At 54.4% G+C, this 57,671-nt stretch carries 51 protein-coding genes, 2 tRNA genes, 1 pseudogene and 1 other annotated feature (1 of these 55 running past the window's edge); of the genes and pseudogenes, 27 read left to right on the top strand and 27 right to left on the bottom strand.

The window, feature by feature from the left end:
• The first annotated feature begins 841 nt into the window (after nucleotides 1-841).
• The 3 genes and pseudogenes from D5066_RS09590 to wcaA all read left to right on the top strand — a co-directional run bounded on the left by D5066_RS09590 (nucleotide 842) and on the right by wcaA (nucleotide 2,826).
• The gene (locus D5066_RS09590) at nucleotides 842-1,420 is read left to right on the top strand and encodes a tyrosine-type recombinase/integrase (protein WP_119915810.1); all 579 of its coding nucleotides are present in this window, start codon (nucleotides 842-844) and stop codon (nucleotides 1,418-1,420) included.
• Between the two features lie 200 nt (nucleotides 1,421-1,620).
• Nucleotides 1,621-1,923 (top strand): annotated as a pseudogene (locus D5066_RS23225) (pentapeptide repeat-containing protein); the annotation flags it as partial.
• A gap of 33 nt (nucleotides 1,924-1,956) precedes the next feature.
• Nucleotides 1,957-2,826, top strand: coding sequence for a colanic acid biosynthesis glycosyltransferase WcaA (wcaA, locus tag D5066_RS09595; RefSeq protein WP_072201505.1), 870 nt, complete (start codon nucleotides 1,957-1,959; stop codon nucleotides 2,824-2,826).
• 389 nt (nucleotides 2,827-3,215) lie between these two features.
• Here wcaA and D5066_RS09600 read toward each other — a convergent pair whose 3' ends face one another.
• Both D5066_RS09600 and rnm read right to left on the bottom strand, forming a co-directional pair.
• Complete coding sequence (locus tag D5066_RS09600) at nucleotides 3,216-3,836, bottom strand: L-threonylcarbamoyladenylate synthase (protein WP_003856793.1); 621 nt, start codon at nucleotides 3,834-3,836, stop codon at nucleotides 3,216-3,218.
• Nucleotides 3,833-4,714: an RNase RNM gene (rnm, locus tag D5066_RS09605; protein ID WP_080329318.1), complete on the bottom strand. Its 882-nt coding sequence runs from the start codon at nucleotides 4,712-4,714 to the stop codon at nucleotides 3,833-3,835. The genes D5066_RS09600 and rnm overlap by 4 nt, the downstream gene beginning before the upstream one ends.
• A gap of 139 nt (nucleotides 4,715-4,853) precedes the next feature.
• On the opposite strand from rnm, the gene trpL reads away from it, so the two are divergent.
• The 8 genes from trpL to yedF all read left to right on the top strand — a co-directional run bounded on the left by trpL (nucleotide 4,854) and on the right by yedF (nucleotide 13,147).
• The gene (gene trpL, locus D5066_RS23325) at nucleotides 4,854-4,898 is read left to right on the top strand and encodes a trp operon leader peptide (RefSeq protein WP_106993556.1); all 45 of its coding nucleotides are present in this window, start codon (nucleotides 4,854-4,856) and stop codon (nucleotides 4,896-4,898) included.
• Nucleotides 4,875-4,968: a sequence feature (Trp leader region), on the top strand. (Overlaps the previous gene by 24 nt.)
• A 25-nt stretch (nucleotides 4,969-4,993) precedes the next feature.
• A complete protein-coding gene (locus D5066_RS09615) occupies nucleotides 4,994-6,556 on the top strand; it encodes an anthranilate synthase component 1 (protein ID WP_119915811.1) in 1,563 nt (520 codons plus the stop codon).
• A complete protein-coding gene (gene trpD, locus D5066_RS09620) occupies nucleotides 6,556-8,151 on the top strand; it encodes a bifunctional anthranilate synthase glutamate amidotransferase component TrpG/anthranilate phosphoribosyltransferase TrpD (protein ID WP_119915812.1) in 1,596 nt (531 codons plus the stop codon). Before D5066_RS09615 ends, trpD begins: the two co-directional genes overlap by 1 nt.
• Nucleotides 8,152-8,154: 3 nt before the next feature.
• Nucleotides 8,155-9,513, top strand: coding sequence for a bifunctional indole-3-glycerol-phosphate synthase TrpC/phosphoribosylanthranilate isomerase TrpF (gene trpCF / locus D5066_RS09625; RefSeq protein ID WP_119915813.1), 1,359 nt, complete (start codon nucleotides 8,155-8,157; stop codon nucleotides 9,511-9,513).
• Nucleotides 9,514-9,523: 10 nt separating this feature from the next.
• Nucleotides 9,524-10,717 (top strand): tryptophan synthase subunit beta, encoded by a 1,194-nt coding sequence (gene trpB, locus D5066_RS09630; protein ID WP_119915814.1) that lies wholly within the window; start codon nucleotides 9,524-9,526, stop codon nucleotides 10,715-10,717.
• Nucleotides 10,717-11,526: a tryptophan synthase subunit alpha gene (trpA, locus tag D5066_RS09635; protein WP_119915815.1), complete on the top strand. Its 810-nt coding sequence runs from the start codon at nucleotides 10,717-10,719 to the stop codon at nucleotides 11,524-11,526. The genes trpB and trpA overlap by 1 nt, the downstream gene beginning before the upstream one ends.
• A 179-nt stretch (nucleotides 11,527-11,705) precedes the next feature.
• Nucleotides 11,706-12,917, top strand: coding sequence for a selenium metabolism membrane protein YedE/FdhT (gene yedE, locus D5066_RS09640; RefSeq protein WP_119915816.1), 1,212 nt, complete (start codon nucleotides 11,706-11,708; stop codon nucleotides 12,915-12,917).
• Nucleotides 12,914-13,147, top strand: coding sequence for a sulfurtransferase-like selenium metabolism protein YedF (gene yedF / locus D5066_RS09645; RefSeq protein WP_003856774.1), 234 nt, complete (start codon nucleotides 12,914-12,916; stop codon nucleotides 13,145-13,147). The genes yedE and yedF overlap by 4 nt, the downstream gene beginning before the upstream one ends.
• A gap of 43 nt (nucleotides 13,148-13,190) precedes the next feature.
• Here yedF and ompW read toward each other — a convergent pair whose 3' ends face one another.
• Nucleotides 13,191-13,823: an outer membrane protein OmpW gene (gene ompW / locus D5066_RS09650; RefSeq protein ID WP_080329325.1), complete on the bottom strand. Its 633-nt coding sequence runs from the start codon at nucleotides 13,821-13,823 to the stop codon at nucleotides 13,191-13,193.
• 283 nt (nucleotides 13,824-14,106) lie between these two features.
• Between ompW and D5066_RS09655 the strand changes: the two genes are divergently transcribed.
• The 4 genes from D5066_RS09655 to yciA all read left to right on the top strand — a co-directional run bounded on the left by D5066_RS09655 (nucleotide 14,107) and on the right by yciA (nucleotide 16,376).
• Nucleotides 14,107-14,511, top strand: coding sequence for a YkgJ family cysteine cluster protein (locus D5066_RS09655; RefSeq protein WP_080329326.1), 405 nt, complete (start codon nucleotides 14,107-14,109; stop codon nucleotides 14,509-14,511).
• Between the two features lie 25 nt (nucleotides 14,512-14,536).
• Nucleotides 14,537-15,280, top strand: a complete 744-nt coding sequence (locus D5066_RS09660; RefSeq protein ID WP_023292236.1) for a YciC family protein — start codon at nucleotides 14,537-14,539, stop codon at nucleotides 15,278-15,280.
• 56 nt (nucleotides 15,281-15,336) lie between these two features.
• Nucleotides 15,337-15,876, top strand: a complete 540-nt coding sequence (locus tag D5066_RS09665) for a septation protein A (protein WP_061097985.1) — start codon at nucleotides 15,337-15,339, stop codon at nucleotides 15,874-15,876.
• A gap of 104 nt (nucleotides 15,877-15,980) precedes the next feature.
• Nucleotides 15,981-16,376 (top strand): acyl-CoA thioester hydrolase YciA, encoded by a 396-nt coding sequence (gene yciA / locus D5066_RS09670; protein WP_080329327.1) that lies wholly within the window; start codon nucleotides 15,981-15,983, stop codon nucleotides 16,374-16,376.
• Nucleotides 16,377-16,413: 37 nt separating this feature from the next.
• On the opposite strand, the gene tonB is transcribed toward yciA, so the two are convergent.
• A complete protein-coding gene (gene tonB / locus D5066_RS09675) occupies nucleotides 16,414-17,136 on the bottom strand; it encodes a TonB system transport protein TonB (RefSeq protein WP_080329328.1) in 723 nt (240 codons plus the stop codon).
• 221 nt (nucleotides 17,137-17,357) lie between these two features.
• Here tonB and D5066_RS09680 point away from each other — a divergent pair, with 221 nt between their 5' ends.
• Nucleotides 17,358-17,654 carry a YciI family protein gene (locus D5066_RS09680; protein ID WP_080329329.1) on the top strand — a complete coding sequence of 99 codons (297 nt, stop codon included), beginning with the start codon at nucleotides 17,358-17,360 and terminating at the stop codon, nucleotides 17,652-17,654.
• Nucleotides 17,655-17,699: 45 nt separating this feature from the next.
• Here the strand turns inward: D5066_RS09680 and D5066_RS09685 are convergent, their stop codons facing one another.
• The 3 genes from D5066_RS09685 to D5066_RS22825 form a co-directional block, all read right to left on the bottom strand.
• A complete protein-coding gene (locus D5066_RS09685) occupies nucleotides 17,700-18,653 on the bottom strand; it encodes a bifunctional helix-turn-helix transcriptional regulator/GNAT family N-acetyltransferase (RefSeq protein ID WP_119915817.1) in 954 nt (317 codons plus the stop codon).
• A gap of 92 nt (nucleotides 18,654-18,745) precedes the next feature.
• Entirely contained in the window at nucleotides 18,746-19,381 is a 636-nt protein-coding gene (gene leuE, locus D5066_RS09690; RefSeq protein ID WP_119915818.1) for a leucine efflux protein LeuE, read from the bottom strand.
• A gap of 107 nt (nucleotides 19,382-19,488) precedes the next feature.
• Complete coding sequence (locus D5066_RS22825) at nucleotides 19,489-19,662, bottom strand: YciY family protein (protein ID WP_086379783.1); 174 nt, start codon at nucleotides 19,660-19,662, stop codon at nucleotides 19,489-19,491.
• Between the two features lie 143 nt (nucleotides 19,663-19,805).
• Between D5066_RS22825 and cls the strand changes: the two genes are divergently transcribed.
• Nucleotides 19,806-21,266, top strand: a complete 1,461-nt coding sequence (gene cls / locus D5066_RS09695; protein ID WP_119915819.1) for a cardiolipin synthase — start codon at nucleotides 19,806-19,808, stop codon at nucleotides 21,264-21,266.
• A gap of 33 nt (nucleotides 21,267-21,299) precedes the next feature.
• A complete protein-coding gene (locus D5066_RS09700) occupies nucleotides 21,300-21,629 on the top strand; it encodes an HI1450 family dsDNA-mimic protein (protein WP_006810881.1) in 330 nt (109 codons plus the stop codon).
• Between the two features lie 31 nt (nucleotides 21,630-21,660).
• Here the strand turns inward: D5066_RS09700 and D5066_RS09705 are convergent, their stop codons facing one another.
• The 7 genes from D5066_RS09705 to D5066_RS09735 all read right to left on the bottom strand — a co-directional run bounded on the left by D5066_RS09705 (nucleotide 21,661) and on the right by D5066_RS09735 (nucleotide 29,548).
• On the bottom strand, nucleotides 21,661-22,530 hold the full coding sequence (locus D5066_RS09705) for an ion transporter (RefSeq protein WP_208861680.1): 870 nt from the start codon (nucleotides 22,528-22,530) through the stop codon (nucleotides 21,661-21,663).
• Between the two features lie 14 nt (nucleotides 22,531-22,544).
• Nucleotides 22,545-23,549 carry a murein tripeptide/oligopeptide ABC transporter ATP-binding protein OppF gene (gene oppF / locus D5066_RS09710; RefSeq protein ID WP_041909608.1) on the bottom strand — a complete coding sequence of 335 codons (1,005 nt, stop codon included), beginning with the start codon at nucleotides 23,547-23,549 and terminating at the stop codon, nucleotides 22,545-22,547.
• Nucleotides 23,546-24,559 (bottom strand): ABC transporter ATP-binding protein, encoded by a 1,014-nt coding sequence (locus D5066_RS09715; RefSeq protein WP_080329345.1) that lies wholly within the window; start codon nucleotides 24,557-24,559, stop codon nucleotides 23,546-23,548. Before D5066_RS09715 ends, oppF begins: the two co-directional genes overlap by 4 nt.
• An 11-nt stretch (nucleotides 24,560-24,570) precedes the next feature.
• The gene (gene oppC, locus D5066_RS09720) at nucleotides 24,571-25,479 is read right to left on the bottom strand and encodes an oligopeptide ABC transporter permease OppC (RefSeq protein ID WP_080329346.1); all 909 of its coding nucleotides are present in this window, start codon (nucleotides 25,477-25,479) and stop codon (nucleotides 24,571-24,573) included.
• A gap of 14 nt (nucleotides 25,480-25,493) precedes the next feature.
• A complete protein-coding gene (gene oppB / locus D5066_RS09725) occupies nucleotides 25,494-26,414 on the bottom strand; it encodes an oligopeptide ABC transporter permease OppB (RefSeq protein WP_028013429.1) in 921 nt (306 codons plus the stop codon).
• An 83-nt stretch (nucleotides 26,415-26,497) separates the two neighbouring features.
• On the bottom strand, nucleotides 26,498-28,129 hold the full coding sequence (gene oppA, locus D5066_RS09730) for an oligopeptide ABC transporter substrate-binding protein OppA (RefSeq protein WP_080329347.1): 1,632 nt from the start codon (nucleotides 28,127-28,129) through the stop codon (nucleotides 26,498-26,500).
• A 771-nt stretch (nucleotides 28,130-28,900) separates the two neighbouring features.
• A complete protein-coding gene (locus tag D5066_RS09735) occupies nucleotides 28,901-29,548 on the bottom strand; it encodes a YchE family NAAT transporter (RefSeq protein ID WP_119915820.1) in 648 nt (215 codons plus the stop codon).
• Nucleotides 29,549-30,027: 479 nt separating this feature from the next.
• On the opposite strand from D5066_RS09735, the gene adhE reads away from it, so the two are divergent.
• A complete protein-coding gene (adhE, locus tag D5066_RS09740; RefSeq protein WP_119915821.1) occupies nucleotides 30,028-32,706 on the top strand; it encodes a bifunctional acetaldehyde-CoA/alcohol dehydrogenase in 2,679 nt (892 codons plus the stop codon).
• Between the two features lie 65 nt (nucleotides 32,707-32,771).
• Here the strand turns inward: adhE and tdk are convergent, their stop codons facing one another.
• Entirely contained in the window at nucleotides 32,772-33,386 is a 615-nt protein-coding gene (gene tdk / locus D5066_RS09745; RefSeq protein WP_080329349.1) for a thymidine kinase, read from the bottom strand.
• 547 nt (nucleotides 33,387-33,933) lie between these two features.
• On the opposite strand from tdk, the gene hns reads away from it, so the two are divergent.
• On the top strand, nucleotides 33,934-34,347 hold the full coding sequence (gene hns / locus D5066_RS09750; RefSeq protein WP_008502781.1) for a histone-like nucleoid-structuring protein H-NS: 414 nt from the start codon (nucleotides 33,934-33,936) through the stop codon (nucleotides 34,345-34,347).
• 199 nt (nucleotides 34,348-34,546) lie between these two features.
• Here hns and galU read toward each other — a convergent pair whose 3' ends face one another.
• From galU to rssA, 3 genes are all read right to left on the bottom strand, one after another.
• The gene (gene galU, locus D5066_RS09755) at nucleotides 34,547-35,455 is read right to left on the bottom strand and encodes a UTP--glucose-1-phosphate uridylyltransferase GalU (protein WP_080329350.1); all 909 of its coding nucleotides are present in this window, start codon (nucleotides 35,453-35,455) and stop codon (nucleotides 34,547-34,549) included.
• A gap of 200 nt (nucleotides 35,456-35,655) precedes the next feature.
• Nucleotides 35,656-36,669 (bottom strand): two-component system response regulator RssB, encoded by a 1,014-nt coding sequence (rssB, locus tag D5066_RS09760; RefSeq protein WP_119915822.1) that lies wholly within the window; start codon nucleotides 36,667-36,669, stop codon nucleotides 35,656-35,658.
• Between the two features lie 91 nt (nucleotides 36,670-36,760).
• Nucleotides 36,761-37,663 carry a patatin-like phospholipase RssA gene (gene rssA / locus D5066_RS09765; protein WP_119915823.1) on the bottom strand — a complete coding sequence of 301 codons (903 nt, stop codon included), beginning with the start codon at nucleotides 37,661-37,663 and terminating at the stop codon, nucleotides 36,761-36,763.
• A gap of 114 nt (nucleotides 37,664-37,777) precedes the next feature.
• Here rssA and D5066_RS09770 point away from each other — a divergent pair, with 114 nt between their 5' ends.
• The 4 genes from D5066_RS09770 (at nucleotide 37,778) to D5066_RS09785 (ending at nucleotide 39,490) form a co-directional block, all read left to right on the top strand.
• A complete protein-coding gene (locus tag D5066_RS09770) occupies nucleotides 37,778-38,236 on the top strand; it encodes a YchJ family protein (RefSeq protein ID WP_080329353.1) in 459 nt (152 codons plus the stop codon).
• A 46-nt stretch (nucleotides 38,237-38,282) separates the two neighbouring features.
• Nucleotides 38,283-39,125 (top strand): formyltetrahydrofolate deformylase, encoded by an 843-nt coding sequence (gene purU / locus D5066_RS09775; RefSeq protein ID WP_003856715.1) that lies wholly within the window; start codon nucleotides 38,283-38,285, stop codon nucleotides 39,123-39,125.
• Between the two features lie 159 nt (nucleotides 39,126-39,284).
• Nucleotides 39,285-39,369, top strand: a tRNA-Tyr gene (locus D5066_RS09780).
• Between the two features lie 36 nt (nucleotides 39,370-39,405).
• A tRNA-Tyr gene (locus D5066_RS09785) sits at nucleotides 39,406-39,490 on the top strand.
• Nucleotides 39,491-39,606: 116 nt separating this feature from the next.
• Here D5066_RS09785 and D5066_RS09790 read toward each other — a convergent pair.
• Nucleotides 39,607-40,050 carry an Lrp/AsnC family transcriptional regulator gene (locus D5066_RS09790; RefSeq protein WP_041909598.1) on the bottom strand — a complete coding sequence of 148 codons (444 nt, stop codon included), beginning with the start codon at nucleotides 40,048-40,050 and terminating at the stop codon, nucleotides 39,607-39,609.
• 107 nt (nucleotides 40,051-40,157) lie between these two features.
• Between D5066_RS09790 and D5066_RS09795 the strand changes: the two genes are divergently transcribed.
• A complete protein-coding gene (locus D5066_RS09795; protein WP_119915824.1) occupies nucleotides 40,158-41,054 on the top strand; it encodes a DMT family transporter in 897 nt (298 codons plus the stop codon).
• Here the strand turns inward: D5066_RS09795 and narI are convergent.
• The 5 genes from narI to D5066_RS09820 form a co-directional block, all read right to left on the bottom strand.
• Nucleotides 41,051-41,728, bottom strand: a complete 678-nt coding sequence (gene narI, locus D5066_RS09800) for a respiratory nitrate reductase subunit gamma (protein WP_021240339.1) — start codon at nucleotides 41,726-41,728, stop codon at nucleotides 41,051-41,053. The two genes, D5066_RS09795 and narI, sit on opposite strands and share 4 nt — an antisense overlap.
• Nucleotides 41,728-42,438 carry a nitrate reductase molybdenum cofactor assembly chaperone gene (gene narJ, locus D5066_RS09805; RefSeq protein ID WP_119915825.1) on the bottom strand — a complete coding sequence of 237 codons (711 nt, stop codon included), beginning with the start codon at nucleotides 42,436-42,438 and terminating at the stop codon, nucleotides 41,728-41,730. The genes narI and narJ overlap by 1 nt, the downstream gene beginning before the upstream one ends.
• Nucleotides 42,435-43,970, bottom strand: coding sequence for a nitrate reductase subunit beta (gene narH / locus D5066_RS09810; RefSeq protein WP_119915826.1), 1,536 nt, complete (start codon nucleotides 43,968-43,970; stop codon nucleotides 42,435-42,437). The genes narJ and narH overlap by 4 nt, the downstream gene beginning before the upstream one ends.
• The gene (locus tag D5066_RS09815) at nucleotides 43,967-47,710 is read right to left on the bottom strand and encodes a nitrate reductase subunit alpha (protein WP_080329357.1); all 3,744 of its coding nucleotides are present in this window, start codon (nucleotides 47,708-47,710) and stop codon (nucleotides 43,967-43,969) included. Before D5066_RS09815 ends, narH begins: the two co-directional genes overlap by 4 nt.
• A gap of 382 nt (nucleotides 47,711-48,092) precedes the next feature.
• Complete coding sequence (locus tag D5066_RS09820; protein WP_119915827.1) at nucleotides 48,093-49,490, bottom strand: NarK family nitrate/nitrite MFS transporter; 1,398 nt, start codon at nucleotides 49,488-49,490, stop codon at nucleotides 48,093-48,095.
• A gap of 309 nt (nucleotides 49,491-49,799) precedes the next feature.
• On the opposite strand from D5066_RS09820, the gene narX reads away from it, so the two are divergent.
• Nucleotides 49,800-51,596 carry a nitrate/nitrite two-component system sensor histidine kinase NarX gene (gene narX, locus D5066_RS09825; protein ID WP_119915828.1) on the top strand — a complete coding sequence of 599 codons (1,797 nt, stop codon included), beginning with the start codon at nucleotides 49,800-49,802 and terminating at the stop codon, nucleotides 51,594-51,596.
• A complete protein-coding gene (gene narL, locus D5066_RS09830; RefSeq protein WP_003856701.1) occupies nucleotides 51,589-52,239 on the top strand; it encodes a two-component system response regulator NarL in 651 nt (216 codons plus the stop codon). Before narX ends, narL begins: the two co-directional genes overlap by 8 nt.
• Before the next feature lie 3 nt (nucleotides 52,240-52,242).
• On the opposite strand, the gene D5066_RS09835 is transcribed toward narL, so the two are convergent.
• From D5066_RS09835 to nirB, 3 genes are all read right to left on the bottom strand, one after another.
• Nucleotides 52,243-53,649: a YchO/YchP family invasin gene (locus tag D5066_RS09835; RefSeq protein ID WP_119915829.1), complete on the bottom strand. Its 1,407-nt coding sequence runs from the start codon at nucleotides 53,647-53,649 to the stop codon at nucleotides 52,243-52,245.
• A 75-nt stretch (nucleotides 53,650-53,724) separates the two neighbouring features.
• Nucleotides 53,725-56,223 (bottom strand): nitrate reductase, encoded by a 2,499-nt coding sequence (locus D5066_RS09840; RefSeq protein WP_119915830.1) that lies wholly within the window; start codon nucleotides 56,221-56,223, stop codon nucleotides 53,725-53,727.
• Nucleotides 56,220-57,671, bottom strand: the 3' portion of a protein-coding gene (gene nirB, locus D5066_RS09845) for a nitrite reductase large subunit NirB (RefSeq protein WP_119915831.1). Its footprint extends 2,535 nt past the window's final position; only the last 1,452 of its 3,987 coding nucleotides appear in the window; its start codon lies beyond the right edge, outside the window — the gene reads right to left on this strand; its stop codon occupies nucleotides 56,220-56,222. Before nirB ends, D5066_RS09840 begins: the two co-directional genes overlap by 4 nt.

Here is a 57,671-nt window from a genome sequence, read left to right on the forward strand (position 1 = left end):
TCTTCCATGCGCGTGATCAGCGCATACCAAATTGTATAGTCCACTTTATGGAGAATTAACCCTCCATCAATCCTGATTACGTGTTAATAGCGAATACTCGCCTCCATAGCGCCGGAATAATCCCACGCTAATTACATTCTAAATACCCGCTAAACCCCAGGTAAAGCGATGCTTAATCTATTCTAAATAACCCGCCTGTAACGCTATCTGAGCGCCTTTCTCACTTTCAAAGTATCTTTCATCACTTATACGAAAGCCTTGCGCCGTGCGGCTCACAGCGATCATTGTCCACAATGAGCACTTTTATGATAGGTGCAATGTGCTTAAAGACTTTTTATGTTTTATCAAATTTATTTGAATATCGATTTTCCATGCCAAAACCCGCCAATTCATTAGCATTCTAATCATTTCATTATGAAATAAACCCAGATGAGAATCATTATCATCTATCGTGCAATTTCGCCCCGCTTCGATACACTTTCGTAAAGTGTATTTTGTAACTATTTGATTTTATTCAATCAGTACACTTTTCCATCACTTCGCCGTGCAAACAGGGGTAACTCCCCGTCATCGAAAATAAATTTCTTGACATAACCACCGTTTCATGAATCATTGGCTAAATTGAATTTATTGTTAATTTTCAATCTGTTACAGATATTCGGTGCTGACGGACAGCAGAATTGGGGCGGCCTTGATCACGCCGTTAAGCAACTCAAGCAACCGCGCACACATTTTGATCATTTTGTGCTCTTCTTAACCATACGTATCGTACAACCTGTTGAAAATGATCAATTTCTGATCAATGATGTTTTCACCGAAACGAACATAAGGAGGGGTAAAGATGAAAGGTATTAGTCAGGCGCTAAAGAGTGCAGACGAAGTTAAGGCAGTAGCAGCAGAGCTACAGCGCAACGCCAGAAGCAACCTGTTTTATTGCTTGTGGGTGTTTATGTATGAAAGCGGTCTACGTATCTCTGATGTGCTCAAACTCCGGTACGAAGATGTAGAAGGGCAATCTCACCTTAAGGTGAAGCAGGAGAAAACCGGAAACGTAGTGAGGCCAAAGGTGACAGCCGCGATGCTGTCAGCCGTAGCGCAACGTAAGGCAGAGCAAGCCGATATGCCAGTGAAGACGGATTTCATCTTTAGCAAGGGCGATCTACGTAGTAAAGGCAACGCAGTAATCCGTAACACGGTATTCACTGAATTTGGGAAGATGGGACGTAGAGCCGGATTCTCTAACGTGGGCTGCCATACGCCGCGAAAAAGTCGGGGGCGAATCCTATTCGAAAATGGAGTAGCTATTGAAACTATCGCCCATTTCCTGGGGCAGACAGATCCACGTTCAACCATGTATTACATCGGGTACGGTCAGGACGTGCAGGACGATTTAACAGAGGAGTTTTCTTTAGAATGGTGATCACCATGAAAAGTTTGAATGTGCTGACGTTGGCAGTTTTGCCATCCTTGGCGAACGCCAGACGACTATAAACAAATGTTACATAACGTCAGTTTATCTTTGGGAATATTTCTGAAAATGAATGGGTACAATTGCAGAATGATATGGGGAGTGATTAACTGCAAGCCTAATTTATTATCGATACTCACAGTAAGCTGAACATGAACAGCAAAAATAGAATTCAAAAAAAACTGCTGAAATATCATCACATTGACCTTAAGAACCCTCGTCACCAGTCGGATCTGGCAGGTTCGGACCTGCGGTTTATGGATCTTAGGAGGTTTAACTTGCGTAATATTAATTTATCGGGTTGCGATCTTTCGTTCAGCGATCTTCGGGGAGCCGATTTCTCATATGCCTCTCTGAAAGGGGCAAATCTCAGCCACTGTAAAACGGAAGGGGCGATTTTCAGTCACGCGAACTGTACCGGAGTGGACTTTTCAGGGAGTGACATACAAAAAGCTACTTTTACTGGGGCACTGACAGAGCGTGTGGATATTAGCAGCGACACGCTTTCATCCCGACCGCTCATCTCCGTCTATATGCCTACCTGGAACCGTGAAACACTGACGATCAGGGCTATACAATCAGTATTGAAACAGGATTATACACACTGGGAACTCATTATTATCGATGATTTCTCATCGTCATTTGATAAACTTCAGACTTATATCGCCGATCTGAATGACCCGCGCATTACCTACATCCGCAATGAATTTAATTCCGGAGCCTGTGCCGTCCGGAATCAGGCGATACGAATGGCCAAGGGATATCTGATAACGGGTCTGGATGATGATGATGAATGGCTGCCGACACGCCTGTCCTCCTTTCTTGCCTGCCAACATAAACTTCAACAGCACAGCTTCTTATACGCTGATGATTACCTTTGCGACAGCACCGGATACAAGCACCTTAATGAATTACAGGTTTACCCTAAACCTCCCTATAAAAAGAACCTGTTTGATAAGCGGAACATTATCGGCAACCAGATGCTTACTTTAACCAGCCGGATGCAGCAGGTTCTGTTTGATGAACACCTGACCGCCGCTCAGGATTATGATGCATTCTACCGGTTGGCTGAAACCTATGGCGATCCTTTCAAACTGGACGTGATAACTCAGGTGCTATATGTCAATCACGGTGAGGTCCGCATCACCTGCTCAGGACGTAAGTTTTCAGGTTATCTGGATTTTTACCGGAAGCACAAAGCAAAATTAGACGTATCGAGTAAAAAATATCAGCTTTTCACCCTGTACTACATTCGCAACAAAAGGATGCGACCACAAACGCTAATGAATCTGATGACATTACGCAATCTGAAACGCTATCTGATGATGTATTCCAGCTTCCGGAACAGGAAGTTCTAACACGTGCATATGATGAGAGGATAATTACAGTTAGGTATTGTTCCAGATGGGATAGTCTTCGCGTTTACTATCAAGCATCATTTCGACAAATGAGCGTTGTCTTTGAGCGAGAGAATCGATGAGGCTTTCCAATTTGTCGTATTAATACCAAGTAAGGAACAGTACCAACGAAGACAGGAATGGTAGGGAAACGTGTACATACATGATGAGAGTCGAGATGTAGCTAATGGCTGTCACACAAGCTGGTAATAACCATTAACCGAGACACATTAACTAATTGATTGCAAAAGATTTAATATTTATCTTGTGCGCCTTCACAGGCGTCGAATCAGGTCAAAAACAGGGCCAAGCCCTGCTTTGATGGCCGCGTAGTATATCTGCTTACACCCTTACAAGAAAGGCTTAACATCACCTACGCCTTCACGAATCACTTCAGGCGCGTCTTCGGTCAGATCTACTACAGTAGTCGGCTGCTGGCCGAGATAACCGCCGTGAATAATCAGCTCCACCACCTTCTCCAGACGATCTTTAATCTCTTCCGGATCGGATTCGGTAAACTCACTTCCCGGCAGCATCAGCGAAGTAGAAAGCATCGGTTCACCGAGGGTCTCCAGCAGCGCCTGGGCAATTGGGTTCGACGGCACGCGCATGCCGATGGTTTTACGCTTTTCCTGCAACAGACGGCGCGGCACCTCTTTCGTCCCTTTCAGGATGAAGGTGTAGTTGCCCGGTGTGTTGTTCTTAATCAGGCGAAACGCCACGTTATCAACATACGCATAGGTCGACAGCTCAGAGAGATCGCGGCACATCAGGGTAAAGTTATGGCCGTCCGGCAGCTGGCGGATGCGACATATGCGCTCCATCGCCCCTTTATCTTCAATTTTACAGCCCAGCGCGTAGCCAGAATCGGTCGGGTAGACAATCACGCCGCCTTTGCGGACGATCTCCACGGCCTGGTTAATCAGACGTGGCTGTGGGTTATCCGGATGGATATAGAAAAACTGACTCATACTTCCCTCTCTTCAATTTGCTGCGGCTGTTCCCAGAGCTGCCAGACCGGCTCAACGCCAGCGGGCAGCCAGAGCTTGCGCCCCAGTTCGATCCACGCGCAGGGCTGATGGAAATCAGAACCCTGGGACCCAAGCAAGCCAAACTGGCGGGCGTACGTTGCGAGCTGCGCGCGCTCGTTGGGCGCCTGCTGACACTGGGCGACTTCCATCGCCTCGCCACCGCATTCGGCAAAGTGCGCCAGCAGCCTTTTCAGCCATTTAGCAGAAAGATTATACCGCCCCGGATGGGCCAGAACGGCCTTACCGCCAGAATGATGAATCACATCAATAGCTTGTTTTATTGTACACCACTGTGGCGGAACGTATCCGGTTTTCCCGCGCGCCAGATACTTTTTAAAGACATCCGCCATGGTCGTCGCTTTGCCCGCTTCAACCAGAAAACGGGCGAAATGACCGCGGGTAACCGCCCCGCCGTTCGCCAGCTTTTGCGCCCCTTCCAGCGCGCCCGGAATATGCGCCTTCTCCAGGCGTTCGCCGATCATCTCCGCGCGCTGGTTGCGGCGCGTTTTTTGTTCTTGCAAAAAGGCAAGCAGTGCCGGATGTTCTATATCGATGTTCAGGCCAACGATATGAATCTCATGGTTTTCCCAGACGGTTGAGATCTCGACGCCGGACACCAGATTCAGCGCCAGCCCGCTACGGGCAATCTCGGCGCGCGCTGCCGGAATGGCATCGGTGGTATCGTGATCGGTTATCGCCAGCGTGCCGACACGCATTTCAACCGCGCGATGAACCAGGGCTTCGGGCGTCAGCAGGCCATCAGAGGCCTGAGTATGGCTGTGTAAATCATAAATAATCGCGTAGGTGGTATCGCTCAAAGCACTTCCCATAACAGGTTGGAAACATCCGAAACCGCCATGATACCGACTTAACGTGAAATTCTGAAATCAAGGGTTGACAACTCGCCATTGAACTAGTTAACTAGTACGCAAGTTCACACGAGAAAGGTATCTGAAAATGACGGCACATTTCACTCTGCACGGTTGGTGGCGCACTTCCTGATCTTCGGGCAGTGTCACGCGTCTGCGAAATGCAAACAGATACCCGCCCGCTACCCAGCGGGCTTTTTTTTGAACAGAATAAATGAGAACAATAACATGCAAACAGCCAAACCTCATCTCGAACTGCTGACCTGCGAGGCGGCCTATCGCCACAACCCGACCGCGCTGTTTCATCAGGTGTGCGGGGCTCGTCCGGCAACGCTGCTGCTGGAGTCTGCCGATATCGACAGCAAGGACGATCTCAAGAGTCTGCTGCTGGTCGACAGTGCGCTGCGCATTACCGCTTTAGGTGACACCGTCACTATCAAGGCATTGTCAGAGAATGGCGCATCGCTGCTGCCGCTGCTGGATACCGCCCTGCCGTCAGGCATTGAAAACGAGCGTCACCCGGACATGCGTATTCTGCATTTCCCGCCGGTGAGCCAGTTGCTCGACGAAGATGCGCGCCTCTGCTCCCTGTCCGTTTTCGATGCCTTCCGTCTGCTGCAGAACCTGGTCACCGTGCCGGAAGATGAGCGCGAAGCGATGTTCTTCGGCGGGCTGTTTGCTTACGACCTGGTCGCCGGTTTTGAAGAGTTGCCGGAAACCGAGCAGGGCAACCGCTGCCCGGACTACTGCTTCTATCTGGCCGAAACCCTGCTGGTGATCGACCATCAGAAACAATACACCCGCATTCAGGCTAGCTTGTTCTCTCCATCGACCGCTGAGAAAAATCGTCTTGAGCACCGCATCGCTCAGCTGCAGCAACAGATGACGGAAGAGCCGCCAGCGCTGCCGGTGCAGCGGGTGGAGAAAATGACCTGCGACGTTAACCAGACCGACGATCAGTACGGCGCCGTGGTTCGCCAGATGCAAAAGGCGATTCGCGCCGGGGAAATTTTCCAGGTGGTGCCTTCACGCCGCTTCTCACTGCCCTGCCCGTCGCCGCTCGCAGCCTACGACGTGCTGAAAAAGAGCAACCCAAGCCCGTACATGTTCTTCATGCAGGATAACGAGTTCACCCTATTCGGCGCCTCGCCGGAAAGCTCGCTGAAGTACGACGCCACCAGCCGCCAGATTGAGATCTACCCGATTGCAGGCACCCGTCCACGCGGCCGTCGTGCCGATGGCTCGCTGGACCGCGATCTGGACAGCCGCATCGAACTGGAGATGCGTACCGACCACAAGGAGCTTTCCGAGCACCTGATGCTGGTCGACCTGGCGCGTAACGACCTGGCGCGCATTTGCACCCCGGGCAGTCGCTACGTGGCGGATCTGACCAAAGTCGACCGCTATTCGTTCGTGATGCATCTGGTCTCCCGCGTGGTCGGTGAACTGCGCCACGATCTCGACGTGCTGCACGCCTACCGCGCCTGCATGAACATGGGCACCCTGAGCGGTGCGCCAAAAGTGCGCGCCATGCAGCTGATTGCCGCCGCCGAAGGACGTCGTCGCGGCAGCTACGGCGGCGCGGTGGGTTACTTCACGGCCCACGGTGATCTGGATACCTGCATCGTAATCCGCTCCGCCTATGTCGAAGACGGTATTGCTACCGTACAGGCGGGTGCCGGGATTGTTCTCGACTCTGTTCCGCAGTCTGAAGCTGATGAAACCCGCAGTAAAGCGCGCGCGGTATTGCGCGCCATCGCTACCGCACACCACGCACAGGAGATTTTCTGATGGCTGACATTCTGCTGCTCGATAATATCGACTCCTTTACCTATAACCTGGCAGATCAGCTGCGTGCGAATGGCCACAACGTCGTTATCTATCGCAACCACGTTCCGGCTCAGACCCTGATTGACCGTCTGGCGACCATGCAAAACCCGGTGCTGATGCTCTCCCCGGGGCCGGGCGCGCCGAGCGAAGCGGGCTGTATGCCCGAGCTGCTGACCCGCATGCGCGGCAAGCTGCCGATTATCGGTATCTGCCTTGGTCACCAGGCAATCGTGGAAGCCTACGGCGGTTACGTCGGCCAGGCGGGCGAGATCCTGCACGGTAAAGCCTCCAGCATTGAACATGACGGCCAGGCGATGTTTGCCGGGCTGCCGAACCCGCTCCCGGTCGCGCGCTATCATTCGCTTGTCGGCAGCAACATTCCGGCCGGGCTGACCATCAACGCCTCGTTTGAAGGCATGGTGATGGCGGTACGCCACGATGCGGATCGCGTCTGCGGGATGCAGTTCCACCCGGAATCTATTTTGACCTCCAATGGCGCCCGCCTGCTGGAGCAGACCCTTGACTGGGCGTTACAGAAGCTGGAGCAGACCAACACCCTGCAGCCGATTCTGGAAAAACTGTATCAGGCGCAGACCCTGAGCCAGCAGGAAAGCCACCAGCTCTTCTCCGCCGTGGTACGCGGCGAGCTGAAGCCTGAACAGCTGGCGGCGGCGCTGGTCAGCATGAAGGTACGCGGCGAAAGCCCGCAGGAGATCGCCGGTGCCGCCACCGCCCTGCTGGAGAATGCCGCCCCGTTCCCGCGTCCGGACTATCAGTTTGCCGATATTGTCGGCACAGGCGGAGACGGCAGCAACAGCATCAATATCTCCACCGCCAGCGCCTTCGTGGCCGCAGCGTGTGGTTTGAAGGTCGCGAAACACGGTAATCGCAGCGTTTCCAGCCGTTCCGGCTCGTCCGATCTGCTGGCTGCGTTTGGCATCAACCTGGAGATGAATGCCGAGCGTTCACGCGAAGCGCTGGACGATCTGGGCGTTTGCTTCCTGTTTGCGCCGAAGTATCACACCGGTTTCCGACACGCGATGCCGGTTCGCCAGCAGCTTAAAACCCGCACGCTGTTTAACGTGCTCGGCCCGCTGATCAACCCGGCGCACCCCCCGCTGGCGCTGATTGGCGTTTACAGCCCTGAGCTGGTGCTGCCGATTGCCGAGACGCTGCGCGTGCTGGGTTACAAGCGTGCCGCGGTGGTGCACAGCGGTGGTATGGATGAAGTTTCGCTGCATGCGCCGACGCTGGTGGCTGAACTGAACAACGGTGAAGTGCTCAGCTATCAGCTTGAAGCGTCTGATTTCGGCTTAACGCCGTACCATCAGGAAGCGCTGGCGGGCGGTACGCCGGAAGAAAACCGTGACATTCTGACGCGCTTACTACAAGGTAAAGGTGAGGCCGCACATGAGGCCGCCGTGGCTGCTAACGTCGCCATGCTGATGCGTTTGCACGGTGAGGAAGACCTGAAGGCCAATGCTCAAAAAGTTCTGGATGTACTGCGCTCCGGTGCAGCTTACGATCGCGTTACCGCACTTGCGGCAAGAGGGTAAAGAATGCAGACCGTTTTAGCGAAAATCGTTGCCGATAAGGCCATCTGGGTGGAAGCACGCAAAGCAGAGCAGCCGCTTGCCAGTTTCCAGAATGACGTCGTCCCAAGCAGCCGTCGTTTCTATGACGCCCTGCAGGGTGCGCGCACCGCGTTTATTCTGGAGTGCAAAAAGGCCTCTCCCTCAAAAGGTGTTATTCGTGACGATTTCGACCCGGCGCGTATCGCCGGTATTTATAAGCATCATGCGTCGGCCATCTCCGTGCTGACGGATGAGAAATATTTCCAGGGCAGCTTCGATTTTCTGCCGATCGTCAGCGGCATCGCGCCGCAGCCGATCCTGTGCAAAGACTTTATTATCGACCCGTATCAGATCTGGCTGGCGCGTTTCTACCAGGCCGATGCCTGTCTGCTGATGCTCTCGGTGCTGGACGACGAGCAGTATCGCCAGCTTGCTGCCGTGGCGCACAGTCTGAACATGGGCGTGCTGACCGAAGTGAGTAACGAAGAAGAGCTCGAGCGCGCCATCGCGCTGGAAGCCAAAGTGGTCGGCATCAACAACCGCGATCTCCGCGACCTGTCGATTGACCTGAACCGCACGCGCCAGCTGGCGCCGCGTCTGGGTGCGGGCGTCACGGTGATCAGCGAGTCCGGCATTAACAGCTACGCCCAGGTGCGCGAGCTGAGCCACTTCGCCAACGGGTTTCTGATTGGCTCCGCCATGATGGAACATGACGATCTCAACGCCGCCGTGCGCCGCGTGCTGCTGGGGGAAAATAAAGTCTGCGGCTTAACCCGCGAACAGGATGCCCTTGCCGCTTATGAGGCGGGCGCCATTTACGGCGGGCTGATTTTCGTGGATTCATCCCCTCGCGCGGTCAGCGAAGAGCAGGCGCGTAAGGTGATAGCGGCAGCCCCGCTCAGCTATGTCGGCGTATTCCGCAATGCAGATATTGCAGACGTTGCAGCAAAAGCCGACGCGCTATCCCTGACCGCGGTGCAGCTCCACGGTAGTGAAGATCAGGCTTATATCGATGCCCTTCGTACCGTTCTCGCGCCTCAGATTCAGATCTGGAAAGCGCAGAGCGTTGGTGACACCTTGCCCGCGCGCAATCTGAATCATGTTGATAAATACGTGCTCGACAACGGCCAGGGCGGCACCGGCCAGCGCTTTGACTGGTCGCTGCTGAACGGTGAAAAACTGGACAACGTCCTGCTGGCGGGTGGATTAAGCCCGGATAACTGCGTCGAAGCCGCGAAAACCGGCTGCGCAGGCCTCGATTTCAATTCAGGCGTAGAGTCAGAGCCGGGTATTAAAGATGCCAGCAAACTGGCCTCGGTGTTTAAAACTCTGCGTGCATATTAAGGAAGAGAAGATGACGACATTACTTAACCCGTATTTTGGTGAGTTCGGCGGGATGTACGTCCCGCAAATCCTGATGCCCGCGCTGCGCCAGCTGGAAGAAGCCTTCGTGAGCGCGCAGAAAGATCCGGCATTTCAGGCGGAATTTACCGACCTGCTGAAAAATTACGCGGGCCGTCCAACGGCGCTGACCAAATGCCGCAACCTGACCGAAGGCACAAAAACCACGCTGTATCTGAAGCGTGAAGACCTGCTGCACGGCGGCGCGCATAAAACTAACCAGGTGCTGGGCCAGGCGCTGCTCGCAAAACGCATGGGCAAAACCGAGATCATCGCCGAAACTGGCGCAGGTCAGCATGGTGTGGCCTCTGCGCTCGCCAGCGCCCTGCTCGGCCTGAAGTGCCGCATCTATATGGGTGCGAAAGACGTTGAGCGGCAGTCCCCGAACGTGTTCCGTATGCGCCTGATGGGGGCAGAAGTGATCCCGGTGCACAGCGGTTCCGCCACGCTGAAAGACGCCTGTAACGAAGCTCTGCGCGACTGGTCCGGTAGCTATGACACCGCGCACTATATGCTCGGCACCGCGGCGGGCCCACACCCGTTCCCGACTATCGTACGCGAATTCCAGCGCATGATCGGTGAAGAGACCAAAGCGCAAATCCTTGAGAAAGAGGGTCGCCTGCCGGATGCGGTTATCGCCTGCGTCGGCGGTGGATCTAACGCCATCGGCATGTTTGCCGATTTCATCGAGGACACCTCCGTGGGTCTGATTGGCGTCGAGCCTGCCGGTCACGGGATTGAATCTGGTGAGCACGGCGCGCCGCTGAAGCATGGCCGCGTGGGGATCTACTTCGGTATGAAATCCCCGATGATGCAGACCGATGAGGGCCAGATTGAAGAGTCTTACTCTATCTCTGCCGGCCTCGACTTCCCGTCCGTCGGGCCACAGCATGCGTTTCTGAACAGTATCGGCCGAGCGGACTATGTCTCCATTACCGATGACGAAGCGCTGGAAGCCTTTAAAACGCTGTGTCGCAGTGAAGGGATCATCCCGGCGCTGGAGTCTTCCCACGCCCTGGCGCACGCGCTGAAAATGATGAAAGAGAACCCGGAAAAAGAGCAGCTGCTGGTGGTGAACCTTTCCGGTCGCGGTGATAAAGATATCTTCACCGTTCACGATATTCTGAAAGCACGAGGGGAAATCTGATGGAACGCTACGATAATGCATTTGCTGAACTGAAATCCCGCCAGGAAGGCGCGTTCGTTCCCTTCGTCACCCTGGGCGACCCCGGCCCTGAGCAGTCTCTGAAGATTATCGACACCCTGATTGAAGCCGGTGCCGACGCGCTGGAGCTCGGTATTCCGTTCTCTGACCCGCTGGCGGACGGCCCAACCATTCAGAATGCCACCCTGCGCGCGTTTGCGGCAGGCGTTACGCCGACCCAGTGTTTTGAAATGCTGGCGGCGATCCGCCAGAAGCACCCGACCATTCCGATCGGCCTGCTGATGTACGCGAACCTGGTTTTCAGCCGCGGTATTGATGAATTTTATGCCGAATGCGCCAGAGTCGGTGTCGACTCGGTGCTGGTGGCTGACGTGCCGGTTGAAGAGTCTGCACCGTTCCGCCAGGCGGCAATGCGTCACAACGTAGCGCCAATTTTCATCTGCCCGCCAAATGCCGATGATGAACTGCTGCGTCAGATAGCCTCCTACGGGCGCGGGTATACCTACCTGCTCTCCCGCGCAGGCGTGACCGGTGCCGAGAATAAAGCAGCACTGCCGCTGCATCATCTGGTGGAGAAGCTGGCCGAGTACCATGCAGCACCTCCGCTGCAGGGTTTTGGTATTTCATCCCCGGATCAGGTCACTGCGGCGATTGATGCGAAGGCAGCGGGTGCCATCTCCGGTTCTGCGATTGTGAAGATCATCGAAAAGAACGTGTACAAGCCCGAGCAGATGCTGAGCGAGCTGAAAGCGTTCGTGACGGCGATGAAAGCCGCAACGCGTAAAGCCTAACCCCTCCACCGTCTGGCATCCTGGCCAGACGGTTCCCCTTCCTGCCCTTCGAGCAACAAAGGGTTATGGCAAAATTGATCCCGTCGATATTTTCGGTGTGAATGGCTTTTCAAACTTTCGCGTAAGCGTATGATCTGGACTCTTTTTAGCATTAATCCTTCTGAGTTCAGAGGTTTTTCATGTCATGGCATACCTTCAAACAGACTTACCTGGTTAAGTTCTGGTCACCTGTTCCGGCCGTCATCGCGGCAGGCATTCTTTCAACTTATTATTTCGGGATTACCGGCACCTTCTGGGCCGTGACCGGCGAGTTCACCCGCTGGGGTGGGCAACTGCTGCAGCTCGCAGGCGTACATGCCGAGGAATGGGGATACTTTAAAATCATTCACCTGGACGGAACCCCGCTGACCCGCATCGACGGGATGATGATCATCGGGATGTTCGGCGGCTGTTTCGCAGCAGCGCTGTGGGCAAACAACGTAAAATTACGTATGCCAAAAAGCCGTATACGCATCATGCAGGCGGTGGTCGGCGGTATAATTGCCGGGTTTGGTGCGCGCCTGGCGATGGGCTGTAACCTGGCCGCGTTCTTTACGGGCATTCCTCAGTTCTCTCTTCATGCCTGGTTCTTTGCCGTAGCCACCGCGATTGGCTCTTACTTCGGGGCGAAATTCACGCTGCTGCCGCTGTTCCGCATTCCGGTGAAAATGACTAAAGTCAGCGCCGCGTCTCCGTTAACCCAGAAACCCGATCAGGCGCGTCGCCGCTTCCGCCTCGGTATGCTGGTCTTTTTTGCTATGGTCGCATGGGCCATTTGCACGGCGTTGAATCAGCCAAAACTCGGCCTGGCGATGCTTTTCGGCGTTGGCTTTGGCCTGCTGATAGAACGCGCGCAGATCTGCTTTACCTCCGCGTTTCGCGATATGTGGATCACCGGGCGGACGATGATGGCGAAGGCGATTATTGCCGGTATGGCGGTGAGCGCTATTGGCATCTTCAGCTATGTCCAGCTCGGTGTTGAGCCGAAGATCATGTGGGCTGGCCCGAACGCTGTGATTGGCGGTTTGCTGTTTGGCTTCGGTATCGTACTGGCGGGCGGTTGTGAAACCGGCTGGATGTATCGCGCTGTTGAGGGACAGGTGCATTACTGGTGGGTCGGGCTTGGAAATGTCATTGGCTCCACACTCCTCGCATACTACTGGGACGACGTGTCCCCTGTGCTCGCCACGAACTGGGACAAGGTCAACCTGCTGAGCACTTTCGGTCCTCTCGGCGGCCTGCTGGTGACTTATGCCCTGCTGCTGGTCGCTTTTTTACTGGTTGTCGCACAGGAGAAACGCTTCTTCCGCCGCGCCGCCGTCAAAACTGAAACGCAGGAGAACGCTGCATGAAAGAGATCGTTCCCGATTATCGTCTGGATATGGTCGGTGAACCCTGCCCGTATCCGGCGGTTGCCACGCTTGAGGCGCTGCCGCAGCTGAAAAAAGGTGAAATTCTGGAGGTGGTGAGCGATTGTCCGCAATCCATCAACAACATTCCGCTGGACGCAAAAAACCATGGCTACACGGTGCTGGATATTCAGCAGGACGGGCCAACCATTCGCTATTTGATTCAGAAGTAATAAACGATATGCGCCCCCTCGGGGGCGCACTGAACGACAGGAATTAAAAACGATAACCTGCAGAGAACATGAACACCCACGGATCCAGGCGAGTGTTGATGCTTTGCTGCTCACCGCCCGCTTTGAAGCGTACGTCAGTATCAATGTCCATATACCAGACTGAGGCGTTGATCAGCCAGTCACGGTTAATCAGATAATCCAGACCAACCTGCCCCGCCATACCCCACGAGTCTTTCAGGCTGAGGTCGGAAAGGCCGGCCTCTTTACCGGTATCGTTAAATTTCTCATCAAAGAAGGTGGTGTAGTTCACACCCGCGCCAATATACGGACGCACCTTGCTGCTGGCATCGCCAAAGTACCATTGCGCCATCAACGTTGGCGGTAAATGGTGAACCGTGGCGATATCACCGGTTGCCCCGAGGCCAACGCGATGACGGAACGGCGTTGCGGCCAGAAGCTCAACACCAATGTTATCCGTCGCCATCCAGGTGAACGTTAAGCCTAACTGGGTGTTATTGCTGACGTTAAAACCGCCCATTCCCAGCACGTTATCAGAACCTTCCGTTGGACGAACCGTTGCCGAACCGGCACGAATAAAGAATTCGCCTGCTTCATGCGCGTACGCGCCGCCAGAGAGACTGCTTAATACAAGGGCTGCCACCGCTAATTTTTTCATATCCGCTCCATCGTTGTGGTTTTAATCGCGGAGGAGAATATACTCACAAATGAGTAATAAGTGATCTGCCACAGATCACATTAAAACCAGTAAGTTAACATTCATTGATCTGGGTTAATTTTTTGTGGCGAATCGAAAAGCAATAAGTTGTTTCCATGTCAATTTTTGGCATTTCACAGTGACAAAATTTTCTCTTTTCCCCCTCTTGCTCTTCCACACGCTGCTGGATAATTTATCGCTCTTACAAGTTGATTTGATGCGTTCTTCTTTTTGCAGGTGTGCCATGAGTGAAGTTAACCCGTGCATGACGTGCGGAGCCTGTTGTGCGTATTTTCGAGTCTCTTTCTACTGGGCCGAAGCCAGCGATGGCGGTGGTACCGTTCCGGTTCATCTCACTGAGCCTGTCACCCCTTTTCTGCGATGCATGCGCGGTACCAACCAAAAGCAGAGCCGCTGCGCGGCGTTGCAGGGTGAGCCCGGCATCTCTACCCGGTGTTCCATCTATGAGGATCGTCCCAGCCCGTGCAGGGAATTTGCCATGTCCGGGGAAGATGGGCAGGTCAATGAAGCCTGTAATCGCGCCAGGGCACGCTTTGGATTACCGCCGCTTTACAAAGATATGCTTTTCCATACAAGCCTTGATGCTGCCACTGCAGGTGCATCCGGTGTACAATTGCCGGCTAATTAACACCTGCAATACTCAAGGAGAGTGCATGTCTATCACGGCGAAGTCTGTCTACCGTGACACGGGAAACTTTTTCCGCAATCAGTTCATTACCTTTTTACTGATCGCGTTGCTTTGCGCCTTTATAACTGTGGTGCTGGGTCATGCGTTCTCACCGAGTGAAGAACAGATTGCCAGCCTGAGCCAGGGTGACCATCTGGCAGGAAGCGTGGGTCTGTTTGAACTGGTACAAAACATGACGCCGGAACAGCAACAGATCCTGCTGCGGGCTTCCGCCGCATCCACTTTCTCTGGGCTCATTGGTAATGCAATTCTGGCGGGTGGCGTTCTGCTGATGATCCAGCTGGTGTCGGCGGGCCACCGGGTCAGCGCCTTACGGGCGATTGGTGCCAGCGCGCCGGTCTTACCTAAGCTGTTTATCCTGATCTTTTTAACCACCATGCTGGTGCAGATGGGGATTATGCTGGTCGTGGTGCCGGGTGTGTTACTGGCGATTGTGCTCGCGTTTGCCCCCGTGATGGTCGTGCAGGATAAAATGGGCATTTTTACCGCGATGCGCAGCAGTATCAGGCTGGCATGGGCGAATATGCGTCTGGTGGCTCCTGCGGTGATCGGCTGGCTGCTGGCTAAAACGCTCCTGCTCCTGTTTGCTCCGAATTTTGCGGTATTAACCCCAAACGTTGGCGCGGTGGTCGCGAATACGCTGAGCAACCTGATTTCAGCGGTGCTGCTGGTCTATCTGTTCCGCCTGTATATGTTAATTCGTCAGTAACCCTGATGCCGGGTGCATGACCGGGCCCGGCTCAACAGAGAAGATGGAATCACAGAATGAAGCAGTTTCTTGATTTTTTACCGCTGGTGGTCTTTTTCGCGTTTTACAAACTGTATGACATTTATGCTGCCACCACCGCACTGATTATTGCGACAGCGGTTGTGCTGATCTACAGTTGGGTGCGCTACCGTAAAGTTGAAAAAATGGCGCTGGTGACGTTCGTGCTGGTCGCCGTATTCGGCGGTCTCACCCTGTTCTTCCACAATGATGAATTTATTAAGTGGAAAGTGACGGTGATCTACGCGCTGTTTGCGGGTGCGCTGCTCATCAGCCAGTGGGTGATGAAAAAGCCGCTGATCCAGCGCATGCTCGGTAAAGAGCTGACGCTGCCTCAGGAAGTCTGGTCGCGCCTGAATATCGCGTGGGCGGTATTCTTTATTCTTTGCGGTCTCGCCAATATCTATATCGCCTTCTGGCTGCCGCAGAATATCTGGGTCAACTTTAAAGTCTTCGGCCTGACGGCCCTGACGCTGATTTTCACCCTGCTAAGCGGCGTTTATATCTATCGCCACATGCCGCAGGACGACAAGCACTGATTGCTGACTGACCAGAACGTGTTCGACAGACGTTCTGGTCTATTCTCTCCGCTGTGAAATCATAGTAGCATCCCGCCTGAAGTCTTCCGTTACGAGTTAAAACAATGACAACAACTAACGCCCCTCAGGGCGAACTGGTTTTACGCACACTGGCAATGCCCGCTGACACCAATGCCAATGGCGATATTTTTGGCGGCTGGCTGATGTCGCAAATGGATATGGGCGGCGCAATTCTGGCGAAAGAGATTGCCCACGGACGCGTGGTGACCGTGCGGGTGGATGGGATGACCTTCCTGCGCCCGGTTGCGGTAGGAGATGTGGTCTGCTGTTACGCCCGCTGCGTAAAGCGCGGTAATACCTCCATCTCTATCAATATTGAAGTCTGGGTGAAGAAAGTCTCTTCTGAACCCATTGGACAGCGCTATAAAGCAACTGAAGCGCTGTTTATCTACGTTGCGGTAGATAGCGAGGGTAAACCTCGTCAGCTTCCGCCAGCCTGAATGACGGGCAAAAAAAGCCTCCATCCGGAGGCTTTTTTTATTCCATCTGCGCCCCGCCATTCAGGCGGAAAACAATGTTCACGATCAGTCCGCTACCGGGCTTACCGGCTTCGTAGCGCCATCTGCGCATGGCGGATTTGACTTCGCGCTCAAACATGTTCGACGGTTGTGCAGACAGTATCTCCACGTTATCAACGCGGCCATCCGCGGTTACGTCAAATTTCACCCGTACACGCCCTTCAATGCGCAAAGCCTGCGCACGAGCCGGATACTGTGGCTGGTTACGGCTCAGTGCTCGCGGGCCCGCCGGTGCGGCAACCGTCGGTTTAGCTGCCGGCGCGCTGTTGTTCATAACCGGACGCGAAGGCGCTGCATTCTCGACCGGCTGGGTAGCGCGCGGTTCAACCGGACGTTCTTCACGTTTCGGACGCTCCTCGACCTTTTTCACCGGTTTTGGCTTCGGCTTGGGTTTCGGCTTCGGCTCAGGTTTGTGGATCACCACCGGTGCCTCCTTCGGTGGCTCCGGAACAGGCTCGGGTTCCGGTTCCGGCTCAGCAACCGGCTGTGGCGGTGGTGGCGCAACCTGCGGCGGTTCGAGATCCGCGGGCGATACCATGGTCACCGAAATCGGCTGCGCGGGCGCGGGCATTTCAATAACCTGATGAACCGAGGTATAGAGCAAACCCGCCACGACGGCACCGTGAATCACGACGGACAGCAGCGTCGGCCAGGGAAAGCGGCGAGGTAAATCAAGGGTCATCGAAGTCATAATCATCAACGTTAAAAAATTGAACCCTGATTTTAAATGCAAATAGCAATCATATTCAATAAGACACTTTATTCTGGCGCAATTTAAGCGGCAAGGTGGTCAAAAAAGGGGCATTTAGATCAGGGTATTTACATTGTTTTTATCTTTACATTGCAGTCAATTGTCCTTTCACATAACGTAACTGACACTTTTAACGGTTAAGGAGCTTCACCGTGTTTTACGTGATTTACTCTGAAGATGTCGCTGATTCCCTCGAAAAACGCCTCTCTGTTCGCCCTGCCCATCTGGCTCGTTTGCAACTGCTGCAGGATGAAGGAAGATTGCTGACCGCGGGCCCAATGCCAGCAGTCGACAGCAATGACCCGGGCGCTGCCGGTTTTTCTGGCTCCACGGTTATTGCGGAGTTTGAATCTCTTGAAGCGGCGCAGGCCTGGGCTGACGCTGACCCTTACGTTGCGGCGGGTGTGTATGCGAAAGTGACGGTGCGGCCGTATAAGAAAGTGTTCTGATGTGAAAAGGCTCCGGGAGGAGCCTTTTTTTGATCGCCAGTCAGGTCAGACATCTTTACGCCAGGTAAATTGCTGTTCTGTAATAAGGCTTCCCCATTGGTCACCTTCCCACTCTTTGGCTAACCTGAAACCAAGCGATTCATACAGACTTCGTGCGGCCGTCAGTTTATTGAATGTCCACAGATGTACGGCAGAAAAGCCTGCGCTATCGCAAAAACGCATCGCTTCGGTCAGAAGTTTTTTACCAACACCATATCCACGACAGCCGTCATCAAGAATAAACCAGCGAAGGTGAGCTTCCCCTGGCTCTAAATCTTCACCATCAATTGCCACCGAGCCGACAATTTTGTCGTTCAGTATTGCCAGCCAGATCTGGTTACAGGGCTTCTCCAGTCGCTCACTAAACTCGGCCAGCCCTGAGGCCACTTTCGCTTCGAAGAAGCGACCGAAATTATGCTCCCGGGAATAATAACTGCCATGCATCTCCACGATTCGACCAATCATTCCAGGCAGATAGCCCGACACAATTTTCAACGCGTCGGGTTGAACATTAACTGGCGTTTCACGGCCAGCAAGCAGCGCTCTGGCATACAGTGAAAGGCCCTGAGAGATCGTTTTCTGTTGCAACGGATCCAGTGTCTTTATGGCATTCAGCACGCGATCGCTGCTGTAGGTATTAATTTGTCTGACAGTTTCCTGACCTTTTGCCGTCAGTCGCAGACGCTTCGTTCTGGCATCTTCACTGGAAATGACTTCTTCAAGTTCACCTGCTGCAATCAGGCGCGCCAGCATCCGGCTGACGCTGGATTTTTCCAGACCTAACAAGTGCACCAGTTGGCCAGCGGTCATTTCTTTCTGCAAATCAAGTTCGACAAGGGTATGAACAGCCGAGGGGGAATAATTCGTTGAGGCCAGCGTCGAGGCCATAAAGCCTAATTCGCGCACCATCAAACGTGAGGCGCTACGGATATCGCTGACAAGAGGGGTTTCGATGGGCATGTTATTATCTCCGCTATTTTGTTGTACTATACAACTAAATGGCGGAGAGTTGTCAAACATTAAAAAGGCTCCCTCAGGAGCCTTTTATCACATCAGTGCAGCGACGCCAACCTCGCAGCAAATCCGACAAACAGCAGCCCTATTAGCCCGTTTCCCAGCTTTGCCAGTTTCTTTTTGGTTTTCAGATAACGCGTGACAAACGCGCCTGAGAAGATCAGGAAGCTCATATACATAAAGCTAATCAGCTCAAGCGTGGTTGCGAGGATCAGGAAAGAAGTGCCGGTGCTCTTCGCATTCACGTCAATAAACTGCACGAAGAACGATACGTAGAACAGGATCGCTTTGGGATTCGTCAGGCTTAACACCAGCGAGCGCTTCATGATGGTGCTGGCAGGTTCAGGACCGCTCTCCTGGGCATTTTTTTGACGGTTTACCACTGACCAGAGCATTTTTCCGCCCAGCCACAGCAGATAGAAAGCCCCCAGATAACGCACGATATTAAACAGTACCGGCGTGGTCTGGATTAATGCCGCGACGCCCGCCCAGGCCAGAAACATCAGTACTGCATCACCGATAAACACACCGGTCGCGGCAAGATAACCTTTTTTAACGCCGTGACCGATCCCGGTTTTCAGCACAAACAGGGTATTTGGTCCTGGCACCAGCACGATAAAAAATGCACCAACAACATACGTCCAGAAATTCAGTACGCCAAACTCCGCAAACACTTCTCCCTCCTTTTGCTAAACACAACAGGAACAACGCTGCAAATACGCTATTCCTAAAAATCAGACACTAAAAAATCAGCGGGCACCATTACGGTGCCCTCATGGCTTCAGATATCCTGGACGGCAAACAGCAGCGCGTTGCGGTGCCGGGTCAGTCCACATTTTCTGATGGCGTGTATACGCATATTGCGGCGGGATTGTGCTTCCAGCCAACGAGCCTTGCGACGACTCACCTGTCGCAACATGCGCCAGCGCCCTACTTCTGTTCTACTGCGCTTCATGTCTACAACTCTTTCTGTTACAGAGGCGCCATTATAAACCCAACCCGACAGCAAACCAGCGCTTTTACCTGGCGTTTTTATTTGCCAGATGAATCCTGATGCGTACACTCATAACAATACGCTTTCAAAAGGATTTTTTACCTATGACAACCTTCTACACCGTGGTGAGTTGGCTGGTCATTCTGGGATACTGGCTGTTAATCGCGGGTGTGACGTTACGCATCCTGATGAAGCGCAGAGCCGTACCCTCTGCCATGGCCTGGCTTCTGATCATTTACATCCTCCCACTGGTGGGAATTATTGCCTATCTCTCTTTCGGTGAACTTCATCTGGGTAAACGACGCGCCGAACGAGCGCGCGCCATGTGGCCTTCCACCGCGAAGTGGCTTAACGATCTCAAAGCCTGCAAGCACATCTTTGCCGAGGAGAACAGCAGCGTCGCCTCCTCGCTGTTCAAACTCTGCGAGCGCCGTCAGGGGATTGGCGGTGTTAAGGGCAATCAGCTCCAGCTAATGACATCATCCGATGATGTCATGCAGGCGTTAATCCGCGATATTCAGCTGGCCCGTCATAATATAGAGATGGTGTTTTATATCTGGCAGCCTGGCGGCATGGCAGACCAGGTCGCTGAATCTCTGATGGCGGCCGCGCGCCGGGGCATTCACTGTCGCCTGATGCTTGACTCTGCGGGCAGCGTGGCATTTTTCCGTAGCCCCTGGGCGGGCATGATGCGCAATGCTGGTATTGAGGTGGTTGAGGCGCTGAAAGTTAATCTTCTGCGCGTGTTTCTGCGCCGGATGGACCTTCGCCAGCACCGCAAAATGGTCATGATCGATAACTATATTGCCTACACTGGCAGTATGAACATGGTTGACCCGCGCTTCTTTAAACAGGACTCCGGCGTTGGACAATGGGTTGATCTGATGGCACGCATGGAGGGGCCGATTGCCACCTCGATGGGGATTGTCTACTCCTGCGACTGGGAAATAGAGACCGGCAAACGTATTCTTCCGCCACCGCCGGACGGCAATATCATGCCGTTTGAAGAGGCCAGCGGTCATACGATCCACACCATTGCGTCCGGACCAGGCTTCCCGGAGGACTTGATCCATCAGGCGCTGCTCACCGCAACCTACTCCGCGCGTGAATACCTGATCATGACGACGCCCTACTTTGTCCCCAGCGATGACCTGCTGCACGCTATTTGTACCGCAGCGCAGCGCGGCGTCGATGTCAGTATCATCCTGCCACGCAAAAACGACTCACTTCTGGTGGGCTGGGCCAGCCGCGCCTTCTTTAGCGAACTACTGGCCGCCGGGGTGAAAATTTACCAGTTTGAAGGCGGGCTGCTGCACACCAAGAGCGTCCTTGTCGACGGTGAGTTGAGCCTGGTGGGCACGGTTAACCTTGACATGCGCAGCCTATGGCTCAACTTTGAAATCACCCTGGTGATTGACGACGCCGGCTTTGGCGGCGACCTGGCGGCGGTTCAGGATGACTATATCTCCCGCTCGCGCCTGCTGGATACCAGGCTGTGGGTAAAACGTCCGTTATGGCAGCGAATAGCTGAACGACTGTTTTACTTCTTTAGTCCGTTGCTGTAAAACGTGCCCAACGATGTTTAACAGGTAGTCATCATGGAAATGGATCTGAACAATCGCCTGACCGAAGACGAAACACTCGAGCAGGCCTACGACATTTTTCTCGAACTGGCGGTTGATAACCTCGATCCCGCAGACGTAATCCTCTTTAATCTGCAGTTCGAAGAGCGTGGCGGCGCCGAATTGTTCGACCCGTCAGAAGACTGGGCTGAGCATGTGGACTTCGACCTTAATCCGGACTTCTTCGCCGAAGTGGTGATTGGCCTGGCTGATGAAGATGGCGGCGAAATTAACGATATTTTCGCGCGCGTTCTGCTCTGTCGCGAGAAAGACCACAAGCTGTGCCATATTCTCTGGCGCGAATAATAAAAAAGGCTGCGATGGCAGCCTTTTTTATTTAATCCGGTAACGCGCTTCCGCAGCGGTTGCAAAACCGTGCGCTGTGTTCATGCTCGCCCTGATGGCAGTTCGGACATTTGCGCTGCAGCTTCCGGCTCTGAAACGCGCTACTCATGTGCGTGGTAATCAGCCCCGTCGGGATGGCAATAACCGAATACCCAATCAGAATCAGCACGGATGCCACTATCCGCCCCAGCGGCGTATGGGGCGTAATATCGCCATACCCCACGGTCGTCACGGTCACTATCGCCCAGTAGACGGACGCGTTGAGCGTCGTGAAACCATATTTCGGCCCTTCTATCAAATACATCAGCGCGCCGAAAACAATCATGACAATGGCAATAAACGAATAGAAGAGAATAAGCTGGTGGCGTGCGCTGACGATCGCGCTCCAGAATACGCACAGCGACGGCATAAAGCGCAGTAATTTCAGGATACGTAATACCCGAATAACGCGCATCGCTCGCCAGGCGAAAACATAGTTAAGGCTTATTTCCGGCCACAGCCACATCACATAGAGTGGCAGGATCGTCGCTAAATCAATAAAACCCCAAAAGCTGAATACATATTTCGCCGGATTAGGCCAGCAGATCACCCGCAGAATATACTCAGCGGTAAAGACCAGAGTGATGATCAGCTCCAGCCAAACAAACGCATGCCATTCCTCAAATGTCAGGTGATACTGCGTACCAACCCCCGACTCAATAAAGATGACCACTACGCTGAGTAGCGCGAACAGCGCGCAGAGACCTTCAAAACGGCGTCCCGATGCCGTTTCAGGATCAAATAAAAGATGATAGAGCCGCCGACGGGCTGAGGTAAATAAACGCGACACGGTAACCTCGCAAAAAATAAGGGCTGACATCATGTCAGCCCTTGCGATTATAGCGGGTCTACTTTCAGGCAGGAAACCGCATGTCGGAAACTGCCCTCCAGCACCGGTCGCGTTTTCGCGCATTCCGGCCCGGCCATCGGGCATCGCGTACGGAAAACGCAGCCTGACGGCGGATTGATCGGCGACGGCAATTCCCCTTCCAGAAGCTGAATCGTTTTATTCTTCTCCAGGTCCGGATCGGGGATCGGCACCGCCGACATCAGCGCTTTGGTATAGGGGTGCAGCGGGTTGTGGTACACCTCGTCATAGGTTCCCAGTTCCACAGCATGGCCCAGATACATCACAAGCACGCGGTCTGAGATGTGTTTTACCACCGCCAGGTCGTGCGCGATGAAGATCAGCGACAGTCCCATTTCGCGCTGCAGTTTCTGCAGCAGGTTAACCACCTGCGCCTGAATCGACACGTCCAGCGCGGAAACCGGTTCATCACAGATAATCAGTTTCGGCTCAAGAATAAGCGCACGCGCGATGCCAATACGCTGACACTGGCCGCCTGAAAATTCATGCGGGTAACGGTTAATAAGGTTAGGCAGCAGCCCGACTTTCAGCATCATCGCCTTCACGCGGTCGCGCACTTCCTGACGCGGCATCTTAGGATGATAGGTGCGCAGCGGCTCGGCGATAATCTCACCGATGGTCATACGCGGGTTTAATGATGCCAGCGGATCCTGGAAAATCATCTGGATATCGCTGCGCACGTCGCGCCACTCGTCGGGTTTCATGCCCAGCAGATCTTTACCCAGCCAGGCCACTTTGCCGCCGGTGGCTTTCACCAGACCGATAATCGCACGCGCAAAGGTGGATTTACCGCAGCCGGATTCGCCCACCACGCCCAGGGTTTCCCCCTCATACAGACGCAGGGTGACGCCATCTACCGCTTTCAGGGTCTTTGGCGGCTGCCAGAACCACTGTTTGCCGTCTTTGATGTCGAAATGCACCTTAAGGTCAGCGATTTCGAGCAGTACGTTGCGTTTTTCATCTACAGCGTTCATACCAGCTCCTCCTGCGGCTTAAAGCAGGCGCGCAGACGGCCCGGGGCAAATTCTTCCAGCGGCGGCGCGCTGTTACAGATTTCCATCGCGTGCGGGCAGCGCGGCTGGAACGGACAGCCTTTCGGCAGACGCAGCAGGTTTGGCGGGTTGCCCGGAATGGTGAGCAGGGATTCCCCTTCCGCATCAAGACGCGGTACGGCGTTCAGCAGACCAATCGAGTACGGGTGGGCAGGCTGATAGAACACGTCGCGCGCTTTGCCGTATTCCATGGTACGACCGGCATACATCACCAGCACTTTGTCACAGATACCGGCGACGACGCCCAGATCGTGGGTGATCATAATAATCGCCGTGTTGAATTCGCGCTTAAGCTCGTTCAGCAGGGTCATGATTTGCGCCTGCACGGTGACGTCCAGTGCGGTGGTCGGTTCATCGGCAATCAGCAGCTTTGGCCGACACAGCAGCGCCATCGCAATCATCACGCGCTGACGCATTCCGCCAGAGAACTCGTGCGGGAACATTCGCATGCGCTTGCGCGCTTCCGGCATTTTAACCGCATCGAGCATTTTGACCGACTCTTCAAAGGCTTCGGCTTTGCCCAGACCTTTGTGCAGCATCAGGACTTCCATCAGCTGCTCACCGACGCGCATGTACGGGTTCAGCGAGGTCATCGGATCCTGGAAAATCATCGAGATCTGCTCGGCGCGCAGCTTGTTCAGCTCGTGCTCCGGCAGGTTGAGGATTTCACGACCATTGAATTTCGCGGAACCGCCAATCACACCGTTAGCGGCCAACAAGCCCATTAGCGCAAAGGCGGTCTGGGATTTCCCGGATCCGGATTCACCCACGATGCCGAGCGTTTCGCCCGCGCGCAGGTTAAAGTTGAGATCGTTGACCGCAGTAACATCGCCATCCGGGGTTTTAAAGGTCACGCGGAGGTCTTTCACATCCAGCAGAAGATTGCTCTGCTGCTGCGCCTGTGGCGCGGTGGCCGTTTCAATAATTGTCATGACGGCGCTCCTTAACGATCTTTCGGGTCGAGGGCATCACGCAGGCCATCGCCGATAAAGTTAAAACAAAACAGGGTGACGACCAGGAAACCTGCCGGATAGAGCAGTAACCAGGGTGATACTTCCATTGAGTTTGCCCCATCGCTCAGCAGCGCGCCCCAACTGCTGAGTGGCTCCTGCGTGCCGAGCCCCAGGAAGCTCAGGAAGGATTCAAACAGGATCATGCTTGGCACCAGCAGTGAGGCATAAACCACCACCACGCCCAGCACGTTAGGAACGATATGGCGAACCACGATATTACTGGTTGATACGCCCCCTACCTGTGCCGCTTCGATAAACTCTTTACGCTTGAGGCTCAGGGTCTGGCCGCGCACGATACGGGCCATATCCAGCCACGACACCATCCCGATGGCCACGAAGATCAACAGGATGTTCTGTCCGAAGAAGGTCACCAGCAGGATGACGAAGAACATAAACGGGAAGGAGTTCAGGATTTCCAGCAGACGCATCATCACCGAGTCAACTTTACCGCCAAGGTAGCCTGAGAGCGCACCGTAGAGCGTCCCCACGATCACCGCCACCAGCGCAGCTGCAATGCCGACCATCAGCGAGATACGACCGCCGATCGCCACGCGCACCAGCAAATCACGGCCGGATGAATCGGTACCGAAATAGTGGCCGGACTCCACATCAGGCGCGCTGGACATCATGCCCCAGTCCGTATCGAAATAGGTAAATTGCGACAGCATCGGCGCCAGGGTAACAAACAGCGCGATGATCACCAGTACAACCAGGCTGGCGACCGCCGCTCGGTTGTGCATAAAGCGGCGGCGCGCGTCCTGCCAGAGGCTACGACCTTCTACTTCCAGTTTTTCACTGAAGTTTTCCAGCGCCTCGCTGTTTTTCTTACTCAACATCATGGCGTGCTCCAGCGTTAGTAACGGATTTTCGGGTCGATAACGGCATACAGCACATCGACAACGGCGTTAAAGAGAATGGTCAGCGCGCCCACGAGGATCGTGAGGCTCAGAACAAGCGAGTAGTCACGGTTAAGCGCCCCGTTAACAAACAGCTGACCAATGCCCGGCAGGCCATATATCGTTTCAATGACCATTGAACCCGTAATGATGCCGACGAATGCCGGTCCCATATAGGAAAGGACAGGCAGCAGCGCTGGCTTGAGCGCGTGGCGGAAGATAATCCGGCGCATCGGCAGCCCTTTCGCGCGCGCGGTACGAATGAAGTTAGAGTGCAGCACTTCGATCATTGAACCACGGGTAATACGCGCAATACTGGCGATGTACGCCAGCGATAATGCCACCATCGGCAAAATCATGAACTTCAATGCCCCGCCGTTCCAGCCGCCACCGGGCAGCCATTTCAGCGTGATGGCAAATATCATCACCAGTAATGGCGCGACAACGAAGCTGGGTATGACTACCCCGGTCATTGCCACCCCCATTACGGCATAATCCCATTTGGTATTTTGTCTGAGCGCGGCGATAACGCCTGCGGTGACCCCGAGAACGACGGCCAGAATGAATGCCGCAGCACCCAGTTTTGCCGATACCGGGAAGCTGGAGGCCACCAGGTCGTTAACGGAATAGTCTTTATATTTAAATGACGGTCCAAAATCACCGTGCGCCAGCTGCTTCAGATAGTTGAAGTATTGGGTGGTGATGGGATCGTTCAGGTGATACTTCGCTTCGATGTTGGCCATGACTTCTGGCGGCAACGTACGTTCACCGGTAAATGGACTTCCCGGTGCGAGACGCATCATAAAGAAGGAAATCGTAATTAGAATAAATAACGTTGGTATCGCTTCTAGACAGCGACGCAGGATAAATTTCAACATTGCCCGTACCTTCTGGCGTGTGCCTGATGAATGTTACAAAGTAGACACAGTGGGGCAAGCCAGGCCTGCCCCACGTATTGCCATTAATGCTTGATAATATAAAGATTCTTAACGGAAATATTATCCAACGGGTCTTTACCGGTATAACCCCCTACCCACGGTTTCACCAGGCGGGCGTTAACGTAGTAGTAAACCGGTACAATTGCAGAGTCTTTATCGAGCTGTTCTTCTGATTTCGCGTACAGATCTGCGCGCTGCGCATCGTCAGACACTTTCAGCGTTTCAGCGATGATCTTGTCGAACGCCGGGCTCTTATAGTGCGCCGTGTTGTTTGAACTGTCGCTGAGCATGGTGTTCAGGAAGGATGTCGGTTCGTTATAGTCCGCACACCAGCCTGCACGCGCCACGTCGAAGGTTCCCTGATGACGCGTATCGAGGAAGGTTTTCCATTCCTGGTTTTCCAGCTTAACGTTCACGCCCAGGTTTTTCTTCCAGATAGACGCGACGGCAATCGCCAGTTTTTTATGCAGATCTGACGTATTGTAAAGCAGGTTGAAGGTCAGAGGCTTGTCTGCGGTATACCCTGCTTCAGCCAGCAGTTTTTTCGCTTCTTCGTTGCGTTTTTCCTGAGACCATTTGAACCATTCAGGCTCAACCAGTTTCATTCCATCGGTATAAGGAGGCGTATAGCTGTACGCCGGCAGATCGCCCTGGTTTTTCACTTTGTTCACGATGATATCGCGATCCAGTGCCAGCTTCAGCGCAGTACGAACGCGTACGTCGGTGAACGGTGCTTTCTGGTTGTTGATTTCGTAGTAATAGGTACACAGGTACGGATCGACGTGAACTTCTTTCGGGATCTCTTTTTTCAGCTTCTGGAACAGTTCAATCGGCATGTTGTTATAAGTCATGTCGATTTCACCGCTGCGGTAGCGGTTAACGTCGGTCACTTCGGAAGAAATTGGCAGGTAGGTGACCTGATTAATCACGGTCTTCGCGTTATCCCAGTACTGCGGGTTACGCTCCAGCACCATACGTTCGTTGACCACCCAGTCTTTCAGCTTATAGGCGCCGTTGGTCACGATATTGGCAGGCTGCGTCCATTTTTCACCAAATTTTTCTACAGCGGATTTTGGTACCGGGGAGACGGACGGGTGAACCAGCAGCTTATAGAAGTACGGAACAGGTTCGCTCAACGTCACTTCAAAGGTATTGGCATCGATTGCCTTCACGCCCAGGTCGGTGACCGGTTTTTTACCGGCGATGATGTCATCGATATTGGCGATGTGGCCATACTGCAGATAGCTCGCATAAGGAGAGGCGGTATTTGGGTTCGCCAGGCGCTGCCAGCTATACACGAAATCTTCGGCGGTAACCGGTGTTCCGTCGGACCATTTGGCATCTTTACGCAGATGGAAAGTCCAGACTTTGAAATCTTTATTTTCCCACTTTTCTGCCACACCCGGTGCCGGGTGGCCGTCTACGTCAGTGACCAGCAGACCTTCGAACAGATCGCGGTTAACGTTCGACTCAGGAACACCTTCAATTTTATGCGGGTCAAGAGATTGCACTTCCGCACCGTTGTTACGCACCAGCGTCTGCTTCTCAGCCAGTTGCACACCTGCAGGCACGTCCGCAGCCATTGCAGCGTTGCCCGCGATTAGCGCAGTTAAAATCCCCGCCGCTACCAGATTTTTTTTTGTGATGATGGACATTGTGTTGGTACTCCACTCATTATAATTACTGGCTTTCGCCAGCTGTCTAATCCCCTGTTGGGGCCTGTACAGCGCAGGAGTTTTTTTGCTGCTGTCAGGTTCTTTTTTTACTTCTTGCTATCACCGACTTTTTTTATTACTGACCGCTCGTATGGCCGTCTTGCGTCGATTCTTTACAGGCCTCCCCTGTTTGAGACCTGTGCTGGATATCTGAGAAGAGGACTATATGAAAATAATTCTCATCTGATTGTTTTATGCTGCAAAATAGTAGGCCGGAAAGTATCAAATGGCGTAATCACGCGCCAATACATTTTGCAAATTTGTTAAGCAATTCTCTTTTACAGTGAGTGCTGTAGCATTGGTGGCAGCCCTTCCAGACGTTGAATATCACTAAAAAGACATGATATTCAATAATATAGAGAAAATCATCTCTACAAGCGCGTCGCTGCGCTATCATCGAGTGGTTTTGTACAATAATTTAACAATTGATTATTATTTAGCACATTCGTCTAACGGAATGTTGAAATTACTAATATCATTTCGGTTATCTCTCAGCAAGCCCCAGAGTATCATGTGAGTAAAATAACAGATCGTTCGAAGATTTTATGTGCAGGCGGGCCGTAGCGAAATGCATAACTCTATGAAATATATGAGATGAACATTATTAGTAGAATTTATTATGATATGTGAGCATTTCAACTTTAGTTATATGATTTGCTGATAATTACGTAAAAAAAACGGCGCCGCAGCGCCGTTCTTTCATATGAAATATTAGTGTAACAAGCCGGAGAAAATGCTTTTAATACCCGTGACGATAAACTCAATCCCTAATGCCATCAGCAACAGACCCATGATACGCGTAATAACGTTAATGCCGGTCTGCCCCAGCCAGCGCACCAGCCACGGCGCCATTCGGAATACGCCCCAGCAACAGAGCGCGAAAACGGCAATGGCAACCGAAAAACCAATCAGGTGCATGAGGCTATGGTAGCGCGTGCCCCAGACAATGGTAGAACTGATGGCACCCGGCCCCGCCATCAGAGGTAGCGCCAGCGGAACCACGCCGATACTTTCGCGGATAGCGGTCTCCGACTTCTCCTGCTTATTCTGTTTGTCCTCACCCAGCTTACCGCTGATCATGGACATCGCAATGGTCACCACCAGGATGCCGCCGGCAATACGGAAGGAATCGATCGAGATGCCGAAGAGCTGAAGAATAGCGTCACCGAGAAACAACGAAGTGAGCAAAATGATCGCCACAGACAGGTTAGCGGTAAGATTGGTTTTGTTCCGGGCCGCCGCCGTCTGGTAACTGGTCATACTAATGAAGACAGGGATGATCCCCACCGGATTGACCAGGGCAAACAAACCGATAAAAAATTTGAAATACGTTGGAAAATCAAAGAGCGATTGGATCACGTTTTGCTCCGCTATTGCGCATGCCCGGGACTGACTACGTTGTCATGAAAAATCGCGCTGAAGATACGCTTTTTATTAGCATACTTCACCAGAAATCTGTGCCAAAACGTTAGCATTTCAGAATGTTAAACATATGTTGAGTCAATGATAGCGCCACTTCCAATAGTTACTTAATTAATTAACAGTGGAAAAATATCCATTAAATAACCCTGCTGAAAGGTATCAGCTTGGTAGAAAATTGACGCAGATCATGATTTTCGTACTCAGAAGTGAGTAATCTTGATTACGCCCCCAGGGAGGTCACCTGACAAAAAGGGATGATGCTAAGGTAAGGCTCTTTTAGTAAATTAGTGTACTGGAGCATAAAGTAACTCTTTGTTTTACTTTATGTAACGCAAGTCGTATTGGCACTGTCTATACTGTCTGACGTATCGAGCGCTGGTTTACTAAAAGAGTTTAAACATTATCAGGAGAGCATTATGGCTGTTACTAATATCGCTGAACTGAACGCCCTCGTCGAGCGCGTTAAAAAAGCCCAGCGTGAATATGCCAATTTCACCCAAGAACAGGTTGATAAAATCTTCCGCGCGGCCGCTCTGGCTGCTGCAGATGCTCGAATCCCTCTCGCTAAAATGGCCGTTGCCGAATCTGGCATGGGTATCGTTGAAGATAAAGTGATCAAAAACCACTTTGCTTCAGAGTATATCTACAACGCCTATAAAGATGAGAAAACCTGTGGCGTTCTGTCTGAAGACGACACCTTCGGGACTATCACCATCGCCGAACCTATCGGCATCATTTGCGGTATTGTTCCAACAACTAACCCAACTTCAACGGCTATCTTCAAATCACTGATCAGCCTGAAGACCCGTAACGCAATCATCTTCTCTCCACATCCACGTGCGAAAGACGCGACAAATAAAGCAGCAGACATCGTTCTGCAGGCAGCAATTGCTGCGGGCGCGCCAAAAGATCTGATTGGCTGGATCGACCAACCTTCTGTTGAGCTGTCCAACGCGCTGATGCATCACCCGGACATTAACCTGATTCTGGCGACCGGTGGTCCTGGTATGGTTAAAGCAGCATATAGCTCCGGTAAACCAGCAATCGGTGTAGGCGCCGGTAACACCCCAGTTGTTATCGATGAAACCGCTGACATCAAACGTGCTGTTGCATCTGTTCTGATGTCTAAAACCTTCGATAACGGCGTTATCTGTGCATCTGAACAGTCTGTTGTTGTTGTTGATTCCGTGTACGATGCAGTACGCGAACGTTTCGCGAGCCACGGCGGCTACCTGCTGCAAGGCAAAGAGCTGAAAGCGGTTCAGGACATCATCCTGAAAAATGGCGCGCTCAACGCCGCTATCGTGGGTCAGCCGGCCTATAAGATCGCTGAACTCGCAGGCTTTACCGTTCCGGCAACCACCAAGATCCTGATCGGTGAAGTTAAAGTTGTCGACGAAAGCGAGCCGTTTGCTCACGAAAAACTGTCTCCAACGCTTGCTATGTACCGTGCGAAAGACTTCGAAGACGCGGTAGAGAAAGCCGAGAAGCTGGTTGCCATGGGCGGTATCGGTCACACTTCATGTCTGTATACCGACCAGGATAACCAGCCTGAGCGTGTTGCCCACTTCGGCCAGATGATGAAAACTGCCCGTATTCTGATTAACACCCCTGCTTCTCAGGGTGGTATCGGCGACCTGTATAACTTCAAACTCGCACCTTCCCTGACTCTGGGTTGTGGTTCCTGGGGTGGTAACTCCATCTCTGAAAACGTTGGTCCTAAACACCTGATCAACAAGAAAACCGTTGCTAAGCGAGCTGAAAACATGTTGTGGCACAAACTTCCGAAATCTATTTACTTCCGCCGTGGCTCTCTGCCAATCGCGCTGGATGAAGTGATTACTGATGGCCACAAACGTGCGCTCATCGTGACTGACCGTTTCCTGTTCAACAACGGCTACGCTGACCAGATCACCTCTGTACTGAAAGCGGCTGGCGTTGAAACTGAAGTGTTCTTTGAAGTTGAAGCTGACCCTACCCTGAGCGTTGTGCGCAAAGGCGCTGAGCTGGCTAACTCCTTCAAACCAGATGTGATTATCGCACTGGGTGGTGGTTCCCCAATGGACGCCGCGAAAATCATGTGGGTTATGTACGAACATCCGGAAACCCACTTCGAAGAGCTGGCGCTGCGCTTTATGGACATCCGTAAACGTATCTACAAGTTCCCGAAAATGGGCGTGAAAGCGAAAATGATCGCAGTCACCACCACTTCCGGTACCGGTTCTGAAGTGACGCCATTCGCGGTAGTAACAGATGATGCAACCGGTCAGAAATATCCACTGGCTGACTACGCGCTGACGCCAGATATGGCTATCGTTGATGCCAACCTGGTCATGGAAATGCCGAAATCACTGTGTGCGTTCGGTGGTCTGGATGCGGTGACTCACGCGCTGGAAGCTTACGTTTCTGTGCTGGCGTCTGAGTTCTCTGACGGTCAGGCTCTGCAGGCTCTGAAACTGCTGAAAGAAAACCTGCCAGCGTCCTACAACGAAGGTTCTAAAAACCCTGTAGCACGTGAACGCGTCCACAGTGCAGCAACCATCGCCGGTATCGCGTTTGCAAACGCCTTCCTGGGTGTTTGCCACTCTATGGCACACAAACTGGGTTCTCAGTTCCACATTCCTCACGGTCTGGCGAACGCCCTGTTGATCAGCAACGTTATCCGCTATAACGCCAACGACAACCCAACCAAGCAGACTGCGTTCAGCCAGTACGACCGTCCGCAGGCACGTCGTCGTTATGCTGAAGTCGCTGACCACCTTGGTCTGAGCGCACCGGGCGACCGTACTGCTGCGAAGATTGAGAAACTGCTGGCATGGCTGGAAAGCCTGAAAGCTGAACTGGGTATTCCTAAATCTATCCGTGAAGCAGGCGTTCAGGAAGCTGACTTCCTTGCTCACGTAGACAAGCTGTCTGAAGATGCATTCGATGACCAGTGTACAGGTGCTAACCCGCGCTACCCACTGATCTCCGAGCTGAAACAGATTCTGCTGGATACCTACTACGGTCGTGAGTTCAAAGAAGGTGACGTTGCAGCTGTTAAAACAGAAGCTCCGGTCATTAAAGCTGATAAGAAAGCGAAGAAAAGCGCTTAACTGACAGCCTGATGAAAAAACCCGCCTGAATGGCGGGTTTTTTTATGTCTGAATAACAGCAGATATTATTTTCGGTTATCGTGCTGAATCGCCGTCAGCGAGCCTACGGACAACGCTTCCTTATAATGCTTACGGCAGACCGACACATAGCGCTCATTACCGCCTATCACCACCTGCTCACCATCCGCATAAGGTTTTCCGGCCTGGTCGAGACGCAGCACCATGCTGGCTTTGCGGCCGCAGAAGCAGATAGTCTTCAGTTCAACCAGTTTATCCGACCAGGCGAGCAAATACTGGCTTCCTGCAAACAGCTCCCCGCGGAAGTCCGTACGCAAGCCATAGCAAAGGACGGGGATATCAAGCTCATCGACCACTTCTGAGAGCGCATGAACCTGTTCTCGCGTCAGGAACTGACTCTCATCAACCAGAACGCAATGAATGGGCTCTGAAGTATGCGCAGCCCGGATGTCCTCCAGCAGGTCAGTTTGCGGGTTAAATAGCCTGGCAGGCGACGAGAGGCCTATTCTGGAACTCACCTTCCCTGCACCGAAGCGATCGTCGATTTCAGCCGTATATACAACGGTACGCATCCCCCGCTCCTGGTAATTGTAGGAGGATTGCAGCAGTGCGGTGGATTTCCCTGCATTCATTGCCGAATAGTAGAAATAAAGTTGTGCCATTGGCCGTAAAACCCTAATCAATGTGTAATATTCCCGATGAGTCATTGTACCATATTTTGTCTGGTCATCAGTGACAGGCCGCACAGACGATGCCGCACAGAGCGAGACAACACGCCCTGTTTTAACGAAAATAATCCGTTAAAACAGAGAGTAAAGTCAGTTGCGCTGGGGAATATGTTATATGGTTAGCCAAACATAACACTTCTTTTTATAGTGGAATCCGCGTTCATTAAAATTCACTATTTATTAACTATTCCAGCCTTAACGCTGCTGCCTGGAACTAATACAAAAGGCTGATATTTATCCGCCGCAACTATAATTCCTGCGGTAAATGTCACAAAAAAAGATGCAAGCGGCCGGGTTAAGCAGGTTTACGTGATAACAAGCGAGACTGGCGACGAGGAAATTTAAGTTAGCGTAATTAATAATAGCGGCTTTATTTAGTATTTTTTGAATTCCTTACATTGCTGGCTATTGCACAACTGAATTTATGGCTCTATTATTAGGTCAACAAACCACCCCCCATTATAAGTTTGAGATTACTACAATGAGCGAAGCACTTAAAATTCTGAACAACATCCGTACTCTTCGTGCGCAGGCAAGAGAATGTACCCTTGAAACGCTCGAAGAAATGCTGGAAAAATTAGAAGTTGTAGTTAATGAACGCCGTGAAGAAGAAAGCGCTGCTGCTGCTGAAATCGAAGAGCGTACACGTAAACTGCAGCAATATCGTGAAATGCTGATTGCTGATGGTATCGATCCAAATGAATTGCTGAACAGCATGGCTGCAGCTAAAACCGGCACCAAAGCAAAACGCGCTGCCCGTCCTGCTAAATATAGCTACGTTGACGAGAACGGCGAAACTAAAACCTGGACTGGCCAGGGCCGCACTCCTGCTGTAATCAAGAAAGCCATGGATGAGCAAGGTAAACAGCTGGATGACTTCCTGATCAAGGATTAATCTTGTTGAATTCAGAAAAATCCCGCTTTATGCGGGATTTTTTTTAACCACAATTTATCGCAAACATCCTCTTACACTCCGTCATAAAGCGTTATTCGGCTATTTAGCTTTGCTTACAATCAGGCATCTCCTGGCGTCTTACGGGCATAAAAAAACCGGTGGGGAGTGCCACACCGGTTTCAGACATTTACACCCAGGGTTATTTCTTAATACCCATACTCTCTTTGAGCCAGGCTTTAAATTCTTCACCCAGCGTGTTGTGGCGAATGCCATATTCAACGAATGCCTGCATATAACCGAGCTTATTACCGCAGTCATGGCTCTTACCTTTCATATGGTAAGCCTCAACGGTCTCTTTCTCGATCAGCATATCAATGGCATCCGTCAGCTGGATTTCATCACCCGCTCCTGGAGGCGTTTTCGCCAGCAGAGGCCAGATTTCAGCACTCAGGACATAGCGACCCACTACCGCCAGATTAGACGGCGCCACGGCAGCTTTAGGCTTCTCTACAACACCAACCATTGGCACGCTTTCGCCTGGCTCAAGGTTCACGCCTTTGCAGTCAACCACACCGTAAGCCGTCACGTCTTCAACAGGTTCAACCATGATTTGGCTGCAGCCCGTTTCGTCGAAGCGATGGATCATCTCAGCCAGGTTATCCTGAGAAAGATCGGATTCGTATTCATCCAGAATAACGTCAGGCAGAATGACCGCGACAGGCTCATCACCCACAACAGGATGTGCGCACATAACCGCGTGGCCCAGACCTTTCGCCAGCCCCTGACGAACCTGCATAATAGTAACGTGTGGAGGGCAAATAGACTGAACTTCTTCTAACAGCTGACGCTTAACGCGTTTTTCCAGCATGGCTTCGAGTTCAAAACTTGTATCGAAGTGGTTTTCGATAGAGTTTTTTGATGAATGCGTAACCAGCACAATTTCAGTAATGCCAGCCGCGATACATTCGTTAACGACATACTGGATTAATGGCTTATCAACCAGAGGCAGCATCTCTTTAGGGATCGCCTTAGTTGCTGGTAACATCCTGGTCCCCAATCCCGCTACCGGGATGACGGCCTTTCTGACTTTCGAATTTAGGGCAGCCATTCAAATTCTCCTGAGCTGTTCAAGTTTTGAACTTTTATGCAATAAATAACGCGTTGAGTATATCAGCCTCGCCCCGCAATCCGGGTCTGAAAAGAACGCGTTGCCGATCAATTAGGACAAATACGCATGAATCTGGGCAGCGATAGTAGCACTCCCGAGAAAACACAGGTAAAGCAATCTTAAAATTAAGATCCAATTGCTTATTCCGTGGACAACATTAAGCGTAGCCGTCCTCCGGCGCCCCAAATTTGGCACTGCCAGGAGGAACAGCGATGGCTAATTTGATTAAGATACGCCGTTCCCAGTGTCCCAAGCGGCACGCCGTTACTTACCTGAATATGATGTTCGCCGGTATTCAGTGACGCGTTGAGACCTGCTGAAACGAGGATAAGATTCTTTAAGCCACTGTGGTAATAACCGACCAACAGTGGAAACTGTCCGGGCAAATTAGCCTGGCGAAAAAGCTGGTTTACCTGTTTGAGTAAACTGCCTAACTCAGGAAGCCGTTGCCCCTGATGCGATAACTGTTCTTGCAATAAACCATTAAATAGCGCACGAAGTAACAATGCGGCTAATACGCCATTATCCCCTGCACGTGTGACATCCAGAGAATAAAATGCGAGATCAGAATCCGACAGCGGCGCGATATCCAGCACCAGCCCGGGCTGGTCAGCTGCCATCAGCTGACGATAATTTACGCGGCAGTGGGAAATAGTTTGCTGCACGGGAGGTTGAAGTTCTTGCAACAGTTTCGCCGCGGCAGGTGGATTACTCACCAGCGCATCCCAGTCCTGAAAAAGACGTTCCTCTTCCTCAACCCGGGAATTAAACATATTTGGATAAAGACAGGCTAATACCGTTTCACGCAGCCGGTTGAGATCCTTAACGGGTTTAAGCAGGATATCCTGAACGCCCAGCCGCAAAGCTTTAGCAATATCCGCCATATTCTCTGTCGCCGAGATCACCAGAATGGGCATCTGATCGCCCTCATTGCGAAGATGCTCAACCAGCTTGAGTCCATTCATTCGCGGCATCGCGATGTCGCAAATCATCAGGTCGGGCGTGATGCGAGTCATTTTTTCCAGCGCATCGATGCCATCTTCAGCCAGAGAAGTGTTTGCTCCCAGTGATGATAACCACGAATCCAGTAGCGATCGGAAAACGGGCTCGTCTTCAACAATCAAAATGTGTTTTCCGGCCAATGGCTGCGTCATGGTTCCTCCCCTGGCTGACAGTTACTAAATAGTGGCATGCTATCGGCACTATCGCCTGTCAGATTTTGCTGAAGTAGTCAAAAAAAGGTGCTTAACGTGCGGTTCGCACAAAAGGCAGCAACTCATCTATTTTCTTTTCGACGGCTAGCGAGCCCGCTGCGATGGCGGCCTCAGCCCGATGGAAATCAAGGGTAGAGATTTGCGGACAGTATGGCTGAATAAGAATATCCGGAGGATCGCCTGCCATACGGTTACGCTTAAGGCGATTCTCAAGAACCTGAATTGAGGTGGTCATAATTTCCATCGCCGTCGGTGCAGCTATTGAGCGTCGTGCGGCGAGGCGGCCAATTCTTCCGCGCAAACGTGCGTGCCAGGCAAGCTTCTCGACTTCGGCATCTTCGTTCTGGAGGTTGACCGGCATAAGGTCTTGCTGCATCAGGTGAGCGTCGTGCTGTAAATCCACGGCGATAACGATGTCGGCCCCCATGGCACGCGTCAGAGAGATGGGGACCGGGTTAACGACGCCACCATCGACAAGCCAGTAACCGTTATGGGGTACAGGGGCCATTAATCCAGGGATACTGCACGAAGCACGCACGGCAAGGTGAATATCCCCTTCGGTGAGCCAGAGTTCACGGCCTGTGCTGAGATTGGTTGCGACGGCGCCGAATGGCATCTGACAATCAGTGAAGTCTTCGAGAGGCATAACCTGGCGGAACTGGTTAAAGACGCGTTCACCGCGCAACAGTCCACCGCGCTGCCAGGAGAGGTCCATCAGACGCAGCACATCCCAATAGCTGAAGGAGCGCACCCAGCTTTCAAGTTCCGGGAGCTTGCCGCACGCGTAGGCAGAGCCGACAAGCGATCCGATTGAACACCCTGCAACGATATCAACGTCAACGCCCATCTTGTTTAAGGCATTAATAACGCCGATATGAGACCATCCCCGGGCTGCACCTGAGCCCAGCGCCAGTCCAATTTTAACCTTTCTCATTAGCCCTGTTTTACTTCCCCTGGATTCCTGACATAGCGTCAACGCAACTGCTCAGTTAACATAGCGCTACCCGAAGCGTTTTACGCCCTTATTTTTTGTTCCAGGAAGAGAATCGTGTCTCAACTCTGCCCCTGTGGTAGCGCTCTGGAGTATAGCCTATGTTGCCAGCGATATCTTTCTGGCGATCAGGTTGCACCGGACCCGTCACACCTCATGCGTTCACGGTATACTGCTTTTGTGATCAAAGACGCAGACTACCTGATAAAAACCTGGCATCCGTCCTGCCACGCCGCCGATTTCAGACAGGAGATCGAAGCCGGGTTCGCCAACACCCATTGGCTTGGGCTTACCGTCTTTGAATCGTCCCCCGGCAGCCATGACGACGAAGGCTTTGTCAGCTTTGTTGCCCGTTTCACCGAGAACAATAAGCCCGGCGCCATTATCGAGCGTTCCCGGTTCTTAAAGGAAAGCGGGCAGTGGTATTATATTGACGGTACGCGCCCACAGTTTGGTCGTAACGATCCCTGCCCTTGTGGTTCAGGTAAAAAATTTAAAAAGTGTTGCGGGCAGTAACGCCTGACAACCCAGACTTCGCAAATACAAACAGGATTTCCCGGCGATGCAATCATTACAACGTAAAGTTCTGCGCACTATCTGCCCCGATCAAAAAGGGCTTATCGCACGAATTACCAACATTTGTTACAAGCATGAACTGAATATCGTGCAGAACAACGAGTTCGTTGACCACCGTACCGGTCGTTTCTTCATGCGTACCGAGCTGGAAGGCATTTTCAACGACACCACCCTGCTGGCCGATCTGGACAGCGCGCTGCCGGAGGGCTCCGTGCGTGAGCTGAATCCTGCGGGCCGCCGTCGCATTGTGATTCTGGTGACGAAGGAGGCTCACTGCCTGGGCGATCTGCTGATGAAAGCCAACTACGGTGGCCTTGATGTGGAAATTGCTGCCGTAATCGGCAACCATGAAACCCTGCGTACGCTGGTTGAACGGTTTGATATCCCGTTTGAGCTGGTGAGCCATGAGGGCCACACCCGTGAAGAGCACGACAACCTGATGGCTGCTGCCATTGAAGCGCATAACCCAGACTACGTGGTGCTGGCAAAATACATGCGCGTGTTGACGCCTTCCTTCGTGGCCCGCTTCCCGAACAAAATTATCAACATTCACCACTCGTTCCTGCCGGCCTTTATTGGCGCGCGTCCTTATCACCAGGCGTACGAGCGCGGCGTGAAGATCATTGGCGCTACCGCACACTACGTAAATGACAATCTGGATGAAGGTCCCATCATCATGCAGGACGTCATTCACGTGGATCACACCTACACCGCAGAAGATATGATGCGCGCCGGACGTGACGTTGAGAAGAATGTACTGAGCCGCGCGCTGTATCAGGTGCTGGCGCAGCGTGTCTTTGTCTACGGTAACAGAACCATCATTCTTTAATCTTTCGGAAAATGAATTGATTAGCTTTGCGCCTTTGCGGATAAAAAGCAGGCAAACAACTTCATTTCCCTAAAGGAATGCTTTACAGGGGCGTCTCATTTGATATGATGCGCCCCGCTTCCAGCAGGAAGCAGGCCAGTAAAAAAAGTATTACCCCGTGGTGGGGTTCCCGAGCGGCCAAAGGGAGCAGACTGTAAATCTGCCGTCATCGACTTCGAAGGTTCGAATCCTTCCCCCACCACCATCTCTCAGCACGACCTCAAAATTTGAATTACCCCGTGGTGGGGTTCCCGAGCGGCCAAAGGGAGCAGACTGTAAATCTGCCGTCATCGACTTCGAAGGTTCGAATCCTTCCCCCACCACCATCACTTCCAAATGACGCTAAACTTTCCGTTCGCGCTGAACATCATATATTCCCGTAACGGGGAAGGAATTATCCGTAGGCCGGGTTAAGGCGCAGCCGCCACCGGGCGACAGACGACTACATTGGCGGCAAACGACGCTTCACCGGCGAACTTTTCACAATCGACGTATTACACTGGGCATGCTCCGCCAGCCCGTCCAGCAGCGCATCCAGTTGCTCTATCGATCGCACCACCAGCCTGATGACGAAGCAGTCCTCCCCGGTCACCTTGTCGCTCTCAATACACTCCGGCATCGCCTGGATGTATTTATCTACCTTATGCAACAGCCCCGGCAAAGGCCGCACGCGCACCAGCGCCTGCAGGGTATACCCCAGCGCCGCGAGGTTCACCCGTGCGCCATACCCCTGAATCACACCGCGCTCTTCCAGCCTTTTCAGGCGTTCTGCCGTGCTGGGGGAAGTCAGGCCGATTCGGCCGCTGAGCACCTTCAAAGACATGCGCGCATCTTCTACCAGGCAGGCTAAAATTTGCCGATCGATATCATCAATAAGGTATTCCACTCGTTTCACCTAATTTAAAAAAGCAGTTAACACCTTCAACCTTATCTCACCCCTGTTAAACCCGACAGCGATTTTCGACAATAGCGTTATTAATCAGGAGGTGAATGATGCGTGATTTACATAAAGGCGTCTGGCAGATGAGCCTGGCGATGTTAATTTCCGGCTCTATCGGCGCGTTTGTTTTGCTCAGCGGTCTGCCGGTGACGGAAGTGGTGTTCTGGCGCTGTCTTATTGGGGCTATAGCGCTTTTTATTTTTATCCGGGTAAGTCAAAAGCCCTTTAGCCCCCTCACCCGCACCTCGCTGCTGCTGGCGATTCTCGGCGGCGTGGCTTTAGTGGTGAACTGGCTGCTGCTCTTCGCGGCCTATGAACGTATCTCTATTGGCCTCTCAACCGTGGTCTATAACACCCAGCCGTTTATGCTGGTCCTGATGGGGATGTTTTTAGGTGAACGCGTCAGCCTGGTCAAATGGGGCTGGCTATTCCTCGCCTTCGGTGGCGTGGTGGTATTGCTCTCCAGTGAGCTAACCGGCGCGCATGGCAGTGAATGGCTCACCGGAATCGGTCTGGCGCTGTCAGCGGCTTTCTTCTACGCGCTGACGGCAATCATTGCGCGGAAACTGAAAACCATCGCACCGCAGCACATCGCCTTTATCCAGGTGCTGACGGGCGTGGTGATGCTTCTGCCGCTTGCCAGCATGCCGTCATTTTCCGGTGATTTTCCCTGGCCGATCCTGCTGACGCTCGGCATCGTCCATACCGGCATTATGTACCAGCTCTTGTATAGCGCGATCCAGAAGCTGCCCACGCCTGTTACCGGCTCGCTGTCGTTTATTTATCCCGTGGTCGCCATTGTTGTCGATAATGTGGTGTTCGGACACTCGCTGAACCTGACGCAGCTTGCGGGCGGCGCATTGATCCTGTTTGCAGCAGCGGGCAACAACCTGGGCTGGGGCGAAAAAAAACCCCGCGAGTGCGGGGTGAGTATCAAAACGACGAATTAGCGACGGGCGCGTACAATCTGGTATTTGCGCGTCAGGTACTCCACCGGCGCGCTCCAGATGTGCACCAGACGGGAGAACGGGAACAGCACAAACAGCGTCATGCCCAGCACAAGGTGAACGCGGAAAATAAACGCCACACCGTCCAGGTGCTCAGACGCGCCACCGTGGAAGGTCACCACGGACTGCGCCCAGCCTACCAGCTTCATCATCTCACTTCCGTCCATATGCTGCGCCGAGAACGGAATGGTCAGCAAGCCCAGCGCACACTGCACCATCAGCAGGGAGAGGATCAGGATGTCCGCTGCGGTGGTGGTAGCACGCACGCGCGGGCTGAACAGACGACGTTTCAGCAGCAGCAGGCCGCCCACCAGGGTCATCACGCCGCAAGCACCGCCTGCGATCATCGCCATCTTCTGCTTCACTTCAATCGGCAGCCACGCTTCGTACATCCAGTGCGGCGTCAGCATCCCGAGGAAGTGGCCGGCGAAAATCCCCAGAATCCCGATGTGGAACAGGTTAGACGCGACGTGCATCCCTTTGCGATCCAGCATCTGGCTGGAGGCGGCACGCCAGGTGTACTGGCCGTAATCGTAACGCAGCCAGCTTCCCACCAGGAACACGGTGCCCGCGATATACGGGTAAATGTCAAAGAAGAACATATTCAGGAAGTGCATTAGTGCCGTCCTCCGTTAGAGATATTCAAATATTGCGGGGCAACCGCGCCGGCAAAACGACGCTGGTGAGCGGAGATTTCAGACTCGCCGCAGTTCTGGTCAGCAAAGAATTTCACCTGCTCTTCTTCCCAGACCGCGTCCAGCGCTTGTGGGGTGTCGTCGCGGGCTTCGTCCGCGATTTTCTCCGCCACTTTTTCACTGTCAACCGCGGCGTTTGCCAGCTTCACCAGCAGATCGAACAGCACCGCATAGCGGCTCTCGCGCTGCTGAAGACGCGCGCCGAGCAGCGCCAGTATCGGCGCGATGTCCTGCAGACCGCCCAGCGCCTCTTCTTTTGGCAGCTGCGCAAGGTACTCCAGATACAGCGGCAGATGATCCGGCAGCTCGCGGCTGTCCAGTTGCAGGCCGTGCTGTTCGTACTGAGCCATTAAATCCACCATCGCCTGGCCGCGGTCGCGGGATTCCCCGTGAACATGTTCAAACAACAGCAGCGACGTCGCGCGGCCACGATCGAACAGCTGGCTGTAGTCCGCCTGGGCATCGAGCAGATCGCGCGCCAGCAGATCCCGGAGGAAAACGCCCAGCGCCTGGGCATCCTCTTTATCCAGATTTTCAGATGACGCGAGTGCATCAAAGAGTTCCTGCTGATGCTGCGCAAGCGCAGCATCCGGATACTCGAGCAGACGCGAAACAATGACGAGTTCAATCATTGGTGCGGCTCCGTTTTGCTGGTCACATCCATGGCGTCGATGCGGCGGCTGTTGAACAGGTTGAATTTGCTGTCTGACCCGTGGCAACCGTCGCCAAAGGTAAAGCCACAGCCATTTTTTTCCGGGAAGGCTTCGCGGGCCAGCTCACGGTGGCTGCTCGGCACCACGAAACGGTCTTCGTAGTTAGCAATCGCCAGGTAGCGGTACATCTCCTGCGCCTGCGCTTCGGTCAGGCCAACCTCTTCCAGCGCGCGGGTGTCGTTCACACCGTCAACGGTTTCCGCACGTTTGAAGTGACGCATCGCCAGCATACGTTTCAGCGCGAGCAGAACCGGCTGGGTATCGCCTGCGGTCAGCAGGTTAGCCAGGTACTGAACCGGGATACGCAGACTTTCCACGTCCGGCAGAATGCCGTTGCTGCCCAGCTCGCCCGCGTCCGCCGCAGACTGAATCGGCGACAGCGGCGGCACGTACCAGACCATCGGCAGGGTGCGGTATTCCGGGTGCAGCGGCAGGGCCAGCTTCCAGTCCATCGCCATTTTGTACACCGGAGACTGCTGCGCCGCGTCAATCACGCTCTGCGGAATGCCGTCTTTCAGCGCCTGCTCAATCACCTTCGGATCGTTCGGATCGAGGAACACGTCCAGCTGACGCTGATACAGATCTTTCTCGTTCTCGGTGCTCGCCGCATTTTCAATCGCGTCTGCGTCATACAGCAGCACGCCAAGGTAGCGAATACGGCCTACGCAGCTCTCTGAGCAGACGGTCGGCATACCGGCTTCGATGCGCGGATAGCAGAAGATGCACTTCTCAGACTTACCGCTCTTCCAGTTGAAGTAGATTTTTTTGTACGGGCAGCCGGTGATGCACATACGCCAGCCGCGGCACTTGTCCTGGTCAATCAGCACGATGCCGTCTTCTTCACGCTTGTAGATGGCGCCGCTCGGGCAGGTCGCCACGCATGCCGGGTTGAGGCAGTGCTCGCACAGGCGCGGCAGATACATCATGAAGGTGTTTTCGAACTGGCCGTACATCGCCTTCTGCATGTTCTCGAAGTTCTGGTCTTTGGCGCGCTTTTCGAACTCGCCGCCCAGAATTTCTTCCCAGTTTGGACCGCTGGTAATTTTATCCATGCGCTGACCGGTGATCAGCGAGCGAGGACGAGCGATCGGCTGGTGTTTGCTTTCCGGCGCGTTGTGCAGGTTCTGGTAGTCGTAGTCAAACGGCTCGTAGTAATCCTCAATGCCCGGCAGGTGCGGGTTAGCGAAAATTTTACCCAGCAGCATCGCGCGGTTACCCATGCGCGGCTGCAGCTTGCCGTTGATTTTACGGATCCAGCCGCCCTTCCACTTCTCCTGGTTTTCCCAGTCGGTCGGGAAGCCGGTGCCCGGCTTGCTTTCCACGTTGTTGAACCACGCGTACTCCATACCTTCGCGGCTGGTCCAGACGTTTTTACAGGTGACCGAGCAGGTATGACAGCCGATGCATTTATCCAGATTCAGCACCATGCCGACTTGTGAACGAATTTTCATTTTACGCTCTCCTGTACCTGGTCATTACCTTCGCCGTCTAACCAGTTAATATTCTTCATCTTACGTACCACCACGAACTCATCGCGGTTCGATCCTACGGTGCCGTAGTAGTTAAAGCCGTAGGCCAGCTGTGCATAGCCACCGATCATATGGGTCGGTTTCGGCGTAATACGGGTCACGGAGTTGTGGATCCCGCCGCGCTGCTCGGTAATTTCTGAACCCGGCAGGTTCACGATACGTTCCTGCGCGTGGTACATCATGGTCATCCCGGCCGGTACGCGTTGGCTCACCACCGCACGCGCCGTCAGGGCACCGTTGCTGTTGAACACTTCGATCCAGTCGTTATCTTCGATACCCAGATCTTTGGCGTCCGTTTCGCTCATCCAGACAATCGGACCGCCGCGCGACAGCGTCAGCATCAGCAGGTTGTCGCTGTAGGTAGAGTGGATACCCCACTTCTGGTGCGGCGTCAGGAAGTTCAGCGCCTTCTCCGGGTTACCGTTCGATTTCGCGCCCATTACCGCTTTCACGGAGCGGGTGTCGATTGGCGGACGATACACCAGCAGGCTTTCACCGAAGTCGCGCATCCACTGGTGATCCTGATACAGCGACTGACGACCAGACAGGGTACGCCACGGGATCAGCTCGTGAACGTTGGTATAACCGGCGTTATAGGACACATGCTCATCTTCAAGGCCTGACCAGGTCGGGCTGGAGATAATCTTGCGCGGCTGAGCCTGGATATCGCGGAAGCGGATTTTCTCTTCCTCTTTATTCGTCGCCAGGTGCGTATGGTCACGACCGGTAAACTCACTCAGCGCCGCCCAGGCTTTTACGGCAACGTGGCCGTTGGTTTCCGGTGCCAGGGTCAGGATCATCTCTGCTGCATCAATCGCCGTGTTCAGCATTGGCTGGCCTTTCGCCGGACCGTCCGCTTTGGTGTAGTTGAGCTTGCGCAGCAGATCCATTTCGCTCTGGGTGTTCCACGCGATCCCTTTTCCGCCGTTACCGATTTTCTCCATCAGCGGGCCGATAGAGGTAAAGCGCTCGTAGGTCGCCGGGTAGTCACGTTCAACCGGAATGATGTGCGGTGCGGTCACGCCCGGGATCAGGTCGCATTCGCCTTTTTTCCAGTCCTTCACGTCCAGCGGCTGCGCCAGTTCGGCGGCGGAGTCGTGCTGGATTGGCAGCGTCACCACGTCGGTCTCTTTGCCCAGGTGGCCTACGCAAACTTCAGAGAATTTCTTCGCGATGTCTTTGTAGATATCCCAGTCGCTTTTTGATTCCCACGCCGGGTCAACGGCCGCAGACAGCGGATGAATAAACGGATGCATATCCGAGGTATTCATGTCGTCTTTTTCGTACCAGGTGGCGGTCGGCAGCACAATGTCGGAGTACAGGCAGGTGCTGGACAGACGGAAGTCCAGCGTCACCACCAGATCCAGCTTGCCGTCGAGACCGTTGTCTTTCCACTCCACCTCTTCTGGCTTCACGCCGCCCTGCTTGCCGAGATCTTTACCCTGAATACCGTTTTCGGTACCGAGCAGGTATTTCAGCATGTACTCGTGGCCTTTACCGGACGAGCCCAGCAGGTTGGAGCGCCAGATGAACAGGTTACGCGGATGGTTTTTACCGTTCTCAGGCTGTTCTGCCGCGAAACGAATTGAGCCATCCTTCAGGGATTTCACGGTGTAATCCACCGGTGACATGCCCGCTTGCTTCGCCGCTTCCGCAATGCGCAGCGGGTTAGTGCCCAGCTGAGGCGCAGACGGCAGCCAGCCCATGCGTTCAGCACGCACGTTGAAGTCAATCAGGTGGCCGCTGTAGCGGGATTTATCCGCCATCGGCGACAGCAGCTCCTGGGCAGTCACCGTCTCGTAGCGCCACTGGCTGGAGTGGTTATAGAAGTACGAGGTGCTGTTCATGTGACGAGCCGGACGCTGCCAGTCGAGGGCAAACGCCAGCGGCTGCCAGCCGGTCTGCGGTCGCAGTTTTTCCTGGCCCACGTAGTGCGCCCAGCCGCCGCCGCTCTGACCGACGCAGCCGCAGAAGATCAGCATGTTGATTAGACCGCGATAGTTCATATCGAGGTGATACCAGTGGTTCAGACCAGCACCGACGATGATCATGGAGCGACCGTGGGTCTTGTCGGCGTTTTCCGCAAATTCGCGAGCGATACGAACGATCTGCGCGCGCGGTACGCCGGTGATCTGCTCTGCCCAGGCCGGGGTGTAGGCCTTCACGTCGTCATAGCCGGTTGCGCAGTTTTCGTCGTTCAGACCGCGCTCCAGGCCATAGTTCGCCATGGTCAGGTCATAAACGGTGGTGACCAGCGCGGTAGAACCGTCGGCCAGCTGCAGGCGCTTAACCGGCAGCTTATGCATCAGAACGTTTTTCAGTTCAACCTTGTTGAAGTGCTCTGAACCTTCACCGCCAAAGTACGGGAAGCCGACCTCAGCGATCTCGTCCTGGCTACCCAGCATGCTGAGACGCAGTTCGGTCTCTTCACCTGTGGTGCCGTTGCGTTGCTCAAGGTTCCACTTGCCCTTCTCGCCCCAGCGGAAGCCGATTGAGCCATTAGGCGCCACCAGCTCGCCGTTGCTGTTATAGGCAACGGTTTTCCACTCAGGGTTATTTTCCTGGCCCAGCGCATCCACCAGATCGGCAGCGCGCAGCGTGCGGCCAGCGGCATAGTAGCCGTCACGCTCTTCGAGCATCACCAGCATTGGCATGTCGGTGTAGCGACGCACGTAGTCGGTGAAGTACTGGCTTGGCTTATCAAGGTGGAACTCACGCAGCATGACGTGGCCCATCGCCATTGCCATCGCGGCATCGGTACCCTGTTTCGGCGCCAGCCACAGGTCGCAGAGCTTGGCGATTTCCGCGTAGTCCGGGGTGACCGCCACGGTTTTGGTGCCTTTGTAACGGACTTCAGTAAAGAAGTGCGCGTCCGGGGTACGGGTCTGCGGAACGTTTGAGCCCCAGGCGATGATGTAGCTGGAGTTGTACCAGTCGGCGGATTCCGGCACGTCGGTCTGCTCGCCCCAGGTCTGCGGAGAGGCAGGCGGAAGGTCACAGTACCAGTCGTAGAAGCTCAGGCAGGTACCGCCGATAAGAGACAGGTAACGCGCGCCGGAGGCGTAAGAAACCATCGACATCGCCGGGATGGGCGAGAAGCCCGCCACGCGGTCAGGACCGTAGGTTTTGACGGTGTAGACGTTGGAGGCGGCAATCAGCTCGTTCACCTCTTTCCAGGATGAGCGAACGAAGCCACCGCGACCGCGAGCCTGCTTGAAGCTTTTTGCTTTGTCGGCATCTTCAATAATGGACGCCCAGGCATCAACCGGATCGCTGTGCTGAACTTTCGCTTCACGCCACATCTTCATCAGGCGTTTGCGCATCAGCGGGTATTTCAGGCGGTTGGCGCTGTAGAGATACCAGGAGTAGCTGGCACCACGCGGGCAGCCGCGCGGTTCGTGGTTAGGCATGTCCGGACGGGTGCGCGGATAGTCAGTCTGCTGCATTTCCCAGGTCACCAGACCGTTTTTAACGAAAATCTTCCAGCTACATGAGCCAGTGCAGTTCACGCCGTGGGTAGAACGGACGACTTTGTCATGCTGCCAGCGCTGACGGTAACCGTCTTCCCAGTCCCGGTTGGTATCCAGAACCTGGCCGTGCCCATCGGCAAAAGTTTCACCCTTCTGTTTGAAGTAGCGAAACCGGTCCAAAAATTTGCTCATCGGGTATCTCCTGTATGGAGCCTGTGGCTCTCTAAATCGACATTGCTGATTTGCAGCGAAGGTAACGCCCTGAAAGAGGAGGAGAATTGATAACGATCAAGACGAAGAGGGACTTTAAAAGGAGGGGTTAGGCTAAATACCACCAAAGCGGTATACTTTTAATGTGAATAACCAAATGATTTATAAAGAGATTTACGATTCATCGTACAATAACCCCGGCAAAATTTAACATCTCAGGTATTAAGGGGTAGACCCACCTGTAAAGCGATGGCGATCACAGTGTTACCTGCAAACGTCTGCTGTGAAAAGCATCAGTATGTTGTAACTATAATGCGGGTTAAAAAAAACGCGGCCCAAAGGCCGCGTAAACGGATAATCAAACTTACTTATTTTTTTTGGTATTACGGCCATATACCAGCCACGTAATCACAACGCAGGCGATATAGAAGACGAGAAAGACTTTCATGGCGCCAGCCGGAGAGCCGGTCAGATCCAGAGAGATACCAAACGCTTTGGGGATAAAGAAGCCGCCAATTGCACCAATGGCAGAGATAAAGCCCAGGGCCGCAGCCGTATCCGTCGCCGCCTCACGCATGGCCTGCTCGTCACTTCCGCCCTGCGCCTTAACGCGATCCATCGTCAGCTTGCGGAAGATCACGGAGATCATCTGGAAGGTGGACGCACTCCCCAGCCCGGCCGTCAGGAACAGCACCATAAACACGCCGAAGAAGGCAATGAAGTTACCGCCCTGCCCGTCAGCAGGCAACGTCAGGAACAGCAGCGCGCAGAAGACCGCCATCACAACGAAGTTCACCAGCGTTACGCGGGTACCGCCCAGGCGGTCAGACACCATGCCGCCCAGCGAACGAGCCAGCGCGCCAATAAACGGACCGAAGAAGGCGAATTGCAGGATCTGCACGTCGGGGAACTGGGTTTTCGACAGCATGGCGAAGCCCGCAGAGAAGCCGATGAACGAACCGAAGGTAGCCAGATAAAGCAGCGCCATTACCCAGAGGTGACCACGTTTCAGTACCGGAAGCTGTTCGCTCAGGGATGCCTTCGACGCGGTCAGATCGTTCATAAAGAACCATGCCGCGAGGGTGAAGACCACCAGGAACGGAACCCAAATCCAGGCCGCATTCTGCAGATAGAGGGAAGAACCATCCGCCTGCTCAACGCCACCGCCGCCAAAGGCCGCAAAAATAGAAACTGAAATCGCCAGCGGCGCAATCAGCTGCATCACGCTCACGCCCATGTTACCCAGGCCGCCGTTAATACCCAGCGCGCCGCCCTGCTTCGCTTTAGGGAAGAAGAAGCTGATGTTTGCCATGCTGGAGGCGAAGTTAGCCCCAGCGAAACCGCACAGCAGGGAGATAATCACGAACACGCTGAACGGCGTGGAGGTGTCCTGCACCGCAAAGCCCAGCCACACGCAAGGGACGATCATGATACCCGTACTGAACGCCGTCCAGCGACGACCGCCGAATACCGGGACCATAAACGCATAAGGTACACGCAGCAGCGCGCCCGAAAGCGACGGCAGCGCGGTCAGCATAAACAGCTGATCGGTCGTAAACGTAAACCCTACTTTCGGTAGGTTTACCGCGACCGCGCTAAACAACATCCATACGCAAAACGCTAAAAGCAGACACGGAACGGAAATCCACAGATTTCGGCTTGCTACACGATGGCCGCGCTGTTGCCAGAACGCCGGATCCTCTGGACGCCATTCAGTAATAACGGCACCATTATCCCTTTCGGGAGCGGATGAGTGACTCATAGACACCTCTGATTCTCGAATGATGCTGCAAACATTAGGGTTTTAGAGCGGCGGTAAGTTGATATAAATCAAAGGAAAAGTGGAAGGATTTGCGGCCTGAAAAAAGCCCTCATCCTTAGTGAGTAGGATATATCGGTAAAAAAGACGTGGTTTTTCACGGTGCTGTCGATTCCCTGCTCCTTCCTCCCCCTCCCCCTTACTCCTTTGGCAATTTAGGAGTAATCCTTTATTGGTATGGGTATACTCCAGGGTATGCACCAGAATAGCGCCATTCCTGCAAGCAGGCCACGTCAGGAGCCCGGCAACTCTATGTTAAAAAGATGTTTATCACCGCTGACTCTCGTGAATCAGGTTGCCCTGATTGTTTTGCTGTCCACCGCCCTCGGCGTGACCGGCATGGCGATTTCTGGCTGGCTGGTACAAGGGGTACAGGGTAATGCGCATGCCATCAATGAGGCAGGCTCGCTACGCATGCAGAGTTACCGTCTGCTGGCATCGGTTCCCCTGACGCAGGACGATCGGCCATTAATTGATGAGATGGAGCGCACGGCCTTCAGCCCCGAGCTGGAAAACGCCGCCATTCGCGCCGGTCAGGAATCCCAGCTTAAAGCGCTTCAGGGCTACTGGCACACCCAGCTGGAGCCCGGTCTGAAACAGGCGCGTACCACGGAGGCCGTTGCGCAGGACGTGGCGGGTTTTGTCTCCCGCATCGATTCGCTGGTCTCCGCTTTTGACCAAACCACCGAACTCCGCATCGACCGGGTGGTGATGGTACATCGCGCTATGGCCCTCTTTATGGGCCTGCTGCTGATCTTCACCATCGTCTGGCTCCGGGCGCGGCTGCTGAACCCATGGAAACAGCTGCTGGCAATGGCGCGCGCCGTCACGAACAGAGATTTTACCCAGCGCACGCACATCAGCGGGCGCAACGAGATGGCCATGCTTGGCCAGGCACTGAATACCATGTCGGCTGAGCTGTCCGAAAGCTACGCGGTGCTGGAGCAACGCGTGCAGGAAAAAACGGCCGGGCTGGAGCAGAAAAACGAAATCCTCTCCTTCCTGTGGCAGGCTAATCGTCGTCTGCACATGCAGGTCCCGTTATGCGAACGCCTCTCGCCGGTGCTCAACGGGCTGCAAAATCTGACCCTGCTGCACGATCTGGAGCTGCGGGTTTACGATGTGGAAGATGAAGAGAACCACCAGGAATTCACCTGTCAGTCGGACATGTCCTGCGATGACAAAGGCTGTCATCTTTGCCCGCGCGGCCTGCCGCCGCTGACGTCTGGCGGCACCACGCTGAAATGGCGTCTGACGGACAGCCACACCCAGTACGGCATTCTGCTGGCCACCCTGCCTACAGGGCGTCACCTGAGCCACGACCAGCAGCAGCTGGTAGATACGCTGGTTGAACAGCTTACGGCCACGCTGGCGCTCGACAGGCATCAGGAAAAACAGCAGCAGCTGATCGTGATGGAAGAGCGTGCCACCATCGCCCGCGAGCTTCACGACTCTATCGCTCAGTCGCTCTCCTGTATGAAAATGCAGGTGAGCTGCCTGCAGATGCAGGACGCGGAAATGCCGGAAAGCAACAAACAGCTGCTGAGCCAGATCCGCAACGAGCTGAATACCTCCTGGGTACAGCTGCGCGAACTGCTGACCACCTTCCGCCTGCAACTGACCGAGCCGGGTCTGCGCCCGGCACTGGAATCCAGCTGCCAGGAATTTAGCGCCCGTCTGGGGTTCCCGGTGAAGCTGGATTACCAGCTGCCACCGCGGTTTGTTCCCTCGCATCAGGCGATTCATCTGCTGCAGATCGCCCGCGAAGCGCTGAGCAACGTGCTTAAACACGCTGAAGCGACGGCGGTTACGGTCACCGTTAGCCAGCACGACAATCAGGTCAGGCTGACGGTTCACGACAACGGCCGCGGCGTGCCGGAAAATGCCGAACGCACTAACCACTATGGTTTAATTATCATGCGAGACCGCGCCCAAAGCCTGCGCGGTGATTGCCAGGTTCGCCGGAGAGAGACGGGTGGCACGGAAGTTGTGGTCACCTTTATTCCCGAAAAACCGCTTACAACTGCTCAAGGAGAAACCCATGACTAATCAGGAACCGGCATCCATCCTGTTGATCGACGACCATCCGATGCTGCGTACTGGCGTAAAACAGCTGGTCAGCATGGCACCCGACATTACCGTCGTTGGCGAGGCCAGCAACGGTGAACAGGGCATTGAGCTTGCCGAATCCCTCGATCCGGACCTGATCCTGCTCGATCTCAACATGCCCGGCATGAACGGGCTGGAAACCCTCGACAAGCTGCGCGAGAAATCCCTTTCCGGTCGCGTGGTGGTGTTTAGCGTCTCCAACCACGAAGAGGACGTCGTCACGGCGCTGAAGCGCGGCGCGGATGGCTATCTGCTGAAGGATATGGAGCCGGAAGACTTGCTTAAGGCACTGCAGCAGGCTGCCGCAGGCGAGATGGTGCTGAGCGAAGCCCTGACCCCGGTGCTGGCCGCCAGCCTGCGGGCGAACCGCGCCACGTCTGACCGCGACGTCAGCCAGTTAACGCCGCGCGAACGCGATATTCTTAAACTTATCGCCCAGGGCCTGCCGAACAAAATGATCGCCCGCCGTCTGGATATCACCGAAAGTACGGTCAAAGTGCACGTGAAGCATATGCTGAAGAAAATGAAGTTAAAATCGCGCGTTGAAGCCGCGGTGTGGGTCCATCAGGAACGTATTTTTTAAGCATTACTCATCCGGCAGCAGCTTCCAGCGCGGGTCGTCGTCAGGTAATGCGACCAGCGGCTGCGCCACGCTAAGCGTGATCTCATTGGACGAGACGCGCTGGCCCTTCGCATCTTCCACCACCGCCGAGAGGTGCCAGCGGTTTGTCGCCCCTTCCGCGTCATTCCAGGCAGGCATAATTACGCTCCAGCCGTCGGTACTGTCACTTTTCCCGGGTGACGTCAGGCTCAATGCCTGGGTATCACCCTGCCAGTGGATCTGACGAATGCCGTGGGTGCTGCGAACCTGCAGCTTCAGCATGACGGTCTCGCCCCCTTTCAGATCCCACGGCGGGGTCGCCAGCCAGACGGACAGCGTTTTACGCTGACGGAACTCCATGATCGGCAAACCACTGCGCTCCGGCGAGTCATAGCGGCTTCCGCGCAGGGAGCGCGTGGCCGCGACCTCCCCGGAGGAGAGCTGCTTAACCAGCGGCACGCCGAAGCGATAGTTAAGCTTCAGCCCGAGGTTATTCTGGCTCTCGCCGCTTTCGCCCTGCTTATGCCCGGCGGTCAGCGTCACCAGCGGTACGGGGGTATAGTTAAGCCCGAGATTGACCGCCACCGGGTTGTGATACCCGGTTCCGCTGTTGAAGAGGTCGACGTTATCACCAAAATATTGCTCAAAGCTGACGCTGGTATTCAGGTGATGAAACCACGGCAGCCACGCTTTGGCGGTAACGTCATATCCCCGCGCCATGCGCTGCTCCTGGACGTCAGAGCGCTCGCGCCAGCTGGCAAAAGGCTGATAATAGTTGGCTGACAGGCGCAGATTCTCCCCCCACACCTCGGCGCCCAGTCCTGCACGCTGCAGGTTTTCGTCCAGCAGGTTGTCGTAAAAGGTGTTGTAGCCCAGCAGCCATTTTCCGGCGACCCAACGCTGGCCGATTCCGGCGTTACTGACCAGACCATCCGTCTGCTGCGTCAGGCCGAGCTGGCTCCAGCTCAGGTAACGGTTGTTATCGTTCCAGGGAATAAACCAGTTGCCGCTGCTGCCGTTGAATTTACCCTCGTTATCCACCAGTACGTTGACGCTGGCGTTACCCCAGGGCGACAGCCAGGATTCGATCTGCTGGTTCACCTCGCCGCTCACCGCGTCTCGCACCTGACCAAAGGCAAACTGCCGAGCCTGCTCGCCCGTAGTCAGGCCGTTGTCGGTCATACTGGCCTCACCAAAGGCTTTCGCCATTTCGGCGAGATGCTTTTCCCCCTCGCCGGTGGGGGCAGCCATACCGAGATCGGGCAGATTATCCCCGTTATTATCAAAGGGATTTTGTGCCTGCTGGATAAAGGAATTTGGCGCACCGTGAACGGCTCCGGCAGTAACAAGGGAGAGTAAAACAAGCGTTCGGAAAGGGGGAGAAACAGTCATCAATGTCGTAAGAATTACCCGGTGCTTACGTAAGAACACCCGTTACCTTAACGCGATTTCCCCCCCTTTGCAGCTTTAAGGAGAATTTTCCGGAATTTCCTGAAACATTGTTTTGAGCTCAGGCACGCACGAACCGCAGTTCGTTCCGCAGCGTAACCGCCCGCCCAGCATGGTTACGGAATCACACCCTCCTGCAATCGCTTCCCGTATCGCGTTTTCTCCTACGCTGAAACAGCTGCAGATGATGCGCCCCGGATCTATAACTCTCCCCGCGCCCTGCCCGTTCAGCAGCGCATGGCGCTCGGCGGGCGTCGAGGGCGGCGACTGAAAAGCAGCTTCAATCACCGGGTGCGCCAGCACCGGTAATGCGGTGCCTTCCCAGAAGCCGAGCATCAGTTCGCCGTTATGCCAGGCCAGCACGCTGCTGCGTTCTCCGGTTTGCGCAACCTGCAGCTGCCAGCCCCGGTCGCTGGCATACTCCATGACCCACGACAGCAGCGGTTTATCACCCGCTATCGTCAGGCGAGAAGCTTTACGCCACCAGTAAACCGAGGGTGGCATTTCCGGCCATTCCCGGGCATAGAGTTCCCCCTGCCAGGCAGGTTGCCAGGGCATGATTCTGACGGCGGTTTGTTTACTCTCCGGCTGGCCCGAAGCCGGATCGACGCGCCCTTCCACCAGCGCATTGACCTTTCCCTGGCGGGCAAACTCAGCGTTCCAGTGCATCGGGGCAAACGCTTCGCCTTTCCGTATTCCGTCGTTGATTCGTACTCTGGCCACCATCACCCCGCGCGGCGAACTGATGCGCGCCAGCTGGCCGTCATACAACGAAAACCGGATGGCGTCTGCGGCGCAAACCTCAACAAACGGCTCCGCGATATGCTGCATCAGCCGGGGCACGTATCCCGTACGGGTCATGGTGTGCCACTGGTCGCGGATACGGCCAGAATTGAGGATCACCGGGTATAGCGCGGTAGTCACCGCGCCGTGCGGCAGCGGATCGACAGGCACTATGTTTCGGCGCGGAAAATTCCCCGTCGGCCACTGGTACGGCTCAAGCCGATCCCACGCTTCACGGGTTAGCCCAGCCAGTTCATGCAGGTTCAATGCCCGCGCGCCGTCATTTTCAAAGGCCGTCAGCGCCGCATGCTCGCAAAAAATCTCCTGCGGATGTTGCCAGGCAAAGGCCTCGCCGTAGCCCAGCTGTTTTGCCACCTGCGCCACGATCCACCAGTCCGGCTTCGCCTCGCCCGGCGCGGGCAGAAACGCGCGCTGGCGCGAAATGCGCCGCTCAGAATTGGTCACCGTGCCGTTTTTTTCTCCCCAGCCCAGTGCCGGAAAACGGATATGGGCGAACCGGCTGGTGTCGGTATCTTTCGTCACTTCAGAGACAATCACCAGCGGACAGGCCGCCAGCGCCTGACACACCGCGTGGCTGTCCGGCAGCGATACGGCAGGGTTAGTGCCCATGATCCACACCGCCTTCACCTCGCCGCGGGCGATGGCGTCAAACAGCTCCACCGCCATCAGGCCCGGCGTCTGCGCCAGCCGCTCGGTTCCCCAGAAACGCGCCACCCGCGAGAGATCGTCCGGCTCGAAACTCATATGCGCCGCTAACTGGTTCGCCAGCCCGCCCACTTCCCGTCCGCCCATGGCGTTTGGCTGTCCGGTCAGCGAAAACGGACCGCAGCCCGGACGGTTGAACTTCCCGCTGGCAAGATGCACGTTAATGATGGCATTACACTTGTCGCTGCCGCTGGAGGACTGGTTGATCCCCATGGTGTAGAGCGTAATGGCGCGAGGCGCGGTGACAAACCAGTCGTAAAAAGTACCAATGTCCTCTGATGGAAGGTCACAAAACGCCGCCACGCGGGCAATCGGCCACTCATCGGCGCCCTGGATCAGATTGAGCAACCCCACAAACAGCCCGGCATCGCTGCCGGGCCTGAGCGCCAGGTGAAGATCGGCGATATCGCAGGTGGCGGTGTTGCGCGGGTCAATCACCACCACCTTCATCTGCGGATTGTTGTGCTTTGCCTGCACCAGCCGCTGATAGAGCACCGGATGCGTCCACGCCGCGTTCGATCCCACCAGCACCACCAGGTCGCTGTTTTCCACGTCCTCGTAGCTGCACGGCACCACGTCTTCACCGAAGGCACGCTTGTAGCCCACCACCGCCGAGGACATGCAGAGCCGCGAGTTGGTATCAATGTTTGCCGCGCCAATAAACCCTTTCATCAGCTTATTGGCGGCATAGTAATCCTCGGTTAACAGCTGGCCGGAGGCGTAAAACGCCACCGCCTGCGGCCCCCATGTGTCGATAATCTCCCTCAGCCTCTCACTCGCCGCGCCGAGCGCCTGCGTCCAGTCCACCTCAAGGCCGTCAACAACGGGGCACAGCAAGCGCCCCTGTAACCCCGTCGTATCGCCCAGGGCTGACCCTTTCACGCACAGGCGACCAAAGTTCGCAGGATGGGTGTCATCCCCCCGAACGCTGACCGCTCCATCTTCCAGGCTTGCGACCACGCCGCAGCCCACCCCGCAGTAGGGGCACGTTGTCCGGGTTTCCGTCATGAGGCCTCCGCACGCATCACCAGCTCTTCGTTGCCGACCCACACCTTGCCATTTTCAATTTTGACCGGCCAGGCGCGCACCGCGGGCTCCCCGCTTTCGGCCTCACGCCCGTCGCGCAGGCGAATGCGCTGCTTGTAGAGCGGAGAGATAACGACCGGCTCGCCCGCCGCATCGCCGAGGATGCCGCGTGAAAGCACGTTCGCGCTGCTGCCCGGCTCCAGATCGTCAAGGGCGTAGACGGTTTTGCCAAAGCGGAACAGCGCGATCGGTTTGCGGCCAAGACGCGCGCCAATACCCGCCTGTTCAGGGATATCCTCAATGCCGCAGATTTCCTGCCAGCGCTTGCTTTCGTCCGACGGCGCGACGTTCACCGCCGTGCGGAACAGTGCCAGGCGGTCAGGATCGTTGAGCGTGGTTTGCCATTCGCACTGGTACGTCTCTACTACCCGGGCCATCTCCTGCTCCAGCTCGTGGGCGATGCCGAGACTGTCGTTGAGGATCACCTCCCGCAGATAGTCGAGGCCGCCCTCCAGGTTGTCCATCCAGGTGCTGGTACGCTGCAGGCGATCCGCCGTGCGAATGTAAAACATCAGGAAACGGTCGACGGTGCGGATCAGAGTTTCGTCATCGAGATCGCTGGCAAAGAGATCCGCATGACGCGGCTTCATGCCGCCGTTACCGCACAGGTACAGGTTCCAGCCCTTGTCGGTGGCAATCACCCCGACGTCTTTACTCTGCGCCTCGGCGCATTCGCGGGTACAGCCGGAGACCGCCATTTTGATTTTGTGCGGCGCGCGCAGACCCTTGTAACGGTGCTCCAGCCTGACCGCGAGGCCGGTAGAGTCCTGCACGCCGTAGCGGCACCAGGTCGACCCGACGCAGGATTTCACCGTGCGCAAGGATTTCCCGTAAGCGTGCCCGGTTTCAAACCCGGCCTCCACCAGCGCCAGCCAGATCTCCGGCAGCTGTTCCAGGGTGGCGCCGAAAAGATCGATACGCTGCCCGCCGGTGATTTTGCTGTACAGGCCGTAGCGTTTCGCAATCTGCCCGATGGCGATCAGCCCGTCGGCGGTCACTTCCCCTGCGGGCATGCGCGGCACGATGGAATACGTCCCGTCCTTCTGAATATTGGCGAAGTAGCGGTCGTTGGTGTCCTGCAACGGCAGGTGCGCCGGCTTTAACAGGTATTCGTTCCAGCAGGAGGCCAGCACTGACCCCACCAGCGGCTTACAGATTTCGCACCCGTGCCCCTGACCGTAACGGCTGATGAGCTGGTCAAAGGTGCGGATATGGTTGACGCGCACCAGGTGGTAAATCTCCTGACGCGAGTACGGGAAGTGTTCGCAGATGTCCTTTTTCACCTCCACGCCCTGCTCGGCAAGCTGGTACTCCATGACCTGCTTCACCAGCGCGCTGCAGCCCCCGCAGCCGGTCGCCGCTTTGGTGCA

The organism is Enterobacter chuandaensis (assembly GCF_003594915.1).
Taxonomy (GTDB): domain Bacteria; phylum Pseudomonadota; class Gammaproteobacteria; order Enterobacterales; family Enterobacteriaceae; genus Enterobacter; species Enterobacter chuandaensis.

Bases quoted from the DNA above. Each gene is read 5' to 3' on its own strand.
- D5066_RS09590 (WP_119915810.1), top strand. From the start codon at position 842: ATGAAAGGTATTAGTCAGGCGCTAAAGAGTGCAGACGAAGTTAAGGCA.
- D5066_RS09600 (WP_003856793.1), bottom strand. From the start codon at position 3,836: ATGAGTCAGTTTTTCTATATCCATCCGGATAACCCACAGCCACGTCTG.
- D5066_RS09615 (WP_119915811.1), top strand. From the start codon at position 4,994: ATGCAAACAGCCAAACCTCATCTCGAACTGCTGACCTGCGAGGCGGCC.
- trpD (WP_119915812.1), top strand. From the start codon at position 6,556: ATGGCTGACATTCTGCTGCTCGATAATATCGACTCCTTTACCTATAAC.
- trpCF (WP_119915813.1), top strand. From the start codon at position 8,155: ATGCAGACCGTTTTAGCGAAAATCGTTGCCGATAAGGCCATCTGGGTG.
- trpB (WP_119915814.1), top strand. From the start codon at position 9,524: ATGACGACATTACTTAACCCGTATTTTGGTGAGTTCGGCGGGATGTAC.
- trpA (WP_119915815.1), top strand. From the start codon at position 10,717: ATGGAACGCTACGATAATGCATTTGCTGAACTGAAATCCCGCCAGGAA.
- yedE (WP_119915816.1), top strand. From the start codon at position 11,706: ATGTCATGGCATACCTTCAAACAGACTTACCTGGTTAAGTTCTGGTCA.
- yedF (WP_003856774.1), top strand. From the start codon at position 12,914: ATGAAAGAGATCGTTCCCGATTATCGTCTGGATATGGTCGGTGAACCC.
- ompW (WP_080329325.1), bottom strand. From the start codon at position 13,823: ATGAAAAAATTAGCGGTGGCAGCCCTTGTATTAAGCAGTCTCTCTGGC.
- D5066_RS09655 (WP_080329326.1), top strand. From the start codon at position 14,107: ATGAGTGAAGTTAACCCGTGCATGACGTGCGGAGCCTGTTGTGCGTAT.
- D5066_RS09660 (WP_023292236.1), top strand. From the start codon at position 14,537: ATGTCTATCACGGCGAAGTCTGTCTACCGTGACACGGGAAACTTTTTC.
- D5066_RS09665 (WP_061097985.1), top strand. From the start codon at position 15,337: ATGAAGCAGTTTCTTGATTTTTTACCGCTGGTGGTCTTTTTCGCGTTT.
- yciA (WP_080329327.1), top strand. From the start codon at position 15,981: ATGACAACAACTAACGCCCCTCAGGGCGAACTGGTTTTACGCACACTG.
- tonB (WP_080329328.1), bottom strand. From the start codon at position 17,136: ATGACCCTTGATTTACCTCGCCGCTTTCCCTGGCCGACGCTGCTGTCC.
- D5066_RS09685 (WP_119915817.1), bottom strand. From the start codon at position 18,653: ATGCCCATCGAAACCCCTCTTGTCAGCGATATCCGTAGCGCCTCACGT.
- D5066_RS22825 (WP_086379783.1), bottom strand. From the start codon at position 19,662: ATGAAGCGCAGTAGAACAGAAGTAGGGCGCTGGCGCATGTTGCGACAG.
- cls (WP_119915819.1), top strand. From the start codon at position 19,806: ATGACAACCTTCTACACCGTGGTGAGTTGGCTGGTCATTCTGGGATAC.
- D5066_RS09700 (WP_006810881.1), top strand. From the start codon at position 21,300: ATGGAAATGGATCTGAACAATCGCCTGACCGAAGACGAAACACTCGAG.
- D5066_RS09705 (WP_208861680.1), bottom strand. From the start codon at position 22,530: ATGATGTCAGCCCTTATTTTTTGCGAGGTTACCGTGTCGCGTTTATTT.
- oppF (WP_041909608.1), bottom strand. From the start codon at position 23,549: ATGAACGCTGTAGATGAAAAACGCAACGTACTGCTCGAAATCGCTGAC.
- D5066_RS09715 (WP_080329345.1), bottom strand. From the start codon at position 24,559: ATGACAATTATTGAAACGGCCACCGCGCCACAGGCGCAGCAGCAGAGC.
- oppC (WP_080329346.1), bottom strand. From the start codon at position 25,479: ATGATGTTGAGTAAGAAAAACAGCGAGGCGCTGGAAAACTTCAGTGAA.
- oppB (WP_028013429.1), bottom strand. From the start codon at position 26,414: ATGTTGAAATTTATCCTGCGTCGCTGTCTAGAAGCGATACCAACGTTA.
- oppA (WP_080329347.1), bottom strand. From the start codon at position 28,129: ATGTCCATCATCACAAAAAAAAATCTGGTAGCGGCGGGGATTTTAACT.
- adhE (WP_119915821.1), top strand. From the start codon at position 30,028: ATGGCTGTTACTAATATCGCTGAACTGAACGCCCTCGTCGAGCGCGTT.
- tdk (WP_080329349.1), bottom strand. From the start codon at position 33,386: ATGGCACAACTTTATTTCTACTATTCGGCAATGAATGCAGGGAAATCC.
- hns (WP_008502781.1), top strand. From the start codon at position 33,934: ATGAGCGAAGCACTTAAAATTCTGAACAACATCCGTACTCTTCGTGCG.
- galU (WP_080329350.1), bottom strand. From the start codon at position 35,455: ATGGCTGCCCTAAATTCGAAAGTCAGAAAGGCCGTCATCCCGGTAGCG.
- rssB (WP_119915822.1), bottom strand. From the start codon at position 36,669: ATGACGCAGCCATTGGCCGGAAAACACATTTTGATTGTTGAAGACGAG.
- rssA (WP_119915823.1), bottom strand. From the start codon at position 37,663: ATGAGAAAGGTTAAAATTGGACTGGCGCTGGGCTCAGGTGCAGCCCGG.
- purU (WP_003856715.1), top strand. From the start codon at position 38,283: ATGCAATCATTACAACGTAAAGTTCTGCGCACTATCTGCCCCGATCAA.
- D5066_RS09795 (WP_119915824.1), top strand. From the start codon at position 40,158: ATGCGTGATTTACATAAAGGCGTCTGGCAGATGAGCCTGGCGATGTTA.
- narI (WP_021240339.1), bottom strand. From the start codon at position 41,728: ATGCACTTCCTGAATATGTTCTTCTTTGACATTTACCCGTATATCGCG.
- narJ (WP_119915825.1), bottom strand. From the start codon at position 42,438: ATGATTGAACTCGTCATTGTTTCGCGTCTGCTCGAGTATCCGGATGCT.
- narH (WP_119915826.1), bottom strand. From the start codon at position 43,970: ATGAAAATTCGTTCACAAGTCGGCATGGTGCTGAATCTGGATAAATGC.
- D5066_RS09815 (WP_080329357.1), bottom strand. From the start codon at position 47,710: ATGAGCAAATTTTTGGACCGGTTTCGCTACTTCAAACAGAAGGGTGAA.
- D5066_RS09820 (WP_119915827.1), bottom strand. From the start codon at position 49,490: ATGAGTCACTCATCCGCTCCCGAAAGGGATAATGGTGCCGTTATTACT.
- narX (WP_119915828.1), top strand. From the start codon at position 49,800: ATGTTAAAAAGATGTTTATCACCGCTGACTCTCGTGAATCAGGTTGCC.
- narL (WP_003856701.1), top strand. From the start codon at position 51,589: ATGACTAATCAGGAACCGGCATCCATCCTGTTGATCGACGACCATCCG.
- D5066_RS09835 (WP_119915829.1), bottom strand. From the start codon at position 53,649: ATGACTGTTTCTCCCCCTTTCCGAACGCTTGTTTTACTCTCCCTTGTT.
- D5066_RS09840 (WP_119915830.1), bottom strand. From the start codon at position 56,223: ATGACGGAAACCCGGACAACGTGCCCCTACTGCGGGGTGGGCTGCGGC.